The organism is Methylobacterium sp. J-030, from assembly GCF_022829545.1.
Taxonomy (GTDB): domain Bacteria; phylum Pseudomonadota; class Alphaproteobacteria; order Rhizobiales; family Beijerinckiaceae; genus Methylobacterium.
The window spans coordinates 1-55221 of the sequence record NZ_JAKSYM010000403.1; the positions used below are offsets into that span (position 1 = coordinate 1).

General features: G+C 67.4%; 51 protein-coding genes, 3 tRNA genes and 1 pseudogene (1 of these 55 only partly in view). 23 read left to right on the top strand and 32 right to left on the bottom strand.

The window, feature by feature from the left end:
- Nucleotides 1-93: 93 nt before the first annotated feature.
- From MKK75_RS33935 to glnA, 5 genes are all read right to left on the bottom strand, one after another.
- The gene (locus MKK75_RS33935; RefSeq protein ID WP_244046878.1) at nt 94-378 is read right to left on the bottom strand and encodes a hypothetical protein; all 285 of its coding nucleotides are present in this window, start codon (nt 376-378) and stop codon (nt 94-96) included.
- 222 nt (nt 379-600) lie between these two features.
- Nucleotides 601-876 carry a hypothetical protein gene (locus tag MKK75_RS33940; protein WP_244046879.1) on the bottom strand — a complete coding sequence of 92 codons (276 nt, stop codon included), beginning with the start codon at nt 874-876 and terminating at the stop codon, nt 601-603.
- 1 nt (nt 877) lies between these two features.
- Entirely contained in the window at nt 878-1252 is a 375-nt protein-coding gene (locus tag MKK75_RS33945; RefSeq protein ID WP_313901917.1) for an RNase A-like domain-containing protein, read from the bottom strand.
- A 9-nt stretch (nt 1253-1261) separates the two neighbouring features.
- A complete protein-coding gene (locus MKK75_RS33950; RefSeq protein WP_244046880.1) occupies nt 1262-1531 on the bottom strand; it encodes a hypothetical protein in 270 nt (89 codons plus the stop codon).
- A 163-nt stretch (nt 1532-1694) separates the two neighbouring features.
- On the bottom strand, nt 1695-3104 hold the full coding sequence (gene glnA, locus MKK75_RS33955) for a type I glutamate--ammonia ligase (RefSeq protein ID WP_244046881.1): 1410 nt from the start codon (nt 3102-3104) through the stop codon (nt 1695-1697).
- A 338-nt stretch (nt 3105-3442) separates the two neighbouring features.
- Between glnA and MKK75_RS33960 the strand changes: the two genes are divergently transcribed.
- A complete protein-coding gene (locus MKK75_RS33960) occupies nt 3443-4477 on the top strand; it encodes a glutamine synthetase beta-grasp domain-containing protein (RefSeq protein WP_244046882.1) in 1035 nt (344 codons plus the stop codon).
- Between the two features lie 124 nt (nt 4478-4601).
- On the opposite strand, the gene MKK75_RS33965 is transcribed toward MKK75_RS33960, so the two are convergent.
- Both MKK75_RS33965 and MKK75_RS33970 read right to left on the bottom strand, forming a co-directional pair.
- Nucleotides 4602-4781 (bottom strand): DUF2735 domain-containing protein, encoded by a 180-nt coding sequence (locus MKK75_RS33965; RefSeq protein WP_244046883.1) that lies wholly within the window; start codon nt 4779-4781, stop codon nt 4602-4604.
- Between the two features lie 173 nt (nt 4782-4954).
- Nucleotides 4955-5293: a P-II family nitrogen regulator gene (locus MKK75_RS33970; RefSeq protein ID WP_003600526.1), complete on the bottom strand. Its 339-nt coding sequence runs from the start codon at nt 5291-5293 to the stop codon at nt 4955-4957.
- 193 nt (nt 5294-5486) lie between these two features.
- Between MKK75_RS33970 and MKK75_RS33975 the strand changes: the two genes are divergently transcribed.
- The gene (locus MKK75_RS33975; protein WP_244046884.1) at nt 5487-6992 is read left to right on the top strand and encodes an NAD(P)H-hydrate dehydratase; all 1506 of its coding nucleotides are present in this window, start codon (nt 5487-5489) and stop codon (nt 6990-6992) included.
- Here the strand turns inward: MKK75_RS33975 and MKK75_RS33980 are convergent.
- Entirely contained in the window at nt 6985-8448 is a 1464-nt protein-coding gene (locus MKK75_RS33980) for a multicopper oxidase family protein (protein WP_244046885.1), read from the bottom strand. The genes MKK75_RS33975 and MKK75_RS33980 overlap by 8 nt on opposite strands.
- 147 nt (nt 8449-8595) lie before the next feature.
- On the opposite strand from MKK75_RS33980, the gene MKK75_RS33985 reads away from it, so the two are divergent.
- From MKK75_RS33985 to MKK75_RS34010, 6 genes are all read left to right on the top strand, one after another.
- Nucleotides 8596-8680, top strand: a tRNA-Leu gene (locus MKK75_RS33985).
- 139 nt (nt 8681-8819) lie between these two features.
- Complete coding sequence (tig, locus tag MKK75_RS33990) at nt 8820-10238, top strand: trigger factor (protein WP_244046886.1); 1419 nt, start codon at nt 8820-8822, stop codon at nt 10236-10238.
- 125 nt (nt 10239-10363) lie between these two features.
- On the top strand, nt 10364-10990 hold the full coding sequence (locus MKK75_RS33995) for an ATP-dependent Clp protease proteolytic subunit (protein WP_243918202.1): 627 nt from the start codon (nt 10364-10366) through the stop codon (nt 10988-10990).
- A gap of 184 nt (nt 10991-11174) precedes the next feature.
- Nucleotides 11175-12446, top strand: a complete 1272-nt coding sequence (gene clpX / locus MKK75_RS34000; protein WP_010684321.1) for an ATP-dependent Clp protease ATP-binding subunit ClpX — start codon at nt 11175-11177, stop codon at nt 12444-12446.
- A gap of 251 nt (nt 12447-12697) precedes the next feature.
- Nucleotides 12698-15124 (top strand): endopeptidase La, encoded by a 2427-nt coding sequence (gene lon, locus MKK75_RS34005; RefSeq protein ID WP_244046887.1) that lies wholly within the window; start codon nt 12698-12700, stop codon nt 15122-15124.
- Nucleotides 15125-15491: 367 nt separating this feature from the next.
- The gene (locus tag MKK75_RS34010; RefSeq protein ID WP_244046888.1) at nt 15492-15707 is read left to right on the top strand and encodes a hypothetical protein; all 216 of its coding nucleotides are present in this window, start codon (nt 15492-15494) and stop codon (nt 15705-15707) included.
- Between the two features lie 283 nt (nt 15708-15990).
- Here the strand turns inward: MKK75_RS34010 and MKK75_RS34015 are convergent.
- From MKK75_RS34015 to MKK75_RS34030, 4 genes are all read right to left on the bottom strand, one after another.
- Nucleotides 15991-16066 (bottom strand) — tRNA-Val (locus MKK75_RS34015).
- Nucleotides 16067-16333: 267 nt separating this feature from the next.
- Nucleotides 16334-17368 carry a GDP-mannose 4,6-dehydratase gene (gene gmd, locus MKK75_RS34020; protein WP_244046889.1) on the bottom strand — a complete coding sequence of 345 codons (1035 nt, stop codon included), beginning with the start codon at nt 17366-17368 and terminating at the stop codon, nt 16334-16336.
- 2 nt (nt 17369-17370) lie between these two features.
- Nucleotides 17371-18504, bottom strand: a complete 1134-nt coding sequence (locus MKK75_RS34025) for a glycosyltransferase family 4 protein (protein ID WP_244046890.1) — start codon at nt 18502-18504, stop codon at nt 17371-17373.
- A 541-nt stretch (nt 18505-19045) separates the two neighbouring features.
- Entirely contained in the window at nt 19046-20128 is a 1083-nt protein-coding gene (locus MKK75_RS34030) for a glycosyltransferase family 4 protein (RefSeq protein WP_244046891.1), read from the bottom strand.
- Between the two features lie 149 nt (nt 20129-20277).
- Here MKK75_RS34030 and MKK75_RS34035 point away from each other — a divergent pair.
- From MKK75_RS34035 to MKK75_RS34045, 3 genes and pseudogenes are all read left to right on the top strand, one after another.
- Nucleotides 20278-20484, top strand: a pseudogene (locus MKK75_RS34035) (IS630 family transposase); the annotation flags it as partial.
- A gap of 334 nt (nt 20485-20818) precedes the next feature.
- Nucleotides 20819-21886, top strand: coding sequence for a spore photoproduct lyase family protein (locus MKK75_RS34040; RefSeq protein WP_244046892.1), 1068 nt, complete (start codon nt 20819-20821; stop codon nt 21884-21886).
- Nucleotides 21887-21935: 49 nt separating this feature from the next.
- The gene (locus MKK75_RS34045; protein WP_244046893.1) at nt 21936-22427 is read left to right on the top strand and encodes a nucleoside deaminase; all 492 of its coding nucleotides are present in this window, start codon (nt 21936-21938) and stop codon (nt 22425-22427) included.
- On the opposite strand, the gene MKK75_RS34050 is transcribed toward MKK75_RS34045, so the two are convergent.
- Nucleotides 22399-22710, bottom strand: a complete 312-nt coding sequence (locus MKK75_RS34050) for an ETC complex I subunit (RefSeq protein ID WP_244046894.1) — start codon at nt 22708-22710, stop codon at nt 22399-22401. The two genes, MKK75_RS34045 and MKK75_RS34050, sit on opposite strands and share 29 nt — an antisense overlap.
- A 24-nt stretch (nt 22711-22734) precedes the next feature.
- Nucleotides 22735-22811, bottom strand: a tRNA-Pro gene (locus tag MKK75_RS34055).
- A gap of 673 nt (nt 22812-23484) precedes the next feature.
- Between MKK75_RS34055 and MKK75_RS34060 the strand changes: the two genes are divergently transcribed.
- Nucleotides 23485-25398, top strand: coding sequence for a putative bifunctional diguanylate cyclase/phosphodiesterase (locus MKK75_RS34060; protein WP_244046895.1), 1914 nt, complete (start codon nt 23485-23487; stop codon nt 25396-25398).
- A 199-nt stretch (nt 25399-25597) separates the two neighbouring features.
- Nucleotides 25598-26485, top strand: coding sequence for a collagen-like protein (locus MKK75_RS34065; protein ID WP_244046896.1), 888 nt, complete (start codon nt 25598-25600; stop codon nt 26483-26485).
- Nucleotides 26486-26542: 57 nt separating this feature from the next.
- Here the strand turns inward: MKK75_RS34065 and MKK75_RS34070 are convergent, their stop codons facing one another.
- Together MKK75_RS34070 and MKK75_RS34075 are read right to left on the bottom strand one after the other, a co-directional pair.
- A complete protein-coding gene (locus MKK75_RS34070) occupies nt 26543-27553 on the bottom strand; it encodes an NAD-dependent epimerase (RefSeq protein ID WP_244046897.1) in 1011 nt (336 codons plus the stop codon).
- A gap of 71 nt (nt 27554-27624) precedes the next feature.
- Nucleotides 27625-28395 carry an MOSC domain-containing protein gene (locus MKK75_RS34075; RefSeq protein ID WP_244046898.1) on the bottom strand — a complete coding sequence of 257 codons (771 nt, stop codon included), beginning with the start codon at nt 28393-28395 and terminating at the stop codon, nt 27625-27627.
- Nucleotides 28396-28593: 198 nt separating this feature from the next.
- On the opposite strand from MKK75_RS34075, the gene clpB reads away from it, so the two are divergent.
- On the top strand, nt 28594-31218 hold the full coding sequence (gene clpB, locus MKK75_RS34080) for an ATP-dependent chaperone ClpB (RefSeq protein ID WP_244046899.1): 2625 nt from the start codon (nt 28594-28596) through the stop codon (nt 31216-31218).
- Nucleotides 31219-32330: 1112 nt separating this feature from the next.
- On the opposite strand, the gene MKK75_RS34085 is transcribed toward clpB, so the two are convergent.
- From MKK75_RS34085 to MKK75_RS34110, 6 genes are all read right to left on the bottom strand, one after another.
- Nucleotides 32331-33227, bottom strand: a complete 897-nt coding sequence (locus MKK75_RS34085) for an inositol monophosphatase family protein (protein WP_244046900.1) — start codon at nt 33225-33227, stop codon at nt 32331-32333.
- Nucleotides 33224-33799, bottom strand: coding sequence for an NUDIX domain-containing protein (locus MKK75_RS34090; RefSeq protein WP_244046901.1), 576 nt, complete (start codon nt 33797-33799; stop codon nt 33224-33226). Before MKK75_RS34090 ends, MKK75_RS34085 begins: the two co-directional genes overlap by 4 nt.
- A gap of 9 nt (nt 33800-33808) precedes the next feature.
- Nucleotides 33809-34516 (bottom strand): glutathione binding-like protein, encoded by a 708-nt coding sequence (locus tag MKK75_RS34095; RefSeq protein WP_244046902.1) that lies wholly within the window; start codon nt 34514-34516, stop codon nt 33809-33811.
- A 213-nt stretch (nt 34517-34729) separates the two neighbouring features.
- Entirely contained in the window at nt 34730-35299 is a 570-nt protein-coding gene (locus MKK75_RS34100) for a c-type cytochrome (RefSeq protein WP_244046903.1), read from the bottom strand.
- A gap of 23 nt (nt 35300-35322) precedes the next feature.
- Nucleotides 35323-36612: a PQQ-dependent sugar dehydrogenase gene (locus tag MKK75_RS34105; protein ID WP_244046904.1), complete on the bottom strand. Its 1290-nt coding sequence runs from the start codon at nt 36610-36612 to the stop codon at nt 35323-35325.
- Nucleotides 36613-36746: 134 nt separating this feature from the next.
- Nucleotides 36747-38720 carry an alpha/beta hydrolase domain-containing protein gene (locus MKK75_RS34110; protein WP_244046905.1) on the bottom strand — a complete coding sequence of 658 codons (1974 nt, stop codon included), beginning with the start codon at nt 38718-38720 and terminating at the stop codon, nt 36747-36749.
- Nucleotides 38721-39015: 295 nt separating this feature from the next.
- Between MKK75_RS34110 and MKK75_RS34115 the strand changes: the two genes are divergently transcribed.
- Nucleotides 39016-39669, top strand: a complete 654-nt coding sequence (locus MKK75_RS34115; RefSeq protein ID WP_244046906.1) for a protein-L-isoaspartate O-methyltransferase family protein — start codon at nt 39016-39018, stop codon at nt 39667-39669.
- Nucleotides 39670-39780: 111 nt separating this feature from the next.
- Here the strand turns inward: MKK75_RS34115 and MKK75_RS34120 are convergent, their stop codons facing one another.
- From MKK75_RS34120 to MKK75_RS34130, 3 genes are read right to left on the bottom strand one after another with little or no spacing between them, the layout of a single operon-like run.
- The gene (locus MKK75_RS34120; RefSeq protein ID WP_244046907.1) at nt 39781-41259 is read right to left on the bottom strand and encodes a flavin-containing monooxygenase; all 1479 of its coding nucleotides are present in this window, start codon (nt 41257-41259) and stop codon (nt 39781-39783) included.
- Nucleotides 41256-42164 carry an alpha/beta hydrolase gene (locus tag MKK75_RS34125; protein WP_244046908.1) on the bottom strand — a complete coding sequence of 303 codons (909 nt, stop codon included), beginning with the start codon at nt 42162-42164 and terminating at the stop codon, nt 41256-41258. Before MKK75_RS34125 ends, MKK75_RS34120 begins: the two co-directional genes overlap by 4 nt.
- Before the next feature lies 1 nt (nt 42165).
- A complete protein-coding gene (locus MKK75_RS34130) occupies nt 42166-43017 on the bottom strand; it encodes an SDR family NAD(P)-dependent oxidoreductase (protein ID WP_244046909.1) in 852 nt (283 codons plus the stop codon).
- Between the two features lie 101 nt (nt 43018-43118).
- Here MKK75_RS34130 and MKK75_RS34135 point away from each other — a divergent pair, with 101 nt between their 5' ends.
- Nucleotides 43119-43766 carry a TetR/AcrR family transcriptional regulator gene (locus MKK75_RS34135; protein ID WP_244046910.1) on the top strand — a complete coding sequence of 216 codons (648 nt, stop codon included), beginning with the start codon at nt 43119-43121 and terminating at the stop codon, nt 43764-43766.
- Between the two features lie 55 nt (nt 43767-43821).
- Nucleotides 43822-45069 carry a NupC/NupG family nucleoside CNT transporter gene (locus tag MKK75_RS34140; RefSeq protein WP_244046911.1) on the top strand — a complete coding sequence of 416 codons (1248 nt, stop codon included), beginning with the start codon at nt 43822-43824 and terminating at the stop codon, nt 45067-45069.
- A gap of 140 nt (nt 45070-45209) precedes the next feature.
- On the opposite strand, the gene pqqA (MKK75_RS34145) is transcribed toward MKK75_RS34140, so the two are convergent.
- Together pqqA (MKK75_RS34145) and pqqA (MKK75_RS34150) are read right to left on the bottom strand one after the other, a co-directional pair.
- The gene (pqqA, locus tag MKK75_RS34145; RefSeq protein ID WP_091712468.1) at nt 45210-45299 is read right to left on the bottom strand and encodes a pyrroloquinoline quinone precursor peptide PqqA; all 90 of its coding nucleotides are present in this window, start codon (nt 45297-45299) and stop codon (nt 45210-45212) included.
- A gap of 80 nt (nt 45300-45379) precedes the next feature.
- The gene (gene pqqA / locus MKK75_RS34150) at nt 45380-45469 is read right to left on the bottom strand and encodes a pyrroloquinoline quinone precursor peptide PqqA (protein ID WP_007559223.1); all 90 of its coding nucleotides are present in this window, start codon (nt 45467-45469) and stop codon (nt 45380-45382) included.
- Between the two features lie 418 nt (nt 45470-45887).
- On the opposite strand from pqqA (MKK75_RS34150), the gene mgtE reads away from it, so the two are divergent.
- Entirely contained in the window at nt 45888-47258 is a 1371-nt protein-coding gene (gene mgtE, locus MKK75_RS34155; RefSeq protein WP_244046912.1) for a magnesium transporter, read from the top strand.
- Nucleotides 47259-47383: 125 nt separating this feature from the next.
- Here the strand turns inward: mgtE and MKK75_RS34160 are convergent, their stop codons facing one another.
- From MKK75_RS34160 to rpsF, 5 genes are all read right to left on the bottom strand, one after another.
- Nucleotides 47384-48919 (bottom strand): acyl-CoA synthetase, encoded by a 1536-nt coding sequence (locus MKK75_RS34160; RefSeq protein WP_244046913.1) that lies wholly within the window; start codon nt 48917-48919, stop codon nt 47384-47386.
- Nucleotides 48920-49072: 153 nt separating this feature from the next.
- Nucleotides 49073-49645 carry a 50S ribosomal protein L9 gene (rplI, locus tag MKK75_RS34165; RefSeq protein ID WP_244046914.1) on the bottom strand — a complete coding sequence of 191 codons (573 nt, stop codon included), beginning with the start codon at nt 49643-49645 and terminating at the stop codon, nt 49073-49075.
- 41 nt (nt 49646-49686) lie between these two features.
- A complete protein-coding gene (locus MKK75_RS34170) occupies nt 49687-50739 on the bottom strand; it encodes a hypothetical protein (protein ID WP_244046915.1) in 1053 nt (350 codons plus the stop codon).
- A gap of 130 nt (nt 50740-50869) precedes the next feature.
- Nucleotides 50870-51127: a 30S ribosomal protein S18 gene (rpsR, locus tag MKK75_RS34175; RefSeq protein WP_091712669.1), complete on the bottom strand. Its 258-nt coding sequence runs from the start codon at nt 51125-51127 to the stop codon at nt 50870-50872.
- Between the two features lie 3 nt (nt 51128-51130).
- Nucleotides 51131-51604: a 30S ribosomal protein S6 gene (gene rpsF / locus MKK75_RS34180; RefSeq protein ID WP_244046916.1), complete on the bottom strand. Its 474-nt coding sequence runs from the start codon at nt 51602-51604 to the stop codon at nt 51131-51133.
- A gap of 380 nt (nt 51605-51984) precedes the next feature.
- On the opposite strand from rpsF, the gene MKK75_RS34185 reads away from it, so the two are divergent.
- From MKK75_RS34185 to era, 5 genes are all read left to right on the top strand, one after another.
- Nucleotides 51985-52734: a pyridoxine 5'-phosphate synthase gene (locus tag MKK75_RS34185; protein WP_244046917.1), complete on the top strand. Its 750-nt coding sequence runs from the start codon at nt 51985-51987 to the stop codon at nt 52732-52734.
- A complete protein-coding gene (gene acpS, locus MKK75_RS34190) occupies nt 52731-53141 on the top strand; it encodes a holo-ACP synthase (RefSeq protein WP_244046918.1) in 411 nt (136 codons plus the stop codon). The genes MKK75_RS34185 and acpS overlap by 4 nt, the downstream gene beginning before the upstream one ends.
- 172 nt (nt 53142-53313) lie before the next feature.
- Entirely contained in the window at nt 53314-54099 is a 786-nt protein-coding gene (gene lepB, locus MKK75_RS34195) for a signal peptidase I (RefSeq protein ID WP_244046919.1), read from the top strand.
- Nucleotides 54096-54875, top strand: coding sequence for a ribonuclease III (rnc, locus tag MKK75_RS34200; RefSeq protein ID WP_279594315.1), 780 nt, complete (start codon nt 54096-54098; stop codon nt 54873-54875). Before lepB ends, rnc begins: the two co-directional genes overlap by 4 nt.
- On the top strand, nt 54872-55221 hold the 5' portion of the coding sequence (gene era, locus MKK75_RS34205; protein ID WP_244046920.1) for a GTPase Era. 622 nt of this gene lie beyond the right edge of the window; 350 of the gene's 972 nt are visible here — the first part of the coding sequence; its start codon is at nt 54872-54874; its stop codon lies beyond the right edge, outside the window. The genes rnc and era overlap by 4 nt, the downstream gene beginning before the upstream one ends.

Below are 55221 nucleotides of genomic sequence, written 5' to 3' on the forward strand. Positions count from 1 at the left end.
CGTGTGTCGGTGGGCAAGTGCGGCGTGATCCGCGCAAACTGCTCGTCCGTCAGCCAGAACTGATCCATCGGCTCCTCCCACGGAAGCCGTGAATCACACCCAAGCCGTCCGCGCCACCATTATGGGTCCGGACGGTAGTTCTGCGCCATCGTAGAAAGCAATATCAGCGGGTGATGACCACCAAATTTTTCGCAATTCTGTATCCGAGATGTCATCCCGCGTGATCGTATCAATAAAAATTCCTAGCTTTTGACGATCGCTCTGGCTTTTCATTGGAGACAAAACTGTGTCAATCATTTCGTCTAAGCTGGACACATCATCTAAAAGATCTTGATAAAATTGCGAAGTGAACTCTCGGAATTCTGCCGGCAACTCCATTTCAGTCGCCCTCCGTCAGAGGATAAGCCGTTCGAACGAAAAATCCGCGTGGCAAACGAGGCCCGTGCCTCAATTCAGCACCAATACTATAAATATCGCGCATGTAAACAACGCCATTATTTGTGCTTTAATCTTCCCGGCCAGCTTATACGGAACGTATTTTTCAATTTACGACGATATATTCTAGGCGCAATTTGATCAAAATCTGTCTTGCCGGACATTTCAAAGATTGTCGCGAATTTTTGCAAGCATTAACCTTAGTGGCTGGGCAGAATAAAACAACCACTGCGCTTTAGATTTATTCCATGCATTTAATATTTCTTCATCGCTAAATTCTTCTCCGACTAAATGGTCTAGATAATTGCGCAGGGATACGCGCTGCTCTTGTGAAAAGGGCCTGATTAAAAATTGGAATACTTCTTTTTCTGTGCCGAATAACCGATCGATGTCTTGGAAGAAGCGCTCAGTCATTTCGTCGAATTCTGGATGAATGGTCATTTTAATCCCCCTCGTTGAAAGGAAAAGCTGATTGTACGCGATAACCTCGAGGTGATCGTGGATCGCGTACGATAAATATAACCACGCCATATGTATTTCTCATATACATAACCTCGTCCTTGGTACTGTATGCTTCACGGCCGGTCCGATAGCCAAATCGTGTCGTAAAATATGCGTTGGGTTCATCGCCGCTCGCTACCTCATCGACTTTCCGTGCGTTAATTTCCAAGGTTCGATTGACGAAATCGTTGGCTGCCTCGAGGGAGTCGAAAGAGCCATCACGATGCAATCCGCCGTGTTCCAACCAGTTTCGCCATCGGCTTTGCCGCACTCGATCCATCATTTCTTCGTCGGATTTGCCGACGTGCAAATCAATCGTATGACCTCAAAGCTTCTCTTCTTCTTCCAGCAGAACATTGTATTGACGGTCGTTTTGATCACTAACGAAGAAAATGCGCGCATCGTCGCCAGCCCCCGGATCGTCACGATTGTCCTCGCTCGTCCACTGGCCTCCATCTGGTTGGCCAGCAGGTACCCGCGGCTGACCGGGATTGTAGGCTCTGACAATGAGGTTGAGACGAAGAAGCTTCAGCTCCACTTTGAGGGCTGCGAGGTGCCACCTCGTTCGCCGAATGGCAATTTCATCAAAGAGCATGGAGCACCCCGCTGGCTGCGCCCGCTCATACTAGGCAAATTATCCTTTTTGTTAAGAATGTTCGTCTTTTGTTCCAATGCGAACTTAATGGTTGCCCTGTCGCGTCCTGCTCCGTCAGATCATGCTAACGGGGCCGGGCATCGCGCCCGGCCCACCCATCACCTCACAACGAGTAGTACTGCACGAACTCGATCGGGTGTGGGGTCATCTCGTAGCGCAGCACCTCGGTCATCTTCAGCTCGATGAACGAATCGATCTGGTCGTCCGAGAACACGCCGCCCTCCTTGAGGAAGGCCCGGTCCTTGTCGAGGCTCGCCAGCGCCTCGCGCAAGCTACCGCACACGGTCGGGATCTTCTTCAGCTCCCGCGGCGGCAACTCGTAGAGGTCCTTGTCCATGGCCGGGCCCGGGTCGATCTTGTTGCGGATGCCGTCGAGGCCGGCCATCAGCAGCGCCGAGAAGGCGAGATAGGGGTTCGCCATCGGGTCGGGGAAGCGGACCTCGACGCGCTTGGCCTTCGGGCTCTTGGTCCACGGGATGCGGCAGGAGGCCGAGCGGTTGCGGGCCGAGTAGGCGAGCAGCACCGGCGCCTCGTAGCCCGGCACTAGGCGCTTGTACGAGTTGGTCGACGGGTTGGTGAAGGCGTTAAGTGCCTTGGCGTGCCGGATGATGCCGCCGATGTACCAGAGGCATTCCTGAGAGAGGCCAGCATACTTGTCGCCGGCGAAGACCGGCTGGCCGTCCTTCCAGATCGACTGGTGGACGTGCATCCCCGAGCCGTTGTCGCCGTAGACGGGCTTCGGCATGAACGTCGCCGACTTGCCGTAGCTCTGCGCGACGTTGTGGATGCAGTACTTGTAGATCTGCATGTGGTCGGCGAGCAGGGTCAGCGTGTCGAACTTCATGCCGAGCTCGTGCTGGGCCGAGGCCACCTCGTGATGGTGCTTCTCGACCTTCACGCCCATGGACTGCATGGCGGCCAGCATCTCGCCGCGCATGTCCTGCGCCGAATCCTGCGGCGGGACCGGGAAGTATCCGCCCTTGGTCTGGACCCGGTGGCCGAGGTTGCCGCCCTCGTAGTCGGTGAAACCGTTCGACGGCAGCTCGGTCGAATCGAGTTCGAAGCCGGTGCGGTAGGGGTCGGCGGCGAACTTCACGTCGTCGAACACGAAGAACTCGGCCTCGGGGCCGACATAGATCGTGTCGCCGATGCCGGTCTGCTGCAGGTAGGCCTCGGCGCGCTTGGCGGTGCCGCGGGGGTCGCGGCCGTAGGGCTCGCCGGTGGCCGGCTCCAGCACGTCGCAGACGATCGAGAGCGTCGCGGCGGAGAAGAACGGGTCGAGGGTCGCGGTCGCCGGATCCGGCATCAGCAGCATGTCGGACTCGTTGATCGCCTTCCAGCCGGCGATTGAGGAGCCGTCGAACATCGTGCCCTCGTCGAAGATCTCCTCGTCGATGAGCGACACGTCGAACGTGACGTGCTGCCACTTGCCGCGCGGGTCGGTGAACCGGAAGTCCACGTAGCGCACGTCGTTGTCCCGGATCGTCTTCAGCACCTCGGCCGCAGTGGTCATCGTGGGCATCCTCCAGGAATCGCTCGAAAAACGCGCTGCTGGCGCGCCCGCTCTCAGGCGGGGCGCGCCAGCAGCGGCGCTTGATATCCGTCGCGGGCGCGCGTTGCCACCCGCAGGGCGCCGGAATCGGCGGGGTGGAGGGACGATCGGGCGTCGACGACATGCCGCTCTCGGATCCGTGATCGCAGAAAACTGCTGCGGAGGCGGTGATTCAATCGGGTGGCGGCTCTGCTGGCACACTCCATGCACAGGCGGCACCGGCCGTCTGAGAGGCGGCAAGCCGTTCGCGTCGCCCAGGGGTCCCCGGGTCGCGCATCGATACGGACGAGAGAACCGGAATGACCAAATATAAGCTCGAGTACATATGGCTCGACGGGTACACGCCGACCCCGAATCTCCGCGGTAAGACGCAGATCAAGGAATTCGACACCTTCCCGACGCTCGAACAGCTCCCGATGTGGGGCTTCGACGGCTCGTCCACGAAGCAGGCCGAGGGTGGCAGCTCCGACTGCATGCTGAAGCCCGTGCGCCACTTCCCCGATCCGGCTCGCAAGAACGGCGTGCTGGTGATGTGTGAAGTGATGATGCCGGACGGCACCACTCCGCACGAGTCCAACAAGCGCGCCACCATTCTGGATGATTCCGGCGCGTGGTTCGGCTTCGAGCAGGAGTACTTCCTGTACAAGGACGGCCGCCCGCTCGGCTTCCCAGCTGCCGGCTACCCGGCGCCGCAGGGCCCGTACTACACCGGCGTCGGCTACTCGAACGTCGGCGACGTCGCGCGCAAGATCGTCGAGGAGCACCTCGATCTCTGCCTCGAGGCCGGCATCAACCACGAGGGCATCAACGCCGAGGTGGCCAAGGGCCAGTGGGAATTCCAGATCTTCGGCAAAGGCTCCAAGAAGGCCGCCGACGAGATGTGGATGGCCCGCTACCTCCTGCAGCGCCTCTGCGAAAAGTACGGCATCGACGTCGAATACCATTGCAAGCCGCTCGGCGACACCGACTGGAACGGCTCGGGCATGCACTGCAACTTCTCGACCGCGTTCATGCGCGAGCACGGTGGGAAGGCCTATTTCGAGAAGCTCATGGAGGCGTTCAAGAACGCCCGCGAGGACCACATTGCAGTCTACGGCCCGGACAACCACATGCGGCTGACCGGCAAGCACGAGACCGCCTCGATCCACGAATTCTCGTACGGCTTGGCCGACCGCGGCGCCTCGATCCGCGTGCCGCACTCCTTCGTCAACAACGGCTACAAAGGCTACCTGGAGGACCGCCGTCCCAACTCGCAGGGCGACCCCTACCAGATCGCCTCGCAGGTGCTGAAGACGATCGCTTCCGTACCGACCGAGGCCGCTGCAGCCGCGTAGGACGCGCAGACCACCGACGGATCAATGGAGCCGGGCCCTGCTGGGTCCGGCTTCGCTGTTTCTGTGTCGAACGGATCTGGACCGACTCCGGAACGATATCGCCGCGGCTCCTCGATCCCGCTACTCAGGATCGACGGGGGGGCTCGTCTTCGCGGATGGCGGCCTCGTGGTACCATGCGCTGCCCCCGAAATTCGGCACCGGCGCAGGCTTCGGCGCGAGGGCGGTCCGAGGCGTCGGCCGGGCGCGTCGGAACGCGGACAGATCATAGATCTTGGCGGTCTCGCGCGGGTCCATCACGGCCATCGCACATCCTCCTGCATCGGGTCACAGCGGCCGATCGCGTCGACCGTTCCCCGTGCATGTGGGATGCGGATCCCGGCTCACCATGGCGGCATGCGCCGTTGCCGGACATTCGTGCAGAGCGAAAACTTAGGCAGGACCGACGGATGTTATCGGCTCGCCGGGAGCGGGAAGGATCAGATCGCGTCGGTGCCGGTCTCGCCGGTGCGGATGCGGATCGCCTCCTCGATAGTCGACACGAAGATCTTGCCGTCGCCGATACGGCCGGTCTGGGCCGACTTGCGGATCGCCTCGACGGCGCCCTCGACCAACGCGTCCGAGAGCACGATCTCGAGCTTCACCTTCGGCAGGAAGTCGACCACGTATTCGGCGCCGCGATAGAGTTCCGTGTGACCCTTCTGGCGGCCGAAACCCTTCGCCTCGATCACCGTGATGCCCTGGAGGCCGACCTCCTGGAGCGCCTCCTTCACCTCGTCGAGCTTGAAAGGCTTGATGATCGCTTCGATCTTCTTCATGCCGCCCGGGCCCGCGCTAGGATGTCGGAGGATTCTAACATCCCCATGACGCGTCCGCCACGCCGATTTGAGGGCGCGTCCGGCCAGACTGCTCAATCTCTGTGCTTCGCCCGCACATCGTGCGAGCGTTTTATGAATTTGTGACGTTTTTTTCAGCACGCCTGATCGGCACGCGGGCAAAGAGGAGGCTACGATGCGGTTGCTGACGGTCGCGGCCATGCGAGCAGTCGATGCCGCGGCGATCGCCGGTGGGATGCCGGGCCGCACGCTGATGACGGCGGCCGGAGCCGCGGTGGCGGCCCGAGCTCGGGCACGGCTGCCGGCGGGCGGTCGCACCCTCGTCCTGTGCGGCCCGGGCAACAATGGCGGCGACGGCTTCGTCGCTGCGCGCCTATTGGCGGAGGATGGTTATGCGGTCGACGTGCGACTGCTCGGTGATCGCGCGACGCTCGCCGGCGACGCTGCGCTGGCGGCCGAAGCCTGGACCGGGCCGGTCGGACCGGCCTCGTCCAAGGAGCCGCGCGCTTGCGACCTCGTGATCGATGCCCTGTTCGGGGCGGGTCTTTCGCGCGACCTCGACGGTGAGGCCCGCGCGCTGGTGGAGGCTGTGAACGCGGATGCGTGCCCTGTCCTTGCCATCGACGTTCCGAGCGGCCTCGACGGCGACACCGGCGCCGTCCGCGGTGCGGCGATCCGGGCGACCGAGACCGTGACCTTCGTGACGCTGAAGCCCGGCCATCTCCTGGAGCCGGGGCGAAGCCTGTGTGGCCAGCTGAGCGTGGCGGATATCGGAAGCGGGCCGGCGGCGTTGGAATCAGGCTTGGCCGTTTGCGGGGCGCCCCTCTACCGGAACGGTCCTGACCTCTGGGCGAGAGGATTTCCCCGGCTCACCAGGGCCAGCCATAAATATACCCGCGGCCACGCTCTGGTGCTGTCGGGCCCCGCCACGAAGACCGGCGCCGCGCGGCTCGCCGCCCGGGGTGCGCTGCGAGTCGGGGCGGGCCTCGTGACGGTCGCCTCGCCGACCGGCGCGCTGGCGGAGAACGCAGCGCACCTCACGGCGATCATGCTGCGCCCCTGCGAGACCGCTGACGACCTCGACGACCTGCTCACCGATGAGCGCCTGAACGTGGTGCTCGCCGGCCCGGGGCTCGGCACCGGCGAGCCCACGCGGGAGCGCGTCGCGGTGGCGGCCTCAGCGGGACGGTGCCTCGTCCTCGACGCCGACGCGCTGACGAGCTTTTCCGGGCAGGCGCGGCTCCTCGCCGCGCATCTGGAGGATGGCGCGGCACGGGCCGTGCTCACGCCGCATGCCGGCGAGTTCGCGCGTCTGTTCGACGGCACGGGGGCGATGGCGGAGGGGGCCGACAAGCTCGCCCGGGCGCGCGCCGCGGCCGCTCTGACCGGCGCCGTCGTGGTCTACAAGGGTGCCGACACCGTGATCGCCGGCCCGGACGGGCGGGCTGCGATCAACGATCACGGCAGCCCCTATCTGGGCACCGCCGGGTCGGGCGACGTCTTGGGCGGTCTGATCGCCGGCCTGCTGGCGCAGGGCATGGAGCCCTTCGAGGCCGCCGCCGCCGGGGTCTGGCTCCACGGGGATGCCGGCCTGCGCCACGGTCCCGGTCTGATCGCCGAGGATATCCCGGAGCTGATGCCCGCGGTGCTCGGTGGCCTCGCCGAAGCGGCGCTTACGTGACCTCGAACATCGTCCAGAGGCCGGTGTCGAACCGCTCCAGCACCGTGGCGCTGATCAGCCAGCGGCCGGGATTGTCGGCGAGGAAGCCGATCCGGGCGGTTCTGCCTTCCAGCAACTGGAACGTGTCGAGCCAGTAGGGCTCCCAACCGTCGTCGAGGGGGTGGAGCAGGCGGAAGCAGTGCCCGTGCAGGTGGAGCGCCTGCGGGAAGGCGGTCTCGTTGCGCAGGGCCAGCACCACCACCTGACCCCGCTTCACCGAGAAGATCGGTGAGAGGCCGGTGGTGCCGCTGACGCCGTTGATCGACCAGATCTTCTGCGGGTCGCCGGTATAGACGGGATCTGGGTTGGCCCCGTCCTTCTTGTCCTTGGGCACGAAGGCCCCGCCGGTGATCACCAGGTCGCGGCGCAGGGCATTCTGGAGCTTGATCTCGGCCGGCAGGCGCTTGTTCTCGCCGATCGGGGCGATCGGCGGTCGCGTCTCGGTGATCTTGGGCCCCTTTGTGGTGACGCTCGCCAGGATCAGCCCCTTGCCGATCAGCGCGTGGATCCCGCAGGTGGCGCCCTCCTCCTCCGGCAGGTCGACCATCAGGTCGTAGCGGGTGCCGGGCGGGAAGGGCAGGGTGGCCCGCAGCGGCTCGAACGTGTCGGTGGGCTGCCCGTCGACCGCCGCCACGTAGACCTTCACGCCCTCGAACTTGATCCGCGTCGCCCGGGCGTTGCAGGCATTGCCCAGGCGCAGGCGGACCCGGGAAGCTGGGCGGGCCTCGAAGGTGTCGGGCACCGGCTTGCCGTTGACGGTGACGAGATTGCCGAGCCGTCCATTGGCGGCGGCCAGCGGCACCTGCCCGAATGGCATGAGCGTGCCGTCGTCGAGGAGCCGCCAGTCCTGCAGGACCACGGCGACATCCGCATCGACGGGCGGCGGGTTCGCCTCCTCGACGACCAGCATCCCGGCGAGGCCGCGGCCCGAGGGCTCGCCGGCGCCGCCGACCACCAGGGGGCGGATCAGGTAGGACCCGGCATCGGGCGGCGTGAACGCGTAGAGGAAGTCGCCGCCCGGGGGGATCGGCGCCTGGGTCACGCCGCCGACGCCATCCATGGCGTTGACGATGCGCACCCCGTGCCAGTGCAGCGACAGGGGCTTGTCGGTCCGGTTCTCGACCTTCAGCCGCACCGGCTGTCCGAACTTCACCCGGATCGTGGGGGGCAGCGCCTTGCCGTCGAAGCACCAGACCGGCGTCTCCGGTGCGGGCTCGGGCCGGAACCACGTCTTGCCGGGGGCCGCCGGCAGGGCGGCGGGTTCCGCTTGCCCTGGGGCGGGCGTCGCGGGTGCGGAGGTCTGGCCTCGCCCGGCTGCGGGCACGAGCCCGAAGGCGGTCGCGGTCGCCAGGAGGGTCCTGCGCGACGGCGTGCCGGCGCTCAAATCGGCCGGCGGCACGGGGCGGGATGGCGGCATGAAATCTCGGCTGCGGCTCGCGACGGGCCCGCTCCATAGCGGTGTGGCGGCCCCGGCGCCACAGGACAAGTTTTTTGCTGCAGCCCCGCCGGCCCATGCTATAGGGCGCGCTTCCGGCGGCCGGCGATGCGCCGGATGTCGGCGCGCGCGGGCGTGGCGGAACTGGTAGACGCGCTGGATTTAGGTTCCAGTGTCGCAAGACGTGGGGGTTCGAGCCCCTCCGCCCGCACCAGGACGTCTCTGAGGGTGCGGTCCCAGGCGGACCGCCCCGGCTCCGTTCCCGACATCTTGAGCATCCCGGACCGCACGAGCACGCCGTACGAGTCCGGCCCGGCCGGCGATCACAGGTTTTTGGAAGAGCGACGACGACGATGCAGGTGACCGAGATCAACGCCCAGGGTCTGAAGCGCGAGTTTCAGGTTCTGCTGGCCGCCCAGGAACTCGAGGAGCGCCTGACCTCCGAGCTGTCCGGCATGAAGGACAAGGTACAGCTGAAGGGCTTCCGCCCCGGCAAGGTGCCGGTCGCGCACCTGCGCAAGGTCTACGGCCGCTCCGTGATGGCCGAGGTGGTGCAGAACGCCGTCAACGAGGCCAACCGCAAGATCGTGAGCGACAACGGCCTCAAGCTCGCCCTGGAGCCGCAGGTCGAGTTCCCGAGCGATCAGGCCGAGGTCGAGAAGGCGCTCGACGCCAAGGGCGACCTCGCCTTCAAGGTGGCGCTTGAGGTGATGCCGAGCTTCGAGCTCGCCGACCTCTCGGATGTCAGCCTGACCAAGCAGGTCGCCAAGCCCTCCGACACGGAGGTGGACGAGGCGCTGGAGCGCATGGCCGGCCAGGGCCGCCCCTTCGCCGAGCGCGAGGAGGGCGCCGATGCCCAGAGCGGCGACCGCGTCACCATCGACTTCGTCGGCCGGATCGACGGCGAGGAGTTCCAGGGCGGCAAGGGCGAGGGCATCGATCTGGAACTGGGCTCCGGCTCGTTCATCCCGGGCTTCGAGGACCAGCTCGTCGGCGCCAAGGTCGGCGACAAGCCCCTCGTGAAGGTGACCTTCCCGGCCGAGTACGGGGCCGAGCAGCTCGCCGGCAAGGATGCCGAGTTCGACGTGACGGTCACGAAGATCCAGGCCCCGGGCGAGGCCAAGGTCGACGACGCGTTCGCCAAGTCGATGGGCATGGAGTCGCTGGAGAAGCTCCGTGAGGCCGTGTCCGAGGCGATCGGCCGGGACTACGAGACGGCTTCGCGCCGCCGCCTCAAGAAGGCCCTCCTCGACGCCCTCGACACGAAGTACGCCTTCGAGCTGCCCCCCTCCCTGGTGGCGCAGGAATTCGCCGCGGTGTGGGCCCAGGTCGAGCAGGACCTCAAGACCCGGGGCAAGAGCTTCGAGGACGAGGACACCACCGAGGAGAAGGCCCAGGCCGAGTACCGCAAGATCGCCGAGCGCCGGGTCCGCCTCGGTCTCGTGCTTGCGCAGGTCGGCGAGAGCGCCGATATCAAGGTCTCGGATGACGAGGTGAACCAGGCCCTCATCGCCCGGGTCCGGCAGTTCCCGGGCCAGGAGCAGCAGGTCTGGGACTTCTACCGGAAGAATGCGCAGGCGCTCGCCGAACTCCGCGCGCCCCTGTTCGAGGAAAAGGTGGTTGACCACGTTCTCGGGCAGGTGAAACTCGTCGAGGAGCCCGTCTCGAAAGAGGCGCTTTTCGCAGACGATGATGACGAAGACACGACCGGCGGGAAGCCGGCAGACAAGGCCGAGGCCGCGGACGAGAAGACCGACGCCAAGGCCGACTGAGCCCCGCCCTGTCCGAGGACGGCGGGCAAGGATTAGGCGATGGTTAAGCATCGCCGGTGTTCGCTGACATGTCCGGGGCTGCCCTGATTCGCGGCAGCCCCGGACCTCACTCTGGGCAGGATGAGATGAGAGATCCGATCGACGTCTACAACAACGCGCTCGTGCCGATGGTCGTCGAGCAATCGAGCCGCGGCGAGCGCGCCTTCGACATCTACTCCCGCCTGCTGCGCGAGCGGATCATCTTCCTGACCGGGCCCGTGGAGGATTACGGCGCGTCGCTGATCGTGGCGCAGCTGCTGTTCCTCGAGGCGGAGAACCCGAAGAAGGAAATCTCCTTCTACATCAATTCCCCCGGCGGCGTGGTCACCTCCGGCCTGTCGATCTACGACACGATGCAGTTCATCCGCTGCCCGGTGACGACGCTCTGCGTCGGCCAAGCCGCCTCGATGGGCTCGCTGCTGCTGACCGCCGGCGAGCCCGGCCACCGCTTCGCCCTGCCGAACGCCCGGATCATGGTCCACCAGCCGTCGGGCGGCTTCCAGGGCCAGGCGACCGACATCCTGATCCATGCCCGCGAGATCGAGGCGCTGAAGCGGCGTCTGAACGAGATTTACGTGAAGCACACCGGCCGCGAGTACGATGCGATCCACACGGCGCTGGAGCGCGACAACTTCATGACCGCCGACGCGGCCAAGGAGTTCGGGCTCATCGACGAGGTGATCGAGAAGCGCCCCGAGCCGGCCGCCGCCTGAACGAGACGCTTCGCCAGAGAGCCGCGGCGCGGCCTTGATCCCGCCGCGGCAGCGTGTTTGCATCCGAGATCGGGCCCTTCGGTCAAAGACGCGCAGCACACTGTTTCTTTAAACGGGCCCCCTACATTCATGCGATGCGCGTCCGCCCCTAGCCGGCAGCGGACGCGAGGAATCGGAGACCGATATGAGCAAGACTGGCGGCAACGACTCGAAGAGCACGCTGTATTGCTCGTTCTGCGGCAAGAGCCAGCACGAGGTCCGCAAGCTGATCGCCGGTCCGACGGTGTTCATCTGTGACGAGTGCGTCGAGCTGTGCATGGACATCATCCGCGAGGAGTCGAAATCCTCGCTGGTGAAGAGCCGCGACGGGGTGCCGACCCCGAAGGAGATCCGCCGCGTCCTCGACGACTACGTCATCGGCCAGGACTTCGCCAAGAAGGTCCTCTCGGTCGCGGTCCACAACCACTACAAGCGGCTCGCCCACGCGACGAAGCACAACGACGTCGAGCTGGCCAAGTCCAACATCATGCTGATCGGGCCGACCGGCTCGGGCAAGACGCTGCTCGCGCAGACGCTGGCCCGGATCCTCGACGTGCCGTTCACCATGGCGGACGCCACGACCCTCACCGAGGCCGGCTATGTCGGTGAGGACGTCGAGAACATCATCCTCAAGCTGCTCCAGGCCTCGGACTACAACGTCGAGCGGGCCCAGCGCGGCATCGTCTACATCGACGAGATCGACAAGATCTCCCGCAAGTCCGACAACCCGTCGATCACCCGCGACGTGTCGGGCGAGGGCGTGCAGCAGGCGCTCCTGAAGATCATGGAGGGCACGGTCGCCTCCGTTCCACCCCAGGGCGGCCGGAAGCACCCGCAGCAGGAATTCCTGCAGGTCGACACCACCAACATCCTGTTCATCTGCGGCGGCGCCTTCGCGGGGCTGGAGCGGATCATCTCGCAGCGCGGCAAGGGCACCTCGATCGGCTTCGGCGCGACCGTGCAGGCCCCCGACGACCGCCGCACCGGCGAGATCTTCCGCTCGGTCGAGCCCGAGGATCTGCTGAAGTTCGGCCTCATCCCGGAGTTCGTCGGCCGCCTGCCGGTCCTGGCGACGCTTGAGGATCTCGACGAGGCCGCCCTCAAGAAGATCCTGCAGGAGCCCAAGAACGCCCTGGTCAAGCAGTACCAGCGGCTGTTCGAGATGGAGAACGTCGACCTGACGTTCCAGGACGAGGCCCTGTCGCTCGTCGCCCGCAAGGCGATCGAGCGCAAGACGGGTGCCCGCGGCCTGCGCTCCATTTTGGAGACGATCCTGCTCGACACGATGTACGACCTGCCGGGCCTTGAGTCCGTGGAGCAGGTCGTGATCGGTCCCGAGGTGGTCGAGGGCAAGTCGCGCCCGCTCTACATCCACGGTGACCGCAATAAGGACGCACCCGCCAGCGTCAGCGCGTAAGCGCTTGGTAGGGTTGCATTAAGCGCCCGGCTCCGGCCGGGTGCGCTGCGGGGACCGCCTTGAAAACGCGTTCCCCCGCAGCCACTTCAGGCTCAGCGCGGTGGCCGCACGCTCCTTTCGAGGTCCGGTCCGCGTTACCAGCCGCAAAGTCCACGAAATTCCCGACCCTCGCGGCCCGGTCGGCCCCCTGGCTGTCGGCGCGCTCCCTGTATGGAGGAGCCGACCCTGGGCGTCCCTGAGAGGAAGTCAGCATGTCACAGTCGAAATCGCGCCAGCCGGTGGTCCCGGGTTCGACGGGCTCCTACGCCGTCCTGCCCCTGCGCGACATCGTCGTCTTCCCGCATATGATCGTGCCCTTGTTCGTCGGCCGCGAGAAGTCGATCCGTGCCCTTGAGGAAGCTGTCCGCACCGATCGCCATATCCTGCTCGCCACGCAGATCAACGCGGGCGACGACGACCCGGCCACCGACGCGATCTACAAGATCGGCACCCTCGCGTCCGTGCTCCAGCTCCTGAAGCTGCCTGACGGCACCGTGAAGGTGCTGGTCGAGGGCGTCGGCCGTGCGAAGGTAACGGGCTTCACTCGTTCGGACGAGTATTATGAGGCGACCGCCGAAGCCCTGCACGACGAGCTAGGCGATCAGGTCGAGGCTGAGGCGCTCGCGCGCTCGGTGCTCTCGGAGTTCGAGAACTACGTCAAGCTCAACAAGAAGATATCGCCCGAGGTCGTCTCCGCCGTGACCCAGATCGACGAGCCGTCCAAGCTCGCCGATACGATCGGCTCGCACCTGCTCGTCAAGATCTCCGACAAGCAGGGCATCCTGGAGACCCCCACGGTGGCGCAGCGCCTGGAGCGCGTGCTGTCGCTGATGGAGAGCGAGATCTCCGTGCTCCAGGTCGAGAAGCGCATCCGGACCCGCGTCAAGCGGCAGATGGAGAAGACCCAGCGCGAGTACTACCTGAATGAGCAGATGAAGGCGATCCAGAAGGAGCTGGGCGACTCCGAGGATGGCCGCGATGAGCTGGCCGAGCTCGAAGAGAAGATCGAGAAGACCAAGTTCACCAAAGAAGCCCGCGACAAGGCCACCGCCGAGCTGAAGAAGCTGCGGCAGATGTCACCGATGTCGGCGGAGGCGACTGTCGTGCGCAACTACCTCGACTGGATGCTCGGCATCCCGTGGGGCAAGCGCTCGAAGATGAAGAAGGACCTGCTCGGTGCCCAGGCCCTGCTCGATGACGATCATTTCGGTCTCGAGAAGGTCAAGGAGCGGATTGTCGAGTACCTCGCCGTGCAGCAGCGGGCGAACAAGCTCACCGGCCCGATCCTGTGCCTCGTCGGCCCCCCCGGCGTCGGTAAGACCTCGCTCGGCAAGTCGATCGCCAAGGCGACGGGCCGTGAATTCGTGCGCATGTCGCTCGGCGGCGTGCGGGACGAGGCCGAGATCCGCGGTCACCGCCGGACCTATATCGGCTCGATGCCCGGCAAGATCGTGCAGTCGATGCGCAAGGCTAAGACCTCCAACCCGCTCATCCTGCTCGACGAGATCGACAAGATGGGCATGGACTTCCGCGGCGATCCGTCGGCGGCGCTCCTCGAGGTGCTCGACCCTGAGCAGAACAGCACCTTCAACGACCATTACCTGGAGGTGGATTACGACCTCTCGAACGTGATGTTCGTGACCACGGCCAACACCCTCAACATCCCGGGCCCGCTCATGGACCGGATGGAGGTGATCCGCATCGCCGGGTACACCGAGGAGGAGAAGGTCGAGATCGCGCGCAAGCACCTGATCCCGAACGCCCTGAAGAAGCACGGCCTCGGGACGCACGAGTGGTCGATCGACGATGACGGCCTGATGATGCTGGTCCGCCGCTACACGCGGGAGGCGGGCGTGCGCAACCTGGAGCGCGAGTTGTCCAACCTGATCCGCAAGGCGGTGAAGGAGATCCTGATCACCAAGACCAAGGTGGTCGCGGTGACCGTGGAGACCCTGCCGGTCTTCCTCGGGCCACCGAAGTTCCGCTACGGCGAGATCGATGCGGACGATCAGGTCGGTGTGGTGACGGGTCTGGCCTGGACCGAGGTCGGCGGCGAGCTGCTGACGATCGAGGGCGTCATGATGCCCGGCAAGGGCAAGATGACAGTCACCGGCAACCTGAAGGATGTGATGAAGGAGTCGATCTCGGCGGCGGCGAGCTACGTCCGCTCGCGGGCGATCGACTTCGGCATCGAGCCGCCGCTGTTCGACCGGCGCGACATCCACGTCCACGTTCCGGAGGGGGCGACCCCGAAGGACGGTCCGTCGGCCGGCATCGCCATGGCCACTGCGATCATCTCGACGCTGACCGGGATCCCGGTCCGTCGCGACATCGCGATGACCGGCGAGGTGACGCTCCGCGGCCGGATCCTGCCGATCGGCGGCCTGAAGGAGAAGCTGCTCGCAGCGCTTCGCGGCGGCATCAAGACGGTGCTGATCCCCGAGGAGAACGCCAAGGACATCGCCGAGGTGCCCGACAGCGTGAAGAACGGGCTTGAGATCATCCCCGTCTCGCGGATGGATCAGGTGCTGGAGAAGGCGCTGGTCCGTCAGCCGGTGCCGATCGAGTGGGAGGAGCCGCTGCCCGTGGCCAAGCCCAACCGGACCGAGGAGGACGGCGCCGCCTTCGTGGCGCACTGAGTGCCGAGAGCGTGACATGCGACGAGCCCCCGGAGCGTGAGCCTCCGGGGGCTTTTTTGTCGTGCGCTTGACACTCCGGGTTACGGAACTGGGGCTGCTCGAACAGTCCCTGTGCGCGAGATCTTTCAGCGAGCCTGGACGCGGGATGACGCCGCCAAGGGTTCGGCGGCGATCGACGGTCTGATCCCGCATGGCGGGTGGCGTTCAAGCGGACCGGTGCTGAGCTTCGTCCTCAGGCTCTGATCGATCGCTCGGCTCGATCAAACCGCGGGATAAGGGTGTCCTCATTCGTGACAGCGCAAGTGGTAAATGATTTGCTAATCTCTTCGGAACGCGCGTTGGCCGCGCGGTCAGGAGGGTGTCGGCTGTGCGTGAGGACGATCGGCAGGAGATGACTGATCCACTTTGGTACGATCGGGTTGAGCCCGACGTGCCGCCCGGGCTCATGTTGAATGCGGTGGCCTACCTGGTGCTGCTGGTGATAGCCGGCATCCGGATCGCTATCAGCGTCTATTGGCTTCCGGATTCGTTCTGGTGCCGGGTCTCCCGTCGCCTTGCGCGGCATCGTGCTGCGGGACATTAGTCCTTTCGAACGCAGCGGCATGTGGCCGCTTGCAGCTTACCTCCTTTCGGGGCTCGGCGGCAGGAGAAGCGGTGACGGCCGACCGCGCTCAACAGGCCATCGCTGTCCCGCCCGTCGCCGAACGGGCTGCGGGCGTCATGATACCGGGCGACTTCCGGCGGCTCGATGAACGACATGCGAACCGTCGCCGACGGGGGGACGTTTCGAGGCATCTGAGTGAAGAGATGCCGATCGCCAAATCAAAGCGTTGTTGGGCGAAGCCGCAGGCAATCGGTGTGGGGCATGGTGGGCGGTGAGGGACTCGAACCCCCGACCCTCTCCGTGTAAAGGAGACGCTCTACCAACTGAGCTAACCGCCCCCGCGTGGACCGTTACGGCATGGCGCCGGTTCGGCGCAAGCTCCGTCCCTGGAGCCGTGCCCGATTACGTCGCAACCGAGCATGGCTTCAGGGGATTCAGACGCGGCGCTCGACATCCCCGACCGCCTTGCGACAGCCCCGAGCGACGCTCCTGCGCCCACACCGCTTTTCCGGACGGCGCTCCTCGAGTGAGCCCGGATCACGCCGATCGACCCGACCCGCATCTGCAACCGGTCGATCGGTATGTCGTGGTGAGGACCGCGTGTCCTAATTGCGACGGTCGCCCTCGAGGCGCCGAAGATCGGCCTCGACCATGAGCCCGCACAGCGCGCGAAGATCCGTGGTTGGACGCCAGCCAAGGATCTCCTCCGCCTTGCCGTAGTCGCCGATCAACGCATCGACCTCCGCGGGTCGAAAGAACGAGGGATCGACCTCGACGACCCGTCTGCCGCCCTCACGGGTTACGGCGAACTCGTCGAGCCCCGAGGAAGACCACTCCAGGTCGATGCCGACCGTGGCGAACGAGAGCGTCACGAAATCCCGCACCGAGGTCGTCCTGTTCGTGGCAAGGACGAACGTATCCGGCTTCTCGGCTTGCAGCATCAGCCGCATACCCTCCACATAATCCTTGGCGTAACCCCAATCCCTCAGCGCGTTCAAATTCCCGAGGCGGAGGACCTCCGCGGATCCACTTGCGATCCGCGCTACGCTGCGCGTGATTTTACGCGTTACGAATTCCTCTCCCCTCAATGGAGACTCGTGATTGAATAATATGCCGGAGGCCGCGTAAATACCGTATGACTCGCGATAATTGACAGTCATCCAATGTGCAAAGAGCTTTGATACCCCGTAGGGGCTTCGCGGGTAGAACGGCGTCGTCTCGTTCTGCGGCACCGCCTGAACCAAGCCAAACATCTCGGCCGAGGACGCTTGGTAATACCGTGTCGGCGCTTTCTGCTCCCGGATTCCCTCCAGGAAGGTCAGCGGCCCGATGCCGGTGATTTGAGCCGTCGTAAATGGCTGATCGAACGACACTTGGACATGCGTCTGCGCTGCAAGGTTATAGATCTCGTCGGGCGCAGTTCGATCGAGCAAACGGAGGGTCGACCCGAAGTCGGTCATATCGTGCTGAACGAGCGCGAGATTCGGATGGTCGAGTATACCGAGCTCCGTGATGCGCCAGAAGTTTGCCGCGCTGGATCTGCGATAGGTCGCGTAGACCTTGTATCCGCGGTGAAGCAGATTCTGTGCGAGGTACGCACCGTCCTGTCCGGTCACACCTGTGATAAGCGCCGTCCTCATGCTCAAGCATCCTCGCTTATCAAGTCACGTTGGTGATCGGCCCATTTTTCCTCGACGTATCGAGCAAATGTCTCGCGGAACGCCTTGGTCGAAAAGGTCTCGGCATGCGCGCGAATCTTCTGACGGTCGTATTGGGCATCGACAGCTTCGAACCGCGCGATCGCGTCGATCAGCGACGCTGTCGTCTGCTCGTGAAAGTGTAGCCCTGTGACGCCATCGATCACAGTCTCGCGCCCCCCGCCACGGCTGAACGCAATGACAGGCGTCCCGCAAGCCTGCGCCTCAACTGGAGCGATACCGAAATCCTCCTCCGATGCGAAGATAAACGCTCTGCATCGTTGGAGATAACTTCGAAGCACATCGTTGGGTTGGTAGCCTAAAATCTCAATGTTTGGCGTTGCGATCGACTTTACATAGCGATATTTCGGGCCGTCGCCGATCACGACCAATTTCTTGTCGGGCATTTTGGTGAACGCCTCGACGATCAGATGCATCTGCTTATACGGTACCATCCGCGATGCGGTCACATAGAAGTTCTCGCGCGGGGCATTTCCGAGACTGTAACGATCGATGTCGACATTGGGATAGATGACCGTCGAGTCGCGGCGGTATGTTTTACGAATACGCCCAGCAATGTATTTTGAGCACGCCACATAATGATCGACGCAGTTAGACGTTCGTTGATCCCAAATCCGAATCTTGTGCAGAAAATATCGCGCCAGCGCGCTTCGAACGGGACCGAATCCCGATCCTTCGATGTATTGGTGTTGTAAATCCCAAGCATAACGCATGGGCGTATAGCAGTAACAAATATGCAGTTGTCGTCGTGTCGTGATCACGCCTTTTGCCACGGCATGGCAGTTGGAGATAATAAGATCGTATTGCCTCAGATCGTGCTGCTCGATCGCGAGTGGCATCAGGGGCAGCATGTAGGTGTAATATTTGTTAGACAGCGGAATGCGTTGCAGAAAAGATGTGATGATGCGTCGTCCGTCGAAATGAGTGCGATTTTGATCAGATAAAAAATTTATGAGGCAGAATATATCAGCATCCGGAAAGAGAGATGCCATTTCCGCGAGGACTTTGTCCGAGCCGGCATAGGTCGTAAGCCATTCATGAACCAGAGCAACCTTCATTCGTGTTCCACCATCCGCCAATTACCATTGGCCCAACCAGCCGGAGACTTCGCCGCCGGGAGTGTAAACGCTTTCCGGCCGGCTACAGCAAGGCATGTGCCAGTACAAGTTTTAGACGACGAAATTCTGACTTCGCTCGAAAAATTAGCTGATTCGAACTTGTATCAGCAAGAGCGTATTGGTCGGTACCGTCTCAGCAGCGCGCTCGCCACGACATGGTGAAGCGCAGGTCGCCGCCTTTGGATAAGCAGCGAGTGAGTCTTTGCCAATTTCGGTCCGTTGCGACAAGGCCAGGGTAACGGGCGCCGGACGGCGTACGCCACCGCTCATGTTTCGAGTCCCGCCACGGCTTCGTGCAACCGCTCCAGCAGGATGGTCGGACGGGCCACAGCGTCCAAACCACTCAGCAAAGGTAACTGTGGATCGGTGGCCCGAAATCGACTTCGGCGAACCCGCAATGCGGGCGTTCGCTCGGGCGAACCGGTGCCCACCTGGGTGAGAGGCGCACCCGTCGCGCCTCTGGACTGGGCGGCGCCGGTGCTCATCCGCGCATCAGGTCGGCATAGGCCTGTGCTGTCGTCTTCCATGAAAATTGTTTGATCCTCTGCCTGCCTGCGGCGATCAACTCACCCCTGAGCTGCCCGGTGCGGCGCAGGGTCTCGATATGCTGGATCCAGGTATTTGGATCGTCCGGCGCGGCCATCAGCGCGGCATCTCCGCAGACCTCCGGCATGCTCGCTCGATCCGAAGAAATGACGGGACAGCCCCATGCCATGGCTTCGACGATCGGTAGCCCGAATCCTTCCGTCCAGGACGGGAACAGCAAGCACAGCGCACGCTCGAACAGGAAAGCGAGATCGTTATCGTCGATCCGCCCCGTGAACAGGACGTTCTCAGCACCCGTGAGCGCGTCATCGGAATAGATCCTGGCGGATCCGCCGACCACGATGACGTCGATACCCGCCCCGCCGAGCGTCGGGGCGATGTCCATGACGAGCCGCAGGTTCTTGTGCGGGGCCCGGGAGCCGAGGGCCACCACGAAGGGGCGCTCCGGACCGCCCGGCCGGTCGCTCACGATTGCCGGGGCGGACTGAGCAAGATGGGGGTTCCATTCCAGCGCGTGCTCGTGGCCGTTGGGCAGCACGGTGATTTGCGAGGCTTTCAACGGGAGATGACTCGCGATCTGCATTGCCGACGCAGATGAGACGCTGGTTATCCGCGCCGAGCTGCGGGCTACGATCGTTTGCAGCAAGCGATAATAAAGACGGAAGGAACCGCTGTAGCTCTCAGGCCTGATAAAGACGTTTGCATCGTGAATGCAGACGACTTGTTTAGCCTTGATCGCCGGAGCCGTGTTGCACAGGTTCAATAGATCCCCGCGCCACCGGGTGGGGAGGGCAAGCTGTTCCCAGGCGTGCCCACGGAAGCGACCGAATTGTACGAGGGGCATCCGCGCTAGGTGCGGGTCGACGGCGCGATCCGGTGCAAGGAGCGGCGCCGAGAGGGTCCGCGCGCTCAGGATATCGTTGAGGTGGCGAGAAACGTTCCAGGCGTATCTCTGAACCCCGGTGAGATCCTGCGTGAGAAAGCGTCCGTTCACGGCGAACCCTGTTGTCGGTTCCATCACACTGTTCCTGGGGTTTCAGGGTCTGCCCCTGTACGGGGAGTCGAGGCCCGAATGAAATGCGTAGTGTCGACCACGCTAACAGCTCGCCTCGACCCTTGGCGGCGAGGCCCTTGGGCAGGCTGGTCCGCGACCAGCCGGTCAGGTCAGATCCACCGGCTCATGCCGTAGTGCTCTCCGTCGACGAGAAGTCGCAGATCCCGGCGCTCACCCGAACGCAGGACCCGTTGCCGATGAAGCCGGGTCAGCCCATGACGCGCACCCACGACTACAAGCGCCACGGCACCACGACCCTGTTTGCCGCCCTAGACGTCCTGGAGGGCAAGGTGATCGGCCGCTGCATACCGCGCCCGCGGGCCGAGTTTGACGGCTGGCGCCGGATGGTCGTCCGAGCGAATTGCATCGCCTGCCCGATCGTCGTGTCCGACCGGTCGCGTTCGCCGCGACACCCGGCGGCGTTGCTTCGGATGCGAGCCGTCATCCACCCAGGTTTCCGATCACCGAAATGGACTCCCCTGCGTCGAGCCTCAGGGATTGACGAAAAGCCACAGGGTGATTGCCGCGAACCCGCTCACGGCCATCTCACGGGTTCCGTTCGCGGATAGCGGATCGCCTGTCGGTGGCCCGATCGGATCGAGCGCCTGCTCGGCACCTTAAAAAGGTGGCGGTGCGTCGCAACCTGGACCTGCCATGGCCCTCACGCGCGACCTCCTTGCGATCCGGACGATCTACCAAGAACCGGCGGTGGTGGATTTCCCGCTCGGTCAAGAGATCCTCGCGCGCTTCCCCGATGCCGAACGCATTACCGTGCCTTCGCATTGGAACATCCCGGATCTGCACGGGAATGCCGGATCGGTCGAGGACTGGGTGCGGATCAAGCGCTCAACCCTGGTGCTCGGCGTGAAGAAGGGTCTGTCCATGCGGCCGAACGGTCGGAGCGCACACTTCATCGCGCCCTCGACGTCCAATGGCTGCGCGATGGCCTGCGCCTATTGTTACGTACCGCGCCGCAAGGGCTTCGCCAACCCCATCTCCCTGTTCGTGAATATCGAGCAGGCCTGCGCGGCGATCGGCCGGCATGCGGGCCGCCAGGGACGTCTGCCCGAGCCGGATCTGATCGACCCGGCCCTCTGGGTCTATGACATCGGGGAGAACGGCGACCTCTCGGTGGATGCCGCCGTCAGCAGCGGCGTCGAGAGCCTGATCGCGCTGTTCCGCGGCCTGCCGAACGCCAAGGCGTCCTTCGCCACAAAGACCGTGAACCGCGCCCTGCTTGGCTACGATCCCCAGGGCAAGACGCGGATCCGCTTTTCTCTCATGCCCGCCGGCATCGCCCGGGTGGTCGACGTGCGCACCGCCCCGATGCCGGAGCGGATCGCTGCCATCAACGACTTCGTGGCGGCCGGTTACGAGGTCCACGCCAACTTCTCGCCGGTGATCCTTCACGAGGGGTGGGAGGCCGAATGGCGCGCGCTCTTCGCCGAGATCGACGACACCCTCTCGGACGCCGCCAAGGCGCAACTCAAATGCGAGATCATCATGTTGACCCACAACGCGGATCTGCACGCGGTCAATCTGGGCTGGCATCCCCGTGCCGAGGAATTGCTGTGGCGGCCGGACATCCAGGAGGTCAAGGTGTCGGAGGGCGGGGGCACGAACCTGCGCTATCGGACCGGCTGGAAGGGCCAGTGGCTCGCCCGCTTCAAGGCACTGCTCGCCGAGACGCTGCCTTACTGCACCGTGCGCTACGCGTTCTGAACGCCCGGCTGTCGCCGGCGTCGGAATGCCGTTGGAAAGGGACGCGATCATGTCGACGCACGACGCCTTCATCGGCGAGGCCGTTGCCCTCGCCGCCGAGAATGTCGCGACCGGAGGCGCACCCTACGGGGCCGTGATCGTGCGCGACGGCGCCGTCCTGGTCCGGGCGGCCAACACCGTCCATGCGACCAACGACCCGACCGCCCATGCCGAAATGGTGGCTCTGCGCGAGGCGAGCCGGGTCCTGGGACGCCGCGACCTGTCCGACTGCGTGATGTATGCGAGCGGGCGCCCTTGCCCCATGTGCCACGCCGCGATGCGCCTCGCGGGCTTCACGCGCGGCTACTTCGCGTTCTCGGCGGAAGAGGCCGAACAGCACGGCGCCGGCAGCGCGGCGATCTACGCCGAGCTCTGCCAGCCCCTCGACGCGCAGCCGATGCGGCTCAGCCAGATCCGGCCGGCGGCGGAATCGCCCTACGCCGCGTGGCGGGCGCGACGGGACGCGCGACGCCTCAGTGAGTCCAGGGGGCGGTCCGGTTGAACTTGAAGTTATCCGAATAGGACAGGCCCTTGCGAGCGGCGGGCTTGGCCGGCTGTTCGACACGGTAGGCGATGCCCTCGCGCTTGGCGTAGGCCACCGCCTCTTCCTCCGTGTCGAATTCCAGCCGGACCTGCTGCAGCATGTCGGAGGACCCATACCAACCCATGAGCGGATCGACCTCGCGCGGGCTCGTCCGGTCGAACTCAAGGATCCACTGCTGGGTCCGGGCGAGGCCGGATTGCGTGGCATCCCGGGACGGACGGAAGATGCGGGCACTCGCCATCTGACGCGACAGGCTCCTGATCAATGGTCGGGGCGATAGGATTCGAACCTACGACCCCCTGGTCCCAAACCAGGTGCGCTACCAGACTGCGCCACACCCCGACACCCCGTGAGGGGCTCCGATTCCTACCGTTTTGCCTGTCCGGCCGCAAGGCGAATGCCGACGCAGGGGGGGCGGTGTCGGATCCTGACCCTGCAAATGACCGGAACCCCGTGATGTAAAGTGTGTCCTCGCCGGTTTCAAAACGCATGCGTGTCTATCGCGTTGAAAACCGGCACAATTGCGAGGTCATTGCTGCATAACATCGATATACTGGCACTGGGTTCGTATATTTTGGTGGTCGAACGAGCCTGATCACCTATGCGCTCAAAACGGTCGGCCGGACTGATCTTGCGACGGCGTTCGGAATCACCTACCCAAGACTCGAAGTCGCTGCACAAACGGGCTCGGGTCGGTCAAAGGCTGCGGCGTTTGAACATGTATGGCCTGAAGTCGGACAAAACGACCCTGCACCCTTGAAGCTAAGTTCAATGGCTCGTCATGCCCATGCCAGCGGTGCGTGCTCGAGTCGGCGAAGATTGGACACGGTTCGACCGCCGGCGGACGCTGACCACATCGCAACGGTATCTTACGATTCTTGGCGGAGCATCGGGCACGGCGGGTGGACGCGCGATGACCGTTCGGGACCAAGAGATATCTGTTCGGCTTCGCCCGGGCCTGGGTGAGGGCGCCGGCCTCGCCCGCGCGCTCGTTCGGCGGGACCAACTCGAGGCCATGCGCGGCAGCGTCCTGTCGGCGATTCCCGTCAACATGCTGCTCGGGCTGGCGAGCACGCTGGTGGCGTATCGGAGTGGGCACGGTGAGGTCGGGGTCGTCTGGTTCGCGCTCTCCACGATCGCCAACCTGCTCCGCATCGGCCTGTGCCGCGCGCCCTGTCTCGGGCTAGCTCTGACGCCGGACACGACGCCGGACATGGCCGCTGCGGCCGCGCGATCGATCGACCGGCACCTGCGGGCCTGCATCGCGGCGGCGTTCCTGTCCGGCTTGGTCTGGTCCTGCCAGCCGCTGCTCTGCGAGAGCTACACCTCGGCGCAGACGCTGTTCTACCTCACGATCACCTGCGGCATCACCGCCGGCGCGGTGACGCATGGCACCGCGTATGCGCGGATCCCGCTGGCCTTCATCCTGCCGCCGCTGCTTTCGGTCACCGTCAGCCTCGTCGCAGCTGGCGATTTCGACAGGAACTGCCTCGCGGCCTGCGTGCTGCTCTACCTCCTGGCCCTGACGCACACGGCCTTCCGGAGCGAGGCTGGGTTCCGAGAGGCGAGCCGCCTGAAGTACGAGGCGACAGCGCTGGCGAGATCGCGCGCGGAGGCCCATGCGCGCGTGAGCGCCCTGGCGGACGAGATGCGCCGACGCGCCACGCACGACGACCTGACCGGCCTGCTCAATCGGGGTGGCTTCATTCAGCAGGCTGAGGAACGCCTTCGGGCCGGACCGATCAGTCTGCTGCTGCTCGATCTCGACGGGTTCAAGCGCGTCAACGACGTCTACGGCCACAAGGCCGGCGATCGGGTTCTTATCGAGGTTGCCCGGCGCATCGGCGCCGAGCTGCCGGACGATGGCCTCGCGGCACGGCTCGGGGGCGACGAGTTCGCGGTGCTGTACGATCCCGCCGTGTCCGGCATCCCCCACGACCGGCTCGCGGCGCGCCTCGTGGTCGCGGTCGCGCAACCCCTCGACGGGTTCGATGCCGGCCGGCTCGGGGTGAGCATCGGCGTGCATTCGGGCGCGGAACCGAGCCTGACGGAGATGCTGAGCTGCGCCGACGCGGCTCTGTACGCCGCGAAGGCGGCCGGCCGGAACCATTTCCGGATGTTCGATACGGGCCTGCGGGAGCGCTTGCAGATCCGCCGCGATCTGGAGCGCGACCTCTCGACCGCCCTCGCCGAGGCCGCCCTGGAGGTGTGGTTCCAGCCGATCTACGCCATGGACGCGGAGACGCTGGTGGGGCTCGAGGCGCTGGTGCGCTGGCAGCATCCGCGGCTCGGCTGGATCGCGCCGCCCGACCTGGTCGCCACAGCGGCGACGGCGGGGCTGACCGAATCGCTGCTGCGCTACATCCTCGAGCAGGTCTGCGCGATGATGCAGATCCTGCGCGGCCGGGGGCTCGGCACGGTCCGCGTCGCCATGAACGTCTCCCCCAAGGAAATGGCACAGGTGCCGGTGGACGAGATCGTCATCGAGCGACTGCAGAACCTCGACTTGCCGCCAGCGATGCTGGAGATCGAGATCACGGAGGAGACGGCGCTCGATATAGGCGCCGTCCAGGGCAAGCTGCAGGCGCTGTCACGCGCGGGCATCCGGGTGGCCCTCGACGACTTCGGCATCGGTTACTCCTCGCTCTCGTCCCTGCGCCAACTCCGGGCCGACCGGATCAAGATCGATCGGAGCTTCGTGACGGGCCTCAACGCCTCGGACGACAAGCGCGGTCTGGTCCTCGCGGTCCTCGGTCTGGGGCGCCTGCTCGGGCTGGAAGTCGTGGCCGAGGGGGTCGAGTCCGACGACGACCTGCGCACCCTGCAGACGATGGGCTGCCCGTTCCTCCAGGGTTATCATCTCGGTCGACCGATGACGGTGCCTGTCCTCGAGGCGAGCCTGTTCGCGAACCGCACCGCGGCGGCCTGACGAGAGCGGCGGATCTCTGCCTCGTTGACGGGGATGTGAGCGCCACCGCGCGAACCCTTCACCGGGATACGCATTACCATGGGCCTGCGCGAACCGGTTTGGCTTGGGTCGCCGGAACCTGCACCGTCTCGGCTGACGGTGACCGGCACGCCCCTGAAATCCGTCCCCCCGCGTCGTCGCGGCGCGGCGACCGCTTCCCATGTTCACGCCGTGGGCGGTCGTGAAAGCCGAATTCCGGTCATCACCTTTGGAAAACGTCCGTTTTATCACGTTCGATGTTTCGGAGGTTGTTGCTTATCCAAACCCGTGCGACATGGTGGTCGCTCAAATAATCATGGATATTGTCATGTGCGCAGCGCGAAAGCGCCACGCCGTCCGCTGGATCGCTGCCGGTTGGGCTGCCTGGGTCGCCCCTGCATGCGCCGAGATGCGCATCGAGGCGGCCAAGATCACGGGCGGCGATCTCTGGATCATCGGGTATGCCGATGACCCGGATGTCGAGATCACGCTCGACGGCCGGTTTCCGCAGCGGACGGACAGCAACGGTTATTTCGAGTTCCGCGTCGTCTATCACCCGGCGACCTGCATCGCGACGCTTCAGACGCCGAAGCAGTCCCGCAGCGTCGTGGTCGGCGGCTGCGGGCAGCAGGGACCGCAGGCGCCCGGCCTCGTCGGGCCACCCGGGCCGCAGGGCCTCCGGGGCGAGACGGGGCCCCGAGGTGAGATCGGCCCGGCCGGGGAGCGGGGCGCGCCGGGTCCGTCCGGCCCGGCGGGTGTTGCGGGCGTGCAGGGTGTCCCGGGCGAACCCGGTCCGCGTGGTCCGGCCGGCGAAGCTGGAACCGCTGGTGAGACCGGTCCGGCGGGTCCCGTGGGTCCTCCGGGTCCGCGCGGCGCCCAGGCGTCGGCGGGTGCGCCCGGGCCTGCCGGTCCGGCCGCGAGGGCCGCGCTCCCGGGTGCCGCACAGAAGGCGGCGCCGGCCACCCGGCGACCGCCGATCAAGCCGCATCCGGACCGGGAGCCGCCGCCGCCGGACTCCGCACCCGAGGTCGAGCCGGGCGGTGGCGTGACGTCCGAGGATCGATACTGAGTTCGGCCCGGCCGGCCACAGGCCGCCGGAGCCCGTGAGGCCGGATCCGTGAGCCGGTCAGATCCGGTAGTGATCCCGATACCAGCGAACGAACCGCTCTACGCCGACCTCGATCGGCGTGCTCGGCGCGTAACCGACCGCCGCGGCGAGATCCTCGACATCCGCGTAGGTGGCAGGCACGTCGCCCGGCTGCATCGGCAGGAGTGCCTTGCGCGCCGTGCGGCCGAGGCACGTCTCCAGGATCTCGATCAGGCGCAGCAGTTCGACCGGCTGATGGGTGCCGATGTTGTAGAGCCGGTAGGGGGCGCTGCTGGTTCCGGGATCGGGCGCGTCCGAGTTCCAGGTGGGATTGCCCCGTGCGGGCGCCCCGGCGAGGCGCACGACGCCTTCAACCACATCGTCGATATAGGTGAAATCCCGCCGCATCCGCCCCTGACCGAACACCTGGATCGGCTCCCCCGCCAGGATCGCCCGGGTGAACAGGAACAGCGCCATGTCGGGCCGGCCCCAGGGCCCGTAGACGGTGAAGAAGCGCAGGCCGGTGCACGGGAGGCCGTAGAGGTGGCTGTAGCTGTGGGCGAAGAGTTCGTTCGCCTTCTTGGTCGCCGCGTAGAGGCTGACCGGATGATCGACGTTCTGGTGGACGGAGAACGGCATCTGCGTCACCGCGCCGTAGACCGAACTCGACGAGGCATAGATCAGGTGGCCCACATCCGCGCGCCGGCAACCTTCCAGCACGTTGAGGAAGCCGTCGATGTTGCTTCTCACGTAGGCGTGCGGGTTCTCGATCGAGTGGCGCACCCCCGCCTGCGCGGCGAGGTGGATGACCGTGTCGAAGGCATGCTCCCGGAAGACGGCTTCCGTGGCCGCCCGGTCGGCCAGATCGATTTTTCGGAAGGTGAACGCGTCGAAGGGCCGGAGCGCGGCGAGGCGGCTCTCCTTGAGCGCGACATCATAATAGTCGTTCAGATTGTCGAGCCCGACGACGACGCACCCTGCCTCCAGGCAGCGTTTCGCCACGTGATAGCCGATGAACCCGGCCGCCCCGGTCACCAGGACATATTTCATGGCGCGCTCCGAGGCTGCGGCACGACCCGGATGACGGCGTCGCGACGGCGAGTGGTTGTAGCCTATCCGGCTCAGCCCACCGGCCGCAACGCGTCGCCGCGGGCGATCGCCCCGCCGGCGATCACCTCCGCGTAGACGCCGAGGTCGCGGTGGCCGAGCCGTGCGTCGAGGGTCCAGGGGATGTCGCAGTCGCGGATGCCGCTCGTCGGATCGACGTTGGTGGCCGCGCAGCGCACCGTCCTCTTGATAATCTTCAGCCGCAGCCCGCTCGGCGCCTCGATCACCCGGCCGACCATCTCCAGCTCGGCGAAGGGTGCAAACCCCTCGACCAGCAGGTTGCCGCGGAAGCGCAGCGGATCCACGGGGACGCCGAGGTAATCCTCCACCGCCGCCACGCTCGCCCGGTTGATCAGCGACACGTAGCCGGTCGGCGAGTCCGTGAAGCGGTGCTGCGGCGGGGCGGCGAGCACCTTCGGCGCACCGCGCAGGCTCTCGGGGACGTACTGCCGCATCAGATCGGCCAGGCCGTCCCGCCCGGCCTCGGTGTCGAGGCGGAAGGTCTGCGTGTCGCCGAAGCCCTCGACGGTCAGCGTCGCCGTGGCGTCGTCGTAGCGGGTGCGCAGGCGGGCCAGCGCCTCGTCGCGCATCAGCATCAGGTACTTGGTCTTCGGCTGATGCCGATACGCGATCGGGTTGAAGCCGGACGGCCCGTTCTCGATGGCGTAGAGCCGGTCGCCGGGGAAGAACCCGCTGGTCTCGAGCTCCGCCCGCTCCACGGGCTCGGGGCTCAGGCCCTTCACCGGATAGCGATAGAGGGCGCTGATGTGAATCGATGCGGTCATGCGCGCAGCGTGTCCCTGAAATGATCCGTGACGCAAGGGCCTGGCCGGCCCTTGTGGTGCGCATTTGCAACACCACATCGGGAGGACCGGCGGCCACCATGGCGCCGGGGCTCTCGTGCGGCGGATAGCCGGAGGGCGACGTTTCGGTGGCGCCGCGCCTCTCGTCGGGCGGCGGATGCCGGTACGGGAGGGTTGTGCATGAACTTTGAAAAATACACCGAACGCGCCCGCGGCTTCGTGCAGGCGGCGCAGAACCTCGCGATGCGCGAGGGACATCCCCAGCTTCAGCCCGGCCACCTGCTGAAGGTCCTGCTCGACGATCCGGAGGGCCTGTGCGCCGGCCTGATCGACCGCGCGGGCGGCCAGTCGCGCGTGGCGCTCGCTCAGACCGAGCAGTGGCTCGCCAAGCAGCCGAAGGTTTCCGGCAACGCGGCCGCCCCGCAGGCGACGCGCGAGCTGATGCGCCTGTTCGACACCGCCGAGAAGGCCGCCGAGAAGGCGGGCGATTCCTATGTCACGGTCGAGCGTCTGCTCCTCGCCCTCGCGGTGGAGAAGGATTCCGAGGCCGGACGTGCGCTCCAGGCGGCGGGCGTCACCCCTGCCTCGCTGAACGCTGCGATCAACGCGCTCCGCAAGGGCCGCACCGCCGACAACGCCTCGGCGGAGAACGCCTACGACGCGCTCAAGAAGTATGCCCGTGACCTCACCGAGGCCGCCCGGGACGGCAAGCTCGACCCGGTGATCGGCCGCGACGAGGAAATCCGCCGGACCATCCAGGTCCTGTCCCGGCGCACGAAGAACAACCCGGTCCTGATCGGTGAGCCCGGTGTCGGCAAGACCGCGATCGTGGAGGGTCTGGCCCTGCGCATCGTCAACGGCGACGTGCCGGAATCCCTGCGCGACAAGAGCCTGCTCGCCCTCGACATGGGCGCGCTGATCGCGGGCGCGAAGTATCGCGGCGAGTTCGAGGAGCGGCTGAAGGGCGTGCTCTCCGAGGTCACCGCAGCTGAGGGCGGCATCATCCTGTTCATCGACGAGATGCACACGCTGGTCGGCGCCGGGAAGGCGGACGGGGCGATGGATGCCTCCAACCTCCTGAAGCCCGCGCTCGCCCGCGGCGAGCTGCACTGCGTCGGCGCGACAACCCTCGACGAGTATCGCAAGCACGTCGAGAAGGATGCGGCCTTGGCCCGGCGGTTCCAGCCGGTCTTCGTGTCGGAGCCGACCGTGGAGGATACGGTCTCGATCCTGCGCGGCCTGAAGGAGAAGTACGAGCAGCACCACGGGGTGCGCATCCAGGACTCCGCCCTGGTGGCGGCCGCGACGCTGTCGAACCGCTACATCACCGACCGCTTCCTGCCCGACAAGGCGATCGACCTCGTGGACGAGGCCGGCTCGCGCCTGCGCATGCAGGTCGATTCGAAGCCGGAGGAACTCGACAACATCGACCGCGAGATCGTGCGGCTGAAGATCGAGGCCGAGGCGCTTAAAAAAGAGAGCGATTCCGCCTCCCGCGACCGGCTGGTCCGACTGGAGAAGGAACTCGGCGATCTCGAAGAGCGCTCGGCGGCGATCACCGCGCGGTGGAAGGCCGAGAAGGACAAGCTCGGCACGGCTGCCGGCCTCAAGAAGAAGCTCGACGAGGCCCGCAACGACCTGGCCGCAGCCCAGCGCCAGGGCCAGTACCAGCGCGCGGGCGAACTCGCCTACGGGGTGATCCCCGGCTTGGAGAAGCAGCTCGCCGAAATCGAGGCCAAGTCGGAGAACGGCCGCGACGCGATGATGGAGGAGGCGGTCACGCCCGCCCACGTCGCCGGCGTCGTCTCCCGCTGGACCGGCGTGCCGGTCGACAAGATGCTGGAGGGCGAGCGCGAGAAGCTGCTAGCCATGGAGGAGGCGCTGGCCAAGCGCGTCGTCGGCCAGCGCGAGGCGGTGGAGGCGGTCTCGACCGCGGTCCGCCGGGCCCGCGCGGGCTTGCAGGATCCGAACCGGCCGATCGGCTCGTTCATGTTCCTCGGCCCGACCGGCGTCGGCAAGACGGAGCTGACCAAGGCGCTCGCCGGCTTCCTGTTCGACGACGACACGGCGCTCGTGCGCATCGACATGTCCGAGTACATGGAGAAGCACGCGGTCGCCCGCCTGATCGGCGCGCCTCCGGGCTATGTCGGCTACGAGGAGGGCGGCGCGCTGACCGAAGCCGTACGGCGCCGGCCCTATCAGGTCGTGCTGTTCGACGAGGTCGAGAAGGCGCATCCGGACGTCTTCAACGTGCTGCTGCAGGTTCTTGACGACGGGCGGCTTACGGACGGGCAGGGGCGGACGGTCGACTTCCGCAACACGCTCCTGATCATGACCTCGAATCTCGGGGCCGAGTATCTGGTGAACCAGCCCGCGGGCCAGGACACCGAGGCGGTCCGCGACGAGGTGATGGGCGTGGTGCGCAGCCACTTCCGGCCGGAATTCCTGAACCGGGTCGACGAGATCATCCTGTTCCACCGCCTCGCGCGGTCGGAGATGGGGGCGATCGTGGAGATCCAGCTCGGCCGCCTGCAGAAGCTGCTGGACGATCGCAAGATCACCCTGGCAGTCGACGAGGAGGCCAAGAACTGGCTCGCCGACAAGGGCTACGACCCGGCCTATGGGGCGCGGCCGCTGAAGCGGGTGATCCAGAAGAACGTCCAGGATCCGCTGGCCGAGCTGGTGCTCTCCGGCAAGATCCACGACGGCGAGACCGTGCCGGTCACCGTCGGCCCGATGGGTCTGATGATCGGCGACGTCACGGTCGGCGCTGAGCGCCGCCCGGTTCACGCCACGCTGAACTGATCGTTTTGGCCGGGGCGGCCGGCGTAAGAGCGCTCTCCACCGAAGTGGACACCAGTTCGGCGCACGAGAGCGTGTCACACCAAAGGCTCAGAGACGTGTGCGATGGCAACGCGATCGGGCACGTCTCTAAGAGCCTGTTTGACCGGATGTCCCGGGTTTCCGAAGGGTTTGACCCAGCCCTTTCAATGTGTTGGGCTAAGATCCAAGCTATGGCGTCGACCCGGTCTGTACGGCCCTTTTCCCGGGCGCATGGAGCGCCAGCGGAATGCGACCCGGGAGACCCAGCACGAGACTTCGCGAAGCGTCGATCTGGACCGACCTGAGCCGCTGGCGCGGCGTTTCTTGTGCTGGATCCCGGATCAGGTACCGCTTCGCTCCACCTGTCCGGGAAAGGGGCGCGCGCTGTGGCGTGGGGTCGCCGACGTCGCCCGGCACTCAGCCCAACACCTTGAAAGGGCTAAGGTTTGCCCTTTGGCCGGTGCTCAGGGCCACGGTACACGACAGCACGCTATGGCAGATTGATCGGGTGATCCCACCCGACTCCCTTGTATCTGGAACGCGACCTGCGGTGATGATGAGATTAAGCCTCATCTTGAGGTGACCGCGAAGCGAGCCTCGAATAAGGGCCTCAGGGGTCGCAGTGGCCTCCGGAGGGCTTCTATAAAGGCCTGCGATTCGCTCCGGCGCCTCACGATGAGGGGATCGGATGGGATGGCCGGCTTGCGGCTTCGCAGTCTCGTGTCGTGCACCGGGGCTCAGGGCAGAGCCCTGAGAAGGTCGTTCACCAGGGCAATACCCTAGACCCGCGAAACGTCGAGACCCAGCCCCTTTCAAGCTGCGCCCGACATGCTCTCGGGTAACGTTTTTTCATATCGATCACGGACCGAGGGCGCCCTGTGCGTTGCTACCGTCTTCGCGCGCGCAGCCATACACTCCAGAGTGACGCCACCTCACCGAGATCGCGTTCCCCTGGGTCGCTTCGCTCGCGATGACGGTGAGCGGTGGCAGCCAAGTCGAGCGTAAAACACCTTGAAGGGCTGGGTCTCAACCCATCGAAACCGCGACGTGATCCGTCCACGCGATCGGGAGTGGGGCCGAAACCCAATGATGCGCTAGGCGCGCCTTATGGCTTGCGCCAGATCGGCCGCCTGTCCGCGATCCCGGCAGAGCAGCCAGAGGTCGTCGTGCGATGAAAGCTCGGCATCGAACAGGTCGATCAGGGCGGTAGGCGGCGGCGCCAAATCGGGCCAGTGGAACAGGCCAAAACCGAGAGCCTCGAGGAGTGGCAGGATCGGGGCCAGATCCCAGAGCATGTTGCTCGTCAGCGTCGCGTCGAGGCGGCCGGTCGCCAGCAGGGCTGCATCCGAGATCGAGCCGCCCTCGCTCCAGGGGAACCAGCCCCTGCCGTAATCGAGGGTGTAGCGCTGCGCCGAGACGGCCAGCCAGCCGACATGCCCGGTGCGCGTGGCGGGACGCTCCAGCGGCCGCAGCGGCTCGGTCGGGCGTCCGCCGAGGGTTGGCGCCCAGAGGGCGCGGCCTTCGCAGGCGGCCAGCAGAATGCCGCGCGCCGCCTCCGGGCGGCCGATGCGGGCGGGGCCGGCGCGGTCCTCGTTCCAGACCGGCAGAGTCATCACGCCGATGCGCGGCCAGCCCGACCGGCAGGCCGCGACCATCACGCCCCAGCCGGTGAGGCCGCCCGCGAAGGGTCGGGTCCCGTCGATCGGGTCGGCCACGAAGGTCCAGGCGTCCCGGGCGAGCAAAGCCCCAGCGGCGGCGTGGCCCAGGCCTTCGGCCGTCTCCTCCTCGATCAGGTCGGGGCCGAGTCGTTCGTGCAGCAGACGGCTGACGGCGAGATCGGCCTCGGTCAGAGCCTGGCTCAGGTCCGAGCCCTTGTTGGTCATGGCGAGACCGCCCGCCCGCATCCGAAGGGCGAGGGGCGCTGCCTCGTCGACGAAGGCCAGCATCCGGGCGAGGACATCCTGTGCCGCGGCATCGGGCAGAACAGTCATGGGGCAAACAGCTCGGGATTCCGAAGCATCAGCGCCTGGACGAGCACCAGGGTCTTGAGGTCGGGGAGCCGGCCCGAACGGGCGGCCACAGCCAGCTCCGCGAGCGGGATCTCGACGGGCAGCACCTGCTCGCCCTCCGCGTGTAGGCCGCCGCCGGGCCCGACCTTGTCGGCCTGTGCGTAGGGGGCGAGGTAGAGCCAGAGGCGTTCCGAGGACACGCTCGGCATGCTGTAGGCATGCGCCACGCGCTCCAAATGCCGGAGCCGCACGCCGGCCTCCTCCATGGCTTCCCGGATCGCGGTTGCCTCCGGCTCGCCCCCGTCGAGGCCGCCCGCCGGGGCCTCGTCGAGGGCGGGGTGCTCACCCCAGAAGGCCGGCCCGACCCGGGCCTGCCGCACGAGCAGCGCCACGCGCCGCTCGGGGTCGTAGGGCAGGACGCAGGCCGCCTCGCCATGATCCTTCAGCGCCCGGGGCACGGTGCTGCCGTCGGCCAGGGTCAGCGTAGCGATCCCGAAAGTGTTCCACCCGCTATGAATCACCTTCAGCGGCAGCGCGGCCAGCGTCTCGCTCATCGGGGCGGATCAGCGCTGGGTGCTGGAGGCGGTCTGGCCGAACATCACCTTCTTGGCGTCCTCGCTCATGGTCTTGCCGAAGTCCGGGTTGACCTCCGGCGCCCGGGCATAGGCCGCCTTGGTGGCGGGCCGCTCGGCGATGGCGGTGAACCACCGCTTCAGGTTCGGGTGCGCGTCGAGGTTCTGGCCCTGCTTCTCCCACGGCACGATCCAGGGATAGCAGGCCATGTCGGCGATGGAGTATTCCGCTCCGGCGACATACGCGCGGTCGGCCAAGCGCCGGTCGAGGACGCCGTACAGGCGGTTGGTCTCGTTGACGTAGCGCTTGATCGCGTACTCGATCTTCTCGGGGGCGTATTGCGAGAAATGGTGGTTCTGGCCGAGCATCGGGCCCAGCCCGCCCATCTGCCAGAACAGCCACTGCAGCACCTCGGCCCGGCCGCGCAGGTCGCCCGGGATGAACCGCCCGGTCTTCTCGGCGAGGTAGAGCAGGATCGCGCCCGATTCGAACAGGGAGACCGGCGCGCCGCCCTCCGCCGGCTCATCGTCGACGATCGCCGGCATGCGGTTGTTGGGGGCGATCTTCAGGAAATCCGGGTTGAACTGTTCGCCTTTTCCAATATTGATCGGGCTGATCTTGTAAGGCAGGCCTGCCTCTTCAAGGAACATCGTGATCTTGTGGCCGTTCGGCGTCGGCCAGTAGTAGAGATCGATCATCGGCTCACGTCCCGCTATGCCCCCGGCGGACGGGAAGTGGGCCTGCGGGGCGCATCGGTCAAGCTCCAGCTGAAAGCACGCAGAGGCCACGACGAGCGCTCACGCCTTCAGGCCGGCCCGAAGCGGCGAAGTCGGGGAGCCGATCGCCTGTCTCCCAAGCCGATCACCTCAGGATGAGGGGGTTGGGTGAGATGGCCGGTGTGGCGATGGCCCTCAGAGCCGCGAAACGTAAGCCGCCAGATCCTTGATGTCGGCCTCGCTCAGCTCCTGTGCGACCTCGTTCATCGCAGGGTCGTAACCGGGCCGCGCGTTCGATTTGTAGCCGGCCAATGCTTTCAGCAGATACTCTTCCCGCTGATCGCGGATCCGCGGAATCGCGTCCCGGCCGGCGAGGTCGGCGCCGTGGCAGGAGTTGCACTGGTGCTTGGACACGAGCGCCTGCGCGCGCGCCGTCAGGGCCGGATCGGCAGGGTCCGCGGTGCGGGTCGGCGGCGGCAGGGTTCCGACTGCGTCGGCATAGGTGCGCAGATCGTCGTCGGAGAACCCGGCGGCGACGTCGTTCATCGGCGGCGCCTCGCGCTGCTTCTCCCGGAACTGGAACAGCTGCGTGACGACGTAATCCGGCATCTGGCCGCCGAGCGAGGGCACGCCCTCGGTCTCGGATGTGCCGGCCCCGTGGCAGGCGACGCAGGGGGCGAGGCGCTCCGGCACGGCCGCATCCGGGGCGGCCAGCGCCGCCCCCGTCAGAAGCGTACCGAGGGCCGGAAGCAGCCCCCGGATCATGCGTGAACCAACGGAATGCAGCATCACTGGCCGTAGCTGACCCGGTAGATCGCACCGTTATAGTCGTCCGAGACGAGCAGCGAGCCGTCCTTGGCGACGAGGACATCGACCGGGCGGCCGACATACTTGTTGTCCTGCAGGAACCCGGTCAGGAACGGCTCGACCGCCGCGACCTTGCCGTCCGCCCCCGGCTTGGCCACCACGACGGCGCCGCCGAGCTTGGTGGTGCGGTTCCAAGAGCCGTGCTGGGCGATGAAGATCGCGTCGCGGTAGGCCTCCGGGAACATCGTGCCGGTGTAGAAGCGCATCCCCAGCGAGGCCGTGTGCGGCCCGAGCAGACCCACCGGCGGGGTGAACTCCGCGCAGGAATGGCCCCAGCCGTATTCCGGGTCCGTGAAGGTGCCCTGGTGGCAGAACGGGAAGCCGAAATGCTGCTTGCCCGGCTGGGTCAGTACGTTCAGCTCGTCGTTCGGGATGTCCTCCGAGACCCAGTCGCGGCCGTTGTCGGTGAACCAGAGCTGCTTGGTCTTCGGGTTCCAGTCGAACCCGACCGTGTTGCGCACGCCGCGGGCGATCACCTCGGCGTTCTTGCCGTCGAGGTCGATCCGGCGGATCTGCGCGTGGGTGTCCGGCGGCATCAGGATGTTGCCGGGGGAGCCGACCGGCACGTAGAGCTTGTTGTCCGGGCCGATGGCGATGAACTTCCAGCCGTGGGCCTCGTCCTTGGGCAGGTCGTCGTAGACGAGGGTCGGCTTCTCCGAGCCGTCGAGGTGCTTCTCGATGTCGTCGTAGCGCCAGATCTTGGACAGCTCGGCGACGTAGAGGGCGCCGTCGTGAAAGGCGACGCCGTTCGGCCGGTGCAGGCCCGACGCGATGGTCTTGATCTCGCGTTTCCCGTCCTGGCCCGCCTGCGGCAGCACCGCGTAGACCTTGCCCACGGTGCGGGTGCCGACGAACAGCGTGCCGTCCGGCGCCTGGGTCATCTCGCGGGCGTTGGCGAGGCCGCTGGCATAGACCTCGATCGTGAACCCGTCCGGAACCTTGAGCTTGTCGAGGGGCAGCTTGGCGACCGGGGTTGCGAGCGGCGGACCGGCCACCGGCGCGAGCTTCGCGGCAGCGCCGCCCTCGGGGCGCCCGTAGAGAGCGTCGCCGCGCTCGACCTTCACGCTCGCGGGCGGGGCGGCGGTGGCAGGTGTCTCCTGCGCGCGGGCGGCGCGGGGCGTCACGGCGCCCAGGCCGAGGCAGGCGAGCGCGGCCGCGAGGCTGCGGCTCAGGGTGGGCTTGCGGGTCGGGGTCTTGAGAGTCGGCGTCATGGTGTCTCCCGATGCGGCCCGTTCTCGCTCAAGCCGCGTGTTCTGCACTCTTTATTCAACGAGAAGCTTCGAGACGCGAGCCGACAGACGGACGCGGATGCGACAGCGCCCCGCGGCCGTAACCCGACCCGGGATCAGGGCCGCGGCGGGCTCGTGCCGGCTTGCGTGACGAAGCGGTCGCCGTCCTCCCGGAGCAGGAGGCGGTCGGTCACCAGGGCATCCACCGCCCGGGCGACGGCATCCCCGTAGGCGGACGGGTCCGCGTAGCGCTCGGCCAGAGAGGGGCGCGGATCACCCTTGGCGTCGCGCTCGGCCTTCGTGGCCGCGAAGGGCAGCAGGCTGCCCTCCCGGTCGCAGAGCTCGCCCGCCGGGAACGGTTCGGCGTAGAGGTTCCAGCCAGTATGGGTGCCGCGCGGCGCGGCGACGTCCGGCAGGCGGATGCCGGCCACGTCCTGCCCGTCCGCATCGACCCGCGGCACCAGCGGCCGGTATTGCGGCCCCACCTCGGGATGCGGATCGACGTAGGTCGGGAAGCGGGCGATGGCGTTCGTGATGGTCGCGACCGCGAGGCCGGGCGTGTACGGGAAGCCCGTCGCCGTCGGCTCGACCAGGGTCCCGTCCGACAGGCGTGGCACCCGGCTCGCGGGCGGGGTTTTCCCGTCGCGTACCCATTCGTCCAGATCGACCAGCAGGGCGCGCAGGGCCGGGCCGGGGTTGAGCGTGTTGCGCGGGTTGGCGCAGGGGCCCTTGTCGGAGACGAGGCCCGAGCGACCGTAATGGAAGCCGCCCGCGATCAGGTAGGCGCGGGCCGTGTCGGGCAGGTCCAGGTCGGTCCGGCCGAGGGGATCGGTGGTGAGCAGCGAGGCACCCTTCTGCCAGTACTCGGTCTCGGTGTTCACCTCCATCCAGAGCGGGTCGAAGCCGTCGCCGCGCAGCAGCGCGCCGCGCTGGCCCGTCACCGGATCGTGCTGCAATGCGGCCGAGAACGGGAAGGCGTTCTCCGGGTAGAGGTGATCCTCGTGCTGCGTGTTGGTGCGCGAAGGCTGGGCGAAGCGCGCGTTGAGGAAGACGCCGCCGACCCCCGAGATATGCGCCAGCATCCCGTCGAAGACTCGGGCGCCGGCCTCGTCGCGGTTGAAGCCAAGATGGACGAAATCGCGCAGGAACCGGCCGCTCTGCGAGACACCGAGCGCCAGGACGCGGCGCACGCCGCTGGCCGGGTTGTCGGCCGCGCCTCCGCGCAGATAGGCGACCACGTCCCGGGTGGCGGCGAAGCCGAGGCCCAGGACCTTCGGTCCTTCGGCCTCGTAGGTGAACTGGTAGAGCGAGCCCGGCTGCGGCTTGGTGCCCTCGGGCAGCAGCTTGAGCTGGCGCGGACCCGCGAAGGCCCAGGCGGCGCGCGGCACCGGCTGGGGCGGGTCGGCCTCCCGGCGCTGGACTGTCAGGGTGGCGTTCGGCTGATCCGTCCCGGCCGCCGCGAAGGTGAGGTAGAACGGCGCCTCCGTGGGGCCGCGCGTGCCGCTGACGAGTTCGTCCCGCACGAGGCCGGTGATCGGCTTGCCGTCTTGGGTCGCGACCGGCACGTCGATCGCCATGCCGCCGTTCTGGCGCAGGGCGTCGGCCTCCCAGCCCGACCACACGATCGTGTCGCCGCGGTTCAACACGAGGGCGGTGCCGGTATCCCGAGCCGTGCGCGGGTCGTTGACGGCCTGGGCCGCCTGCGGGGGCGCGTCCATCACCCAGTTGAACAGGAACTTCCGGCCGCGATTCAGCACCTCGTAGAGTAGCGTGCCACTGCCGCGCGCGGGATCCTTGGGCCGCAGGATGAACAGGTCGGTGCGGTATTCGACGAGGCCGCGGGCGTTGCGGGGCGCGAGCGCGATATCGGCGATGCCGGCATTGGCCGGGTCGGCCGAGTCGATCTCGCCGCGGGCGAAGCCGATCACCCGCTCGTAGGCGCCCGCCTGCCCGAAGCCGGCACCATCCGCGAAGGGTTCGACCGCCGTGACGTCGATCCCGACGATGCGAGCCGATGCGCGCGTGGCGAGCGGAAGCGACAGCGCCAGGACGGCGACGCAGGCACGCAGGCGCACGGCGCGGACACGCATTCCTCGACCTCCCCGATCTCTTGAGCCGCAGCGGACCCGGCTCTTGTCCACGACATGACGGAGGCAGGGCACGCGTGTCGACAGAATTCCGTAGACCCGTCTTTCACGTCGCCGTCAGATGTCAGGGGCGGATCGACGCCGCATTCGATCGGAGACGGTTGTGCTCGCCTTGCGTTTTGGCGACCGATCTCCGAAAACGCCCCCCGTCCGGGAAGCTAGGCTTGGCCCGGGTGACCGGCCGTCCGCCGGAGCCCGGCCGACGCGGCGTTCCGATCCGGTGCGAGGACAGGGTTCGATGATCGATTACGCGCAGGCGCGGCGGATGATGGTCGACTGCCAGTTGCGGACCTTCGACGTGAACGACATCGCGGTGCTCGACGCGTTCGACGACGTGCCGCGCGAAGCCTTCGTGCCCAAGGGGCGCGAGCCCTTCGCGTATATCGACCAGACCCTGCACATCGACGAGGCCGGTTCCGAGACCCGCTGCATGCCGGCTCCGATGGTTTTGGCCCGGATGATCCAGGCCCTGAAGATCCGCCCGGGCGTCGCCGCCCTCGACATCGCCAGCGGCTACGGCTACGCGGCCGCCGTGATGGCGCATCTCGGCGCGCAGGTGACGGCGCTCGAATCAGTGCCCGGCCTCGCCGCTGAGGCGCGCACCCGGCTGGGCACCGCCGCGCAGGTGATCGAGGGGCCGCTCGCGGCCGGGGCGCCGAAGCACGCGCCGTTCGACGCGATTCTGATCAACGGCCGCGTCGAGGTCCGGCCGCAGGCGCTGCTGGACCAGCTCAAGGACGACGGCCGCCTCGTCTGCGTGATGGGTCCTCACCGCAACGCCAAGGTGATGGTGTTCGTGCGTGCCGGCGACGCCTTCGGGGCACGGCCGCTGTTCGACGCGTCGCTGCCGGGGCTCGAAGCCTTCCAGGAGGAAGCCGGGTTCGCGTTCTGAACGATCACACGTCGGTCGATACTAACGCCATCCAGCCCACCACCTCGGGATGAGGGGGGTGGGTTGGAGAAACCGCTCAGGCTTGCCCTTGGGCCGCCCCCGTCCGTGCACTCAGCCCAACCGATAATCCGCCATCCGCGCCCGCCGGGCGCTCCGGCGGTACGCCATTACCGAATCCGGCCACAGGGTGGCGTTGCGCCCCTGCGCGTCGAGATACCAGCTCTTGCAGCCGCCGGCCTGCCAGATGCTGTCGGCGAGCCGGGCGCGGATCCGGTCGAGGAAGCGCGCCTGCGCCTCCGGGCGGACCTCGATGGCGCGGGTCCCCCGCCGCAGGGCCTTCAGGCAGTCCAGCACGTGCTGCACCTGAACCTCGATCATCGAGACGACCGAATTGTGCCCGAGCCCCGTGTTCGGCCCGAGCAGCATGAAGTAGTTCGGGAAGCCCGCGACCGTGATGCCCTGGTAGGCGCCCATGCCGTCGGCCCAGATTTCCTTCAGGCGCTGGCCGCCGCGGCCGACGAGGTCCATCCGCGCGAAGGTCGCCGTGATGTCGAAGCCGGTGGCGTAGACGATGACGTCGAGGTCATGCGTCCGGCCGTCCTCGGTGGCGAGGCCGGTCTCGGTGATCCGCGCGATGCCGCCGGTCTCCAGCGTCACGTTCCGGCGCTGGAGGGCGGGGTAGTAATCGTCGGAGATCAGCACCCGCTTGCAGCCGAGCCGGTAGTTCGGCGTCAGCTTCGCGCGCAGGTCCTTGTCGGGCACCGCCCTGGCGAGGTGGCGCCGCGCTACGGCCTCCGCCTGGCCGGTCAGCTTCGAGACCCGGGTGAAGCCCAAGACGGCGCGCACCTCGTGCAGCCAGAACAGCCGGGCCCGCTCCAGCCGCCGGGCGAGCGGCAGGCGCCGGTAGCGGGTCTTGGCGCGCTCCGCGATGGCGTGATCGTTCTTGGGCATGATCCAGGGCGGCGTACGCTGGAATAGCGTCAGATGGCCGGCGATCCTGGCGAGTTCCGGCACCACCTGGATCGCGCTCGCCCCGGTGCCGATGATTCCGATCCGCTTGCCGGCGAGGCCCACGGAATGGTCCCAGGCGGCCGTGTGGAAGGCCGGGCCCGTGAAGCTGTCGCGCCCCGGGATCGTCGGGTAGGCCGGGTGGTGCAGGCCGCCCATGCCGGAGACGATCGCCCGCGTAGTGATCGGCCCGCGGTCGGTCTCCACGTGCCAGACAGCCCCCGCCTCGTCCCACCGGGCGCCCTGGAAGGTCGTGCCGAGCTGCGTCAGGGGCATGAGCCCATGGCGCTCGGCGGTCTCGCGCAGATAGGCCAGGATCTCGGCCTGCGGCGCGTACATCCGGCTCCAGTCGGCCTTGGGGGCGAAAGAGAGGGAGTAGAGGTGAGACGGGATATCGCAGGCCGCCCCCGGATAGGTGTTGTCGTACCACGTGCCGCCGATGCTGTCGGCCTTCTCGATCACCCGCAGCGGCCCGATCCCGGCCTGTCGGCAGCGGATCGCCATGGCGAGCCCCGAGAAGCCGGCGCCGACGATCAGGACCGCCAGCGGTTCCGCGCCGGCTTCGCGTGGGGATTCGGTCATGGCTCGGGACTCCCGGACGGGGCGTCGGGCTTCGGCGCGTGGGCCTTCAGGAAAGCGGCGGCCTCGTCGAGGGAGGCGCGGGCCTCCGGCAGCATGCCGGCGGCGAACTGCCACGCATGGGCGACGACGGGAAAAACCTTCAGCTCGGTCTCGACGCCCGCCGCCCGGGCCCGTTCCGCCATGCGCACGGAATCGTCGCGCAGAACTTCGCGGCCGCCCACGTGGAACAGCAGCGGCGGGAAGCCGGTCGGATCGCCGTTGATCGGCGAGATCCGCGGGTCGGCCGGGTCGGCGTTTCCGAGATACATCGATCGGATCGTCCCCAGCGCCTTCGGGTCGAACATCGCGTCGCGCCAGGCATTCGTGACCCGGGAGCCGCCTTCGGAGACGAAGTCGGTGGCCGGGGAGAACAGGGCGGCGGCCCAGGGCATCGGCATGTTGCGCGCCCGGGCCTCGCCCATCAGCACCAAGGCGAGGTTGCCGCCGGCGGATTCCCCCGCCACGCAGGCCGCGCCCTCGGCGCTGAACGCCCGCCAGACCGCTACGACATCCTCGACGGCGGCCGGAAAAGGATGCTCGGGGGCCAGCCGGTAATCGGGCGCGAAGATCGTGAATCCGCGGTTCGCCAGGGCACCGGTCACGGGCCGGTGCGTGCGCGGCGCGCAGGCGATGAAGCCGCCGCCGTGGATGTACAGCATCCGCCGCCCGGAGCCCGCCTTCGGCCGGACCCACTCGCCCCGCACGCCACCGACAGTACCCGCCTCGTAGGTCACGCCCTTCGGGTCGGGGAAGGCCGGCGCCTCGAAGATGCGGCGGAAATCGGCCGCGCTCCGGGCCCTGGCGAGGGCGCCGCGGACCCGGCTGCGGACCATGTAGGCCCCAATATAGGCGCGCAGGCTCGCCATCTCAGAGTTTCCCGCCGGACATGCGCACGATCGTCTTCCAGTAACCCGCCGGCATCAGCCGCTGGATCAGGGCTGCGCTGCGGGCATCCTTGCCGATCACGATGCGCGGCGCCCTGGTCTCGATGCCGCGGATGATCGCCGCCGCCGCTTCCGTGGGGGCGAGCGTCAACAGCTTGCCGAAGGCCTCGCGGGCCTCCGCATCCTCCACCGCGGCGCGCTTGGCGGCCTCGGGATCGGTCGGCGGGCGTCGGCCGCGGGCGTTGCGGGAGATCGCGGTGGCGACGCCGCCCGGATGGACCACCGTCACGCCGAGGCCGGTGCCGGCATATTCGTGCCGCAGGGCCTCGGAGAAGCCGCGGACCCCGAACTTGCTGGTGCAATAGGCGACCTGCCCCGGCGGCGCGATCAGCCCGAACAAGCTCGACAGGTTGATGATCTGTGCCGCCGGCCGAGCGCGCAGCATCGGCAGGAAGGCGTGGCACATCCGCACGACCGCGCGCAGGTTGATGTCCATCAGCCACTCGAAGTCTTCGAGATGCGTCTCGTCGAACCGGCCGCCCAGGGCCACGCCGGCGTTGTTGATCAGGATGTCGAGGTGCCCGAATCGGTCCGCGGCCCAGTCCGGCAGCGCCCGGATCGCCTCCGCGTCCACGAGATCGACGACCCGGGTCTCGACCGCGGTGCCGTGCTCACGGATTCGCCGGGCGATCGTCGCGAGGCCTTCGGAATCGCGGTCCACCAGAAGCAGGCTGCATCCCTTCGCGGAAAGCCCGGTGGCCAGCGCCGCCCCGATGCCGCTCGCGGCGCCGGTGATGAGCGCGACCGTTCCGGCGAACTGAAACCTCTGCGCCAAGCTACGCCTCCCGATGCGCCGGTTGGTCCGGGCCTTGGCCGAGGGATAGCCCCGGCTCGCGGAATTGTCTAGGGTAAACACCCTAAACGGGGTTGGAGTCGATGGTGCAGGGCCGAAGCCGCCGGTTACTGGAAGGAGAGCCTGCCGCATCCTCCGGGGCGCCGAGCACCCGCGCGCGGATCCTTGCCGTCAGTCTCGCCCTGTTCAACACCCGCGGCCTGGGCCGGGTCACCACCGCGGAGATCGCCGCGGCGGCGGGGATCCGCGAGGGAAACCTCCAGTATCACTTCCCGCGCAAGACCGGCTTGGTGGAGGCGATATTCGCCGGGTTCGAGGCGGAGGCCGTGGCGGTCGCTGGCCGGATGCCGGCGGATCCGGGCGCGCCGGAGGCGCTGCTGGCCTACCAGCGGGCATGGTTCGACCTGATCTGGCGCTACCGCTGCGTCTACCGGGACGGCATCGCGATGGTGGAGATCGCCCCGGCGCTCCGGCCCCGCGTCCATGCCCTGCGGACGCGGACGCAAGGGCTCGCTCGGGGCGTCTTCGAGGCGGCGGCAGCCGCCGGGCGGTTGCGAATCGGCCCGGAGGCCCTCGGGCGGCTGATCGACAACGCCTGGATCGTCTCCAGCCACTGGATGAGCCACCGCCTCCAGGGCGGCACCGAGCTGACCGAGACCGACCTCGACTGGGGCTTCGCCCAGGTCCGCGATCTCTTCGTCCCGTATCTCGTCGCGCTTCAACCAGATTGATACGGTCTGGCCCGAACTTTCCATGGGCGGCGACCGCTCATGATCGAAGGACGCGATGCTCGACCGCCTGACCCATGCCGGCCTCAGCCTCCTGCTGCTGCTCACCGTCGCGGTGCTGTTCTCGACGAACCGGAAGGCGATCCGCCCGCGGGTCGTGCTCACCGGTTTGGCGCTTCAGGTCGGCCTCGGCGCCCTCATCCTGTTCCTTCCGGCCGGGCAGGCCGCCCTGAACGCGGCCGCCGACGTGGTGGTGCGGGCGCTCTCCTACGGCGACCGCGGCACCGCCTTCCTGTTCGGGGGCCTCGTCGAGCCGAAGATGTTCGAGCTGTTCGGCGGCTCGGGATTCATCCTGGCCCTGCGGGTGCTGCCGCAGATCCTCTACGTCTCCGCCCTGATCGGGGTGCTCTACCACCTCGGCGTGATGCAGGTCCTGGCCCGAGGCCTCGGCGCGGTGCTCCGGCGGATCCTCGGAACGTCGCCGATCGAGTCCTTCGCGGCGGTGATCACCATCGCGATCGGCCAGAGCGAGATCGCGGTGGCTTTGCGCCCGTTCCTCGCGCTGCTGACCGGGGCCGAACTGTTCGCCGTGATGTCGAGCGGGGCCGCCTCCACCGCCGGCTCGATCCTGGCTGGCTACGCCGCGCTCGGCGTCCCGATGACCTACCTGCTCGCCGCCTCCGCGATGGCGATCCCCGGCGGCCTGCTCTACGCCAAGATATTGGTGCCCTCCACCGAGCCGACACGGATCACCACCACCCGGGTGGAGTTCGGCGAGACCCGGGCTGCCAACATCATCGAGGCGGCGGCCGACGGCACCCAGAAGGGGCTGGCGGTGGCGGTCTCGGTCGGCGCGATGCTGATCGCCTTCGTGGGGCTGATCGCGCTGGCCGACGGCCTGTTCGGCGCCCTCGGCGGATGGATGGGCTATCCCGGCGCCTCGTTCGAGGGCGTACTCGGCTGGGCTCTCAGCCCGCTCGCGTGGCTCCTCGGCGTACCCTGGGCGCACGCCACGCTGGTCGGCGGTGCGATCGGCCAGAAGATCGCCTTCAACGAGTTCCTGGCCTATGCCAACCTATCGCCGAGCCTGAAGGCCGGGACGCTCGATCCCCGCTCGCAGGCGATCGTCTGTTTCGCCCTGTGCGGCTTCGCGAACTTCGCCTCGATCGCGATCCAGCTCGCGAGCTTCGCGAGCCTCGTGCCGGAGCGGCGCTCGGAGGTCGCCCGCTACGGGCTGCGGGCGATCCTGGCGGGCACGCTGTCCAATCTGACGAGCGCAGCGATCGCGGGACTGTTCGTAAGTTGATGTGAAAGCGTACCGATACGTCATCGACAGTCGCGCGCAGCGATTCGGCGCTCGATTGCGATCCGACGATGCATCTGCGCGACGCGCAAAAGAAAAGCGCCGCTTCGTGTGAAGCGGCGCCCAGACGTGCTGTCGAAAACTTAGTTGAAGGTGTCGATCTCAGCGGACTCGTAGCTGGTGACTTCCATGCCAACGCAGATCTCGGACACGATCGGAGCAGTCCAGGCCATGTGTTCCTCCTACAAAACTTCGGGTGATGGAATTGGAGACCACGATCACCGGCGCGTCATGCGCCCCGGATCACAGGCACTTAGTTGAAGGTGTCGATCTCGGCCGACTCGTAGCTGGTGACTTCCATGCCGACGCAGATCTCGGACACGATCGGGGCAGACCAAGCCATGGCGCTTCTCCTCGCTGTTGATGAGATCCATATAGGCAATATCTTGGACGCAATACAAGTGAGCACAACACTTATATTTCTCATAGGGAGCCCTGGTGCACGGGCGCGACACAGGCGGCCGGTGTCGGCGTCCGGCGGCTGAAAGCCGCCGACTCTGCAACCGTAACGGCTTGACGGGCCTTCCGCGCGGGCGCACGACGCAGCCGCGCGACATCGCCCCGGCGGCGCCGCGCTCCCTTCCAGCAGCGACCCGCGAAGCGACGTGCCCGACCGATCGTGCCTGCCGTGCCCGGCCCCGCGCCGTCGTCCCGCCTGAGCCGCTGAGAGGCCTGGCCGCGGAGCGCCGACGCAGCGCCCGGTCACGGCCCTGAACCAGGATGACCGGCGCCGCGTCGCCTCGTTACCACGAGGCGAGGCCATGAACGAGATCGCCCCCTTCGATACGAGCATCGATCCGTCCGTGCTGGCCGCGCGACTGTCGGACGAGCGTGCCCCCGACATCGTGGAGAAGCTGAACGACGAAGCCCCCGAAGTCGCGGCCGCGATCCTGCTCGGCCTGCCGATGGACCGGGCGGTGGAGGTGCTGGATCAGCCGGAACTCGACTGCGCCGCCGACATCATCGAGATGCTGCCCCGTGACCGGGTGGCCAGCTACCTCTCGGGCATGTCGGCCGACCGGGTGACCGACGTCTTCCGCGAGATCGAGGAGCCCGGCCGCTCCGACCTCCGCGCCCGCCTCGACGCCGAGACCCGCGGCGCCGTCGACCGCCTCTCGGCCTACGGCGAGGAGACGGTGGGCTCGCTGATGACCACCGAGTTCGTCACCGTGCCGGGCACCTGGACGGTGGGCCAGACCCTGGAGCACATCCGCCACGTCGAGAAGACCCGCGAGACGATCTACGCGATCTTCGTGCTCGATCCGCGCACCCGCGCGCTGACCAAGGCGGTGCCCCTGCGCCGGCTGATCTCGGGGGACCCGAACGACAACGTGCTGAGCGTTGCCCCGGGCCGGCGCCCGCTCGCCGTCTCGCCGACCGCCAGCCGCGAGGAGGCGGCCCGGCTGATCTCCAAGTACGACCTGCTGGCCCTGCCGGTGGTCGACGCGGTCGGCCACGTCATCGGCATCGTGACCGTCGACGACATGATCGACGCCATGATCGAGAAGCAGACGCAGGACGTGCAGCGCTTCGGCGGCATGGAGGCGCTGCCCGAGCCGTACATGGATATCGGCTTCTTCACGATGATCCGGAAGCGGGCCGGCTGGCTCTGCGCCCTGTTCCTGTCGGAGATGCTCACCGCCTCGGCCATGCAGGGTTTCGAGGGCGAGCTGGAGAAGGCGATCGTCCTGACGCTGTTCATCCCGCTGATCATGAGCTCGGGGGGCAATTCCGGCAGCCAAGCGACCTCGCTGCTGATCCGGGCGCTGGCGCTGCACCAGATCCGCCTGCGTGACTGGTGGCGGGTGGCGTTGCGGGAATTGCCGACCGGCATCGTGCTCGGCTCGATCCTCGGGGTGATCGCGGTGATCCGGATCGTCGCGTGGCAGAAGCTCGGCTTCTACGATTACGGCGAGCACTGGCCGCTGGTCGCCGCCACCGTGGGGGCGGCGCTGGTCGGGATCGTCACGTTCGGCTCGCTGTCGGGCTCGATGCTGCCGTTCCTGCTCCAGCGGATCGGCTTCGATCCCGCCACCGCCTCGGCGCCGTTCGTGGCGACGCTGGTCGACGTGACCGGGCTTGTGATTTATTTCTCGGTGGCGCTGCTGATTCTGCGCGGGACGCTGCTGTAGGCCCCGCGCTTGAGGCCGGTCGGATCCGTGCTTTTCCCTCACCCCTTTGCGGGGGCGGGTGCGCGGCAGTTCGGGCCTGCGCTTCCGGTCAGGGGCTGAGGTGCTGTTCCGTCCGCTCTCCGCCCCTAAACCATCCCGGCCAGCCGCTTCCGCTGCACCTTGCCGTTGGCCGTGCGCGGTAGGGCGTCGAGGAAGCGGATCTCCCGTGGGCGCTTGTAAGCGGCGAGCCGCTCGGCGCACCACGCGAGCAGCGCCTCCGGGTCGGGCGTCGCATGCGGCTGCAGCACCACGAAGCCGCAGATGACGGAGACGTCCGCCCGCACGGGCAACTCCGCGACGCCGACCTCCGCCACGGAGGGGTGGGCACCCAGCACCACCTCCACCTCGTTGGGCGAGACTCGGTAGCCCATCGCCTTCATCAGGTCGTTGTTGCGGCCCTCGAACCAGAGGTAGCCGTCGGCATCGAGCCGGGCGAGGTCGCCGCCGGCGAACCACTCGCCGCGCATTACCTCGGCCTCCTCCGCGGGGCGGTTCCAGTAGCCGAGCATCAGGGCCGGCTCGGAGCGGTGCACGGCCAGCAGCCCGGTCTCGCCCGCCGGCAGCGGCGCCGGCTCGCCCTCGACCGGAAGGATCGCCACGCGCCGCCCGGGCTGCGGCTTGCCGGGAGAGCCGGGGCGCACCGGGATGGTGGGGCCGCTGGAGATGTAGGTCGAGATCTCGCTCATCCCGAGCGCTTCGTAGAGGGGCTTGCCGGTGGCCGCGGTCCAGGCCGCGAGCAGTTCCACCGGGAGCGGTTCGCCCGCCGTGCAGCCGTGGCGCAGGCGCGACAGGTCGTGGGCCTCGGGGGCGCCGTATTTCAGGATCTGCCGGTAGAGGGTCGGCACGGCGGCGAAGATTGTGGCGCCGTATTCCGCGATCAGCCGCGGCCAGACCGCGGGATCGCGCGGGCCGTTGTAGAGCACCGCGGTGGCGCCGACCGACCACGGGTCGCTGAGACCCACGCCCAGCGTGTAGGTCCAGTTCATGGTGCCGGCGTGCAGCATCACGTCGGATTCGGTCAAGCCCAGCCAGTGGTCGAGCATCGGCCGCCGGCCGTAGGCGGCGCGGTGGGCGTGCAGCACGCCCTTCGGCCGGCTGGTGGTGCCGGAGGTGTAGATCAGCATCGCCGGATCGTCGGCGGCGGTGTCGGCGTAGGCGGGGAGCGGCGGGCCGGCCTTCAGGGTGGCGACGGCCGCGGAGTCGAGCAGCCGGCGGTCGCCCAGGGCCTCGGACGCCACGGTGCAGCCGCTGCCCACCACCACCGCGGCGGCGCCCGAGTTCTCCATTAGGAAGGCCGCCTCGCCCTCCGTGAGAAGCGGCGAGGAGGGCAACGCGACCAAGCCGGCCGCGAGCGCCCCGAAATGCACGAGGACGTAATCGGCCTCGTTGCCCATCCGGATCATCACGCGATCGCCCGGCCTGAGGCCGAGCCCGAGCAGCCCCGCCGCGATGCCGCGCACCGCCCGCTCGACCGCGCCGAACGAGAGCCGTTCGGCCGTGCCGTCACCGACCATCACCAGGGCGGTCTTGTCGGGGCGCAGGCGCGCATTCTCGGCGAGGCAGTACCGCGCCGCGTTGAACCGCGCGGGCGGATGGCGATCGTCTGGCAGGGTGTCGGACACCGGGCGCTTCCCCACGGGCGGGCTTTTGACCGGGTTTCCTGCCTGCGCGGGCCTTCGTCAACCGAAAGGGGACGGTGACGCTGCACGGCGCCACCGTCCCCCTGGATGTGATCGATCCGCGCGAGCCCGGATCGAGCGGCCGTGCGAAGAGAATCAGCCGCGGTCGTCGGCGCCCTCGCCGGCATCGGCCAGCGCCTGACCGACCTCCAGGCCGAGATCGTCGAGGTTGAACGCCTCGCGCTCGGTGACCGACTCGCCGCGGGCCTGACGCTCGGCCTCCTCGGGGCTGCGGGCGACGTTGACGGTGATCTCGACCTCGACCTCGGGGTGCAGCACCACCGGGACCTTGTGAAGGCCGAGCGTCTTGATCGGCTGGTTCAGGGTGAACTGGCCGCGATCCACGGTAAAGCCCTCCTTCGCGACGACCTCGGCGAGGTCGCGGGTCGAGACGGAGCCGTAGAGCACGCCGGTCTCGCCGGACTGGCGGATCAGCACGAAGCTCTGGCCGTTCAGCTTCTCGGCCACCGCCTCGGCGTCTTTCTTGCGGTCGAGGTTGCGGGCCTCGAGCTGGGCGCGCTGGGCCTCGAAGTGCTTCTTGTTGGTCTCCGTCGCGCGCAGGGCCTTGCCGCGGGCGAGCAGGAAGTTGCGGGCAAAGCCGGGGCGGACGTTCACGGTCTCGCCCATCTGGCCGAGCTTGGCCACGCGCTCGAGCAGGATCACTTCCATGGTCTTTCTCCTTCAGGTTGTCGGCCTCTCGGGCCGGGGGTTCACGGCGCCGGGCTGTTCTTCGGGCGGTCCTGGGAACGCCGGCGGTCGAGGGCGGTGTCGGCGAGGCCGAACAGGGTGAGGGCGACGAGGGCGATGCCCTGCGTCACGAACACGATCAGGTACAGCCCGAACAGCATCAGGGTGCGTCCGGGCCGCCCGCGGGAGCGGTCGTGGAAGGCGGCGAGGCCCTGCAGCGCGAAGGCCGCGCTGAACCCGCCCACCAGGGCGACGCCGAGCACGCTCACATAGCCGGGGCCGAGGCACATCAGCAGCGCGGCCCCGAGGGCGGCGAGCGTGATCCGCGGCATGGCGGTCGACGGGAGATCGGGCCAGGGCCGGGGCAGACGGCCGGAGATCTTCACGATCCGGGCCGAAGCCCAGAGATAGAAGGCGAAGAGCAGAGCCAGCCCGTTGGCCGCAAACGCCGGCACCACCCGCGCCAGGGCATCGGCCATCTCGCTCCGCGTCACGTCGGCCGGATCGGCATCGGTCCGGGTCTCGGTCTGCGCATCGGCGTCCGCAGCCGGCGTCCCGCCGGTGCGCTCCGTCCCGGCCAAAGACGCATCGGGGGGGCCGGCGTTGCCGGTCGTGCGGGGGGCAGGCATGCGGGCCTGCACCAGCGTCTGGGCGAGGCCGCGCAATTGCCGGTCGAAGGCGGCGTGATTTGGCGAGGACAGGACCGCGATGGCGATGAAGGCCAAAGCCGCCGTGGCGGCGATCCATCCGAGCAGGCGGCCGGTCGGGTACCATTCGAGGCCGCGCGGCGTCTCGCGCCCGAGGAGCGTTAGGTAGGCGAGCCACCACGCGGGCAGGGCGATGTAGGCGCCGAAGGCGAGGCCCATGAAGGGCGCGATCGCCAGGGCCAGCGCGAGGCTGCCCGCCGCGGCGGCCGCCAGCGCGGCCTTGTGGCTCCAGCCGAGCCCGACGATCAGGATCGGCAGGGGCGCAACGAGATAGAGCAGGATCGCGAGCGGCGTCGCCTTCAGGAGCACCCCGAACAGGAGTGCCGAGACGAGGCCCGCGCCGATACCGATGCCGATATGCTGTGCCATGACTTCCGCTGTCCCGCTGCCGCTGCGGCAGGGTTAGAGGCGGCTTCGCGCCCCAACGATCGGGCGACCTCGGGCCGCCCTCTGCGAGGACCGGCCCGGGCTGATACCGGGCCGGCAGGGTCTTCGTGTCTTACTTGATCACGTAGGGCAGCAGGCCGAGGAAGCGGGCACGCTTGATCGCCTGGGCGAGTTCGCGCTGCTTCTTGGCCGAGACCGCGGTGATCCGCGACGGCACGATCTTGCCGCGCTCGGACACGTAGCGGGACAGGAGCTTGACGTCCTTGTAATCGATCTTCGGCGCGTTCGCGCCGGAGAACGGGCAGGTCTTGCGACGACGGAAGAAGGGGCGGCGTCCACCGCCCGCACCAGCACCAGCACCGAATGCCATGGGTTAGCCCTCCCCGCCGAAGCTGCGCTCGCCGCGATCACCACGGTCACCGCGATCGCCACGGTCACCCCGGTCGCCGCCGAAGCCGCCGCCGCCACCGAAGCCCTCGTCGTCGCGACGACGGCCGCGCTCGCGATCCTTGCGGTCGTCACGGTCGCGCTTCTGCATCATGGCGGACGGCTCCTGGTCGAGTTCCTCGACCCGGACGGTCATGAAGCGCAGCACGTCCTCGGAGATCTGCATCTGGCGCTCCATCTCGGCGATGGCGGCCGGCGGGGCGTCGATGTTGAGCAGCGCGAAATGCGCCTTGCGGTTCTTCTTGATCCGGTAGGCGAGGGACTTCACGCCCCACATCTCGATCTTCTCGAGACGGCCACCGTTCTGCTCGATCACACCCTTGTAGGTGTCGATCATCGTCTCGACCTGCTGGGACGTCACGTCCTGCCGGGCCAAGAGCACATGCTCATAGAGAGGCATATCGGGCCTTTCATAGTCAAAAGGAGCCCGGCCGCCGGGAGGCGGATGGTTCGGGCCGGTTCATCTCGCGGATCGCTCGGCGCCAAGCCCTTCGAGCCGATTTTCAGGCCCGAGCGGTTGATCGAAGGCGGAGACACCGGACGACGGGATCTTGACGAGCCCTATGCCGCAAGCGGCACCGTCCGTTCAGCCCCCGGCCGGAGCGAACGCGAGGGGCGGCGCATAGTCGGTTTTCACCGGGATGGCAAGCCGGTGAGGTTCGGGAATGGAGGCGCTGCGCGGTGCAACATCTGTCACGCCGCCTTGCCGGAACGCCAGCACGCCAGCATATCGCGGCCAGGACCCCGGCGCATCGCGCCGACCTTGGGACGAACCAGCGGATGACCTCCGAAACGCTGCGCCTCGGCGTCAACATCGATCACGTCGCCACCGTCCGCAACGCCCGCGGCGGCGACTATCCGGACCCGGTGCGGGCCGCGCTCCGCGCGGTCGAGGCGGGGGCGGACGGCATCACGGCGCATCTGCGCGAGGACCGGCGCCACATCCGCGACGCCGACATCGCGGCGCTCAGGCGCGCTCTGTCCGTCCCGCTCAACTTCGAGATGGCGGCCACCGACGAGATGGTGGCGATCGCGCTTGCCACCCGGCCCCACGCCGCCTGCCTCGTCCCGGAGAAGCGCGAGGAGCGCACCACCGAGGGCGGGCTCGACATCGTCGGCGGGCGCGATCACCTCGCCCCACGCATCCGGGCGCTGGCGGAGGCAGGCATCCGGGTCTCGCTGTTCGTCGAGCCGGAGCCGGCGGTGATGGAGGCCGCCTGGGCACTGGGGGCGCCGGTGGTCGAGCTGCATACCGGCAGCTACTGCGAGGCGGCGCTGGAGGACGATCCGGCCCGGACCGTGCATGAACTCGCTCGCATCCGGCGCGCCGCCGAGCACGGCGCGGGCCTCGGCCTGGAGATCCATGCTGGCCACGGCCTCACCCTCGGCAGCGTCGGCCCGGTGGCGGCCCTGCCGCAGATCCGGGAGCTGAATATCGGCCATGCGCTGATCGCCGATGCGATCTTCGTCGGACTGTCCCAGGCCGTAGCGGACATGCGGGCGGCCATGGACCGCGCCCGGTCCGCATGATCATCGGCATCGGCTCGGATCTCTGCGACATCCGCCGGATCGCCCGGACGCTGGAGCGCCACGGCGAGCGGTTCACCCATCGGGTGTTCACCGATGGGGAGCGGTCCCGCTGCGATGCGCGCGCGTCCCGGGCGGAGGGCTATGCGAGGCGCTTCGCCGCCAAGGAGGCCTGTGCCAAGGCGCTCGGCACGGGCTTGAGCGCCGGCGTGTTCTGGCGCGACATGGAGGTGGTGAACCTGCCCTCCGGCCAGCCGACCCTGCGGCTCGACGGCGGTGCCGCCGCGCGACTCGCGGAGATGCTGCCGCCGGGCCACGCCGCGCACCTGCACGTGAGCCTCACGGACGACCCGCCCCTGGCACAAGCCTTCGTGATCATCGAGGCGCTGCCCGTGCCGGGCGCCTGCTGAGGAGGGACCGCGGATTAGCCGGCCCCCTTCGTGCGTTGCGGGGGGCTCGCGCTTGGTCTAGACCCGCCGCTCACGGCGGACACGATGGCGGCGTATTCCCCGGGACAACCGCTCTCCGCGCCGCTCCCGAGGCGGCAGACGACGCAATCTCAACTGAAGACGGAACGTGCGCGTGGATTACGACGGCAAGCCGCTCAGGAAAACCGCCGAGACCGGCACCTGGGCCAGCATCCGCGAGACCCTCAAGGTCGGCATCCAGGCGCTGCTCATCGCCCTCGTGGTGCGCACGCTCCTGTTCCAGCCGTTCAACATCCCCTCGGGCTCGCTGGTGCCGACCCTGCTGATCGGCGACTACCTGTTCGTCTCGAAATACTCCTACGGCTACTCGAAGTACTCGCTGCCGCTCTCTGAATACATCCCGCTCCAGGCCGACGGCCGGATCTGGGCCGCCGAGCCCAAGCGCGGCGACATCGCGGTGTTCAAGCTGCCCAAGGACAATGCGACCGATTACATCAAGCGCGTGATCGGCCTGCCGGGCGACAAGATCCAGATGATCGACGGCGTGCTCAACATCAACGGCAAGGCGGTCAAGCGCGAGCGGATCGCCGATTACGAGACGACCGACCCCTACGGGCAGGACACCAAGGTGCCGCAATACCTGGAGACGCTGCCCAACGGCGTGGTCCACCGGGTGATCGAGCGCGACGGCGACAATGGCTTCTGGGACAAGACCGAGCTCTACACGGTTCCGCCCGGCCACTTCTTCATGATGGGCGACAACCGCGACAACTCCACCGATTCGCGCGATCTCGCCAATGTCGGCTACGTGCCCTTCGCCAACTTCGTGGGCCGGGCCGAGATGATCTTCTTCTCGATCGACGAGGGCACGCCGGCGTGGCAGGTCTGGAACTGGCCGGCCCATGTCCGCTGGACGCGCCTGTTCTCGACGATCCATTGATCGGTTTGGACTTGGACGACGCGGCCCAGCCCCGGATCTCGGCGCGGACTCGGCGCGCCCACAAGCCGCGTCCACCGCTCGGCCTGCTGGAGGCGCGGATCGGGCACAGCTTCGCCGATCAGGGCCTGCTCACCCGCGCGCTGACCCACACCAGCAAGGCCGCGGGCCGCGGTGGCAGCTACCAGCGCCTGGAATTCCTCGGCGATCGCGTGCTCGGCCTCGCGGTGGCGGACCGCCTCTACGCCGCGTTTCCGGATGCCGACGAGGGCGATCTCTCGCGCCGGCTCGCCGCGCTCGTGCGGCGGGAGACCTGTGCGGTCGTGGCCGAGGCTTGGGACGTCGGGCCCCACCTGATCCTCGGGCAGGGCGAGGTCATGGGCGGCGGGCGGCGCAACCAGACCATTCTGGCCGATGTCTGCGAGGCGATCCTCGGCGCCATCTATCTCGATGCCGGCTTCGACCCCGCCAAGGCCGTGATCGAAGCCCATTTCAATCCGAGCGAGCCGGTCTCGGCCGCGCGGGGCCGCGACGCCAAATCGACCCTGCAGGAATGGGCGATGGGCCGCGGCCTGCCGATCCCCACCTACGCGGTGGTGGAGCGTACCGGCCCGGACCACGCGCCGAAGTTCCACATCGCGGTGCAGGTGGAGGGCCTCGCCCCCGGGCTCGGCGAGGGCACATCGAAGCGGATTGCCGAGCAGGCGGCCGCGCAGGCGCTGTTGGAGAGGGAGGGGATCGGTGCCCTGCCGACGGCGGGGCCGACGGAGACAGCATGAGCGAGCACGATCAGGATGACGCCCCGATGGAGGGGCGCGCGAACGCCGTCTCCGCGCTCCCGGGTACGCCGGCCGACGCGCGGGCGGGCTTCGTCGCGCTGATCGGCGTGCCGAATGCCGGCAAGTCGACGCTCCTGAACAACCTCGTGGGCACGAAGGTCTCCATCGTCTCCCGCAAGGTGCAGACCACCCGGGCGCTGGTGCGCGGCATCTTCATCGAGGGGTCGGCGCAGGTTGTGCTGGTCGACACGCCCGGCATCTTCGCGCCCAAGCGCCGGCTCGACCGGGCGATGGTGCACTCGGCCTGGAGCGGCGCCGCTGACGCCGACGCGGTCTGCCTGCTGGT

What these genes read in the sequence shown, in the direction of transcription:
- MKK75_RS33970 (WP_003600526.1), bottom strand. Translation starts at nt 5,293, where the DNA reads ATGAAGAAGATCGAAGCGATCATCAAGCCTTTCAAGCTCGACGAGGTG.
- MKK75_RS34030 (WP_244046891.1), bottom strand. Translation starts at nt 20,128, where the DNA reads ATGGAACCGACAACAGGGTTCGCCGTGAACGGACGCTTTCTCACGCAG.
- MKK75_RS34065 (WP_244046896.1), top strand. Translation starts at nt 25,598, where the DNA reads ATGTTCACGCCGTGGGCGGTCGTGAAAGCCGAATTCCGGTCATCACCT.
- MKK75_RS33995 (WP_243918202.1), top strand. Translation starts at nt 10,364, where the DNA reads ATGAGAGATCCGATCGACGTCTACAACAACGCGCTCGTGCCGATGGTC.
- MKK75_RS34025 (WP_244046890.1), bottom strand. Translation starts at nt 18,504, where the DNA reads ATGAAGGTTGCTCTGGTTCATGAATGGCTTACGACCTATGCCGGCTCG.
- rpsF (WP_244046916.1), bottom strand. Translation starts at nt 51,604, where the DNA reads ATGCCTCTCTATGAGCATGTGCTCTTGGCCCGGCAGGACGTGACGTCC.
- MKK75_RS34135 (WP_244046910.1), top strand. Translation starts at nt 43,119, where the DNA reads ATGGTGCAGGGCCGAAGCCGCCGGTTACTGGAAGGAGAGCCTGCCGCA.
- MKK75_RS34095 (WP_244046902.1), bottom strand. Translation starts at nt 34,516, where the DNA reads ATGATCGATCTCTACTACTGGCCGACGCCGAACGGCCACAAGATCACG.
- MKK75_RS34060 (WP_244046895.1), top strand. Translation starts at nt 23,485, where the DNA reads ATGCGCGGCAGCGTCCTGTCGGCGATTCCCGTCAACATGCTGCTCGGG.
- rpsR (WP_091712669.1), bottom strand. Translation starts at nt 51,127, where the DNA reads ATGGCATTCGGTGCTGGTGCTGGTGCGGGCGGTGGACGCCGCCCCTTC.
- MKK75_RS34090 (WP_244046901.1), bottom strand. Translation starts at nt 33,799, where the DNA reads ATGAGCGAGACGCTGGCCGCGCTGCCGCTGAAGGTGATTCATAGCGGG.
- MKK75_RS34110 (WP_244046905.1), bottom strand. Translation starts at nt 38,720, where the DNA reads ATGCGTGTCCGCGCCGTGCGCCTGCGTGCCTGCGTCGCCGTCCTGGCG.
- acpS (WP_244046918.1), top strand. Translation starts at nt 52,731, where the DNA reads ATGATCATCGGCATCGGCTCGGATCTCTGCGACATCCGCCGGATCGCC.
- pqqA (WP_007559223.1), bottom strand. Translation starts at nt 45,469, where the DNA reads ATGGCTTGGTCTGCCCCGATCGTGTCCGAGATCTGCGTCGGCATGGAA.
- MKK75_RS34170 (WP_244046915.1), bottom strand. Translation starts at nt 50,739, where the DNA reads ATGGCACAGCATATCGGCATCGGTATCGGCGCGGGCCTCGTCTCGGCA.
- MKK75_RS34125 (WP_244046908.1), bottom strand. Translation starts at nt 42,164, where the DNA reads ATGGCGAGCCTGCGCGCCTATATTGGGGCCTACATGGTCCGCAGCCGG.
- clpX (WP_010684321.1), top strand. Translation starts at nt 11,175, where the DNA reads ATGAGCAAGACTGGCGGCAACGACTCGAAGAGCACGCTGTATTGCTCG.
- MKK75_RS33940 (WP_244046879.1), bottom strand. Translation starts at nt 876, where the DNA reads ATGACCATTCATCCAGAATTCGACGAAATGACTGAGCGCTTCTTCCAA.
- MKK75_RS34075 (WP_244046898.1), bottom strand. Translation starts at nt 28,395, where the DNA reads ATGACCGCATCGATTCACATCAGCGCCCTCTATCGCTATCCGGTGAAG.
- clpB (WP_244046899.1), top strand. Translation starts at nt 28,594, where the DNA reads ATGAACTTTGAAAAATACACCGAACGCGCCCGCGGCTTCGTGCAGGCG.
- MKK75_RS34040 (WP_244046892.1), top strand. Translation starts at nt 20,819, where the DNA reads ATGGCCCTCACGCGCGACCTCCTTGCGATCCGGACGATCTACCAAGAA.
- MKK75_RS34120 (WP_244046907.1), bottom strand. Translation starts at nt 41,259, where the DNA reads ATGACCGAATCCCCACGCGAAGCCGGCGCGGAACCGCTGGCGGTCCTG.
- MKK75_RS34045 (WP_244046893.1), top strand. Translation starts at nt 21,936, where the DNA reads ATGTCGACGCACGACGCCTTCATCGGCGAGGCCGTTGCCCTCGCCGCC.
- tig (WP_244046886.1), top strand. Translation starts at nt 8,820, where the DNA reads ATGCAGGTGACCGAGATCAACGCCCAGGGTCTGAAGCGCGAGTTTCAG.
- gmd (WP_244046889.1), bottom strand. Translation starts at nt 17,368, where the DNA reads ATGAGGACGGCGCTTATCACAGGTGTGACCGGACAGGACGGTGCGTAC.
- mgtE (WP_244046912.1), top strand. Translation starts at nt 45,888, where the DNA reads ATGAACGAGATCGCCCCCTTCGATACGAGCATCGATCCGTCCGTGCTG.
- MKK75_RS33965 (WP_244046883.1), bottom strand. Translation starts at nt 4,781, where the DNA reads ATGGCCGTGATGGACCCGCGCGAGACCGCCAAGATCTATGATCTGTCC.
- MKK75_RS34105 (WP_244046904.1), bottom strand. Translation starts at nt 36,612, where the DNA reads ATGACGCCGACTCTCAAGACCCCGACCCGCAAGCCCACCCTGAGCCGC.
- pqqA (WP_091712468.1), bottom strand. Translation starts at nt 45,299, where the DNA reads ATGGCCTGGACTGCTCCGATCGTGTCCGAGATCTGCGTTGGCATGGAA.
- glnA (WP_244046881.1), bottom strand. Translation starts at nt 3,104, where the DNA reads ATGACCACTGCGGCCGAGGTGCTGAAGACGATCCGGGACAACGACGTG.
- MKK75_RS34115 (WP_244046906.1), top strand. Translation starts at nt 39,016, where the DNA reads ATGATCGATTACGCGCAGGCGCGGCGGATGATGGTCGACTGCCAGTTG.
- MKK75_RS33980 (WP_244046885.1), bottom strand. Translation starts at nt 8,448, where the DNA reads ATGCCGCCATCCCGCCCCGTGCCGCCGGCCGATTTGAGCGCCGGCACG.
- MKK75_RS34185 (WP_244046917.1), top strand. Translation starts at nt 51,985, where the DNA reads ATGACCTCCGAAACGCTGCGCCTCGGCGTCAACATCGATCACGTCGCC.
- MKK75_RS34140 (WP_244046911.1), top strand. Translation starts at nt 43,822, where the DNA reads ATGCTCGACCGCCTGACCCATGCCGGCCTCAGCCTCCTGCTGCTGCTC.
- MKK75_RS33950 (WP_244046880.1), bottom strand. Translation starts at nt 1,531, where the DNA reads ATGCTCTTTGATGAAATTGCCATTCGGCGAACGAGGTGGCACCTCGCA.
- MKK75_RS33975 (WP_244046884.1), top strand. Translation starts at nt 5,487, where the DNA reads ATGCGGTTGCTGACGGTCGCGGCCATGCGAGCAGTCGATGCCGCGGCG.
- MKK75_RS33960 (WP_244046882.1), top strand. Translation starts at nt 3,443, where the DNA reads ATGACCAAATATAAGCTCGAGTACATATGGCTCGACGGGTACACGCCG.
- rplI (WP_244046914.1), bottom strand. Translation starts at nt 49,645, where the DNA reads ATGGAAGTGATCCTGCTCGAGCGCGTGGCCAAGCTCGGCCAGATGGGC.
- MKK75_RS34100 (WP_244046903.1), bottom strand. Translation starts at nt 35,299, where the DNA reads ATGATCCGGGGGCTGCTTCCGGCCCTCGGTACGCTTCTGACGGGGGCG.
- MKK75_RS33935 (WP_244046878.1), bottom strand. Translation starts at nt 378, where the DNA reads ATGGAGTTGCCGGCAGAATTCCGAGAGTTCACTTCGCAATTTTATCAA.
- lon (WP_244046887.1), top strand. Translation starts at nt 12,698, where the DNA reads ATGTCACAGTCGAAATCGCGCCAGCCGGTGGTCCCGGGTTCGACGGGC.
- MKK75_RS34050 (WP_244046894.1), bottom strand. Translation starts at nt 22,710, where the DNA reads ATGGCGAGTGCCCGCATCTTCCGTCCGTCCCGGGATGCCACGCAATCC.
- MKK75_RS34070 (WP_244046897.1), bottom strand. Translation starts at nt 27,553, where the DNA reads ATGAAATATGTCCTGGTGACCGGGGCGGCCGGGTTCATCGGCTATCAC.
- MKK75_RS34085 (WP_244046900.1), bottom strand. Translation starts at nt 33,227, where the DNA reads ATGACTGTTCTGCCCGATGCCGCGGCACAGGATGTCCTCGCCCGGATG.